The sequence below is a fragment of the Petrotoga sp. SL27 genome (assembly GCF_002924605.1).
GTDB classification, from domain to species: Bacteria; Thermotogota; Thermotogae; order Petrotogales; family Petrotogaceae; genus Petrotoga; species Petrotoga sibirica.
The window spans coordinates 1-57,671 of sequence record NZ_JAIP01000023.1 but is presented as its reverse complement, the minus strand read 5'-3'; the positions used below and the strand labels follow the sequence as shown (position 1 = coordinate 57,671).

At 32.8% G+C, this 57,671-nt stretch carries 53 protein-coding genes and 3 tRNA genes (1 of these 56 running past the window's edge); 41 read left to right on the top strand and 15 right to left on the bottom strand.

All coding sequences use genetic code 11. From position 1 onward, the window contains the following. The 5 genes from AD60_RS08240 to AD60_RS08220 form a co-directional block, all read right to left on the bottom strand. Positions 1-26 carry the 5' end (the start) of a hypothetical protein gene (locus AD60_RS08240; RefSeq protein ID WP_103877281.1) on the bottom strand. 1,279 nt of this gene lie to the left of the window's left edge, so only the first 26 of its 1,305 coding nucleotides appear in the window; the start codon lies at positions 24-26; the stop codon falls past the left edge of the window. 85 nt (positions 27-111) lie between these two features. Next, a complete protein-coding gene (locus AD60_RS08235; RefSeq protein ID WP_103877280.1) occupies positions 112-1,029 on the bottom strand; it encodes a glycosyltransferase family 4 protein in 918 nt (305 codons plus the stop codon). A gap of 37 nt (positions 1,030-1,066) precedes the next feature. Beyond that, positions 1,067-2,080, bottom strand: a complete 1,014-nt coding sequence (locus tag AD60_RS08230) for a glycosyltransferase family 2 protein (protein WP_103877279.1) — start codon at positions 2,078-2,080, stop codon at positions 1,067-1,069. A gap of 309 nt (positions 2,081-2,389) precedes the next feature. Further along, positions 2,390-3,859, bottom strand: a complete 1,470-nt coding sequence (locus AD60_RS08225; protein WP_103877278.1) for a hypothetical protein — start codon at positions 3,857-3,859, stop codon at positions 2,390-2,392. 116 nt (positions 3,860-3,975) lie between these two features. Next, positions 3,976-4,935, bottom strand: coding sequence for an asparagine synthetase A (locus tag AD60_RS08220; RefSeq protein WP_103877277.1), 960 nt, complete (start codon positions 4,933-4,935; stop codon positions 3,976-3,978). A 499-nt stretch (positions 4,936-5,434) separates the two neighbouring features. On the opposite strand from AD60_RS08220, the gene AD60_RS08215 reads away from it, so the two are divergent. The 11 genes from AD60_RS08215 to AD60_RS08165 all read left to right on the top strand — a co-directional run bounded on the left by AD60_RS08215 (position 5,435) and on the right by AD60_RS08165 (position 14,274). Further along, positions 5,435-6,166, top strand: coding sequence for a basic amino acid ABC transporter substrate-binding protein (locus AD60_RS08215; RefSeq protein ID WP_103877276.1), 732 nt, complete (start codon positions 5,435-5,437; stop codon positions 6,164-6,166). Positions 6,167-6,237: 71 nt separating this feature from the next. After that, a complete protein-coding gene (locus AD60_RS08210; RefSeq protein ID WP_103877275.1) occupies positions 6,238-6,909 on the top strand; it encodes an amino acid ABC transporter permease in 672 nt (223 codons plus the stop codon). 3 nt (positions 6,910-6,912) lie between these two features. Further along, positions 6,913-7,680, top strand: a complete 768-nt coding sequence (locus AD60_RS08205) for an amino acid ABC transporter ATP-binding protein (RefSeq protein ID WP_103877274.1) — start codon at positions 6,913-6,915, stop codon at positions 7,678-7,680. Beyond that, on the top strand, positions 7,677-8,357 hold the full coding sequence (locus AD60_RS08200; protein WP_233186869.1) for an amino acid ABC transporter permease: 681 nt from the start codon (positions 7,677-7,679) through the stop codon (positions 8,355-8,357). The genes AD60_RS08205 and AD60_RS08200 overlap by 4 nt, the downstream gene beginning before the upstream one ends. Before the next feature lie 251 nt (positions 8,358-8,608). Beyond that, a complete protein-coding gene (gene argS / locus AD60_RS08195) occupies positions 8,609-10,258 on the top strand; it encodes an arginine--tRNA ligase (RefSeq protein ID WP_103877273.1) in 1,650 nt (549 codons plus the stop codon). Between the two features lie 167 nt (positions 10,259-10,425). Beyond that, entirely contained in the window at positions 10,426-11,544 is a 1,119-nt protein-coding gene (locus tag AD60_RS08190; RefSeq protein ID WP_103877272.1) for an FtsW/RodA/SpoVE family cell cycle protein, read from the top strand. Continuing rightward, a complete protein-coding gene (locus tag AD60_RS08185) occupies positions 11,531-12,586 on the top strand; it encodes a glycosyltransferase (protein WP_103877271.1) in 1,056 nt (351 codons plus the stop codon). Before AD60_RS08190 ends, AD60_RS08185 begins: the two co-directional genes overlap by 14 nt. 44 nt (positions 12,587-12,630) lie before the next feature. Further along, positions 12,631-13,989 (top strand): UDP-N-acetylmuramate--L-alanine ligase, encoded by a 1,359-nt coding sequence (murC, locus tag AD60_RS08180; RefSeq protein ID WP_103877270.1) that lies wholly within the window; start codon positions 12,631-12,633, stop codon positions 13,987-13,989. 34 nt (positions 13,990-14,023) lie between these two features. Continuing rightward, positions 14,024-14,099, top strand: a tRNA-Glu gene (locus tag AD60_RS08175). A gap of 13 nt (positions 14,100-14,112) precedes the next feature. Next, positions 14,113-14,187, top strand: a tRNA-Val gene (locus AD60_RS08170). Positions 14,188-14,198: 11 nt separating this feature from the next. After that, a tRNA-Phe gene (locus tag AD60_RS08165) sits at positions 14,199-14,274 on the top strand. A 79-nt stretch (positions 14,275-14,353) separates the two neighbouring features. On the opposite strand, the gene AD60_RS08160 is transcribed toward AD60_RS08165, so the two are convergent. The 4 genes from AD60_RS08160 to AD60_RS08145 form a co-directional block, all read right to left on the bottom strand. Beyond that, positions 14,354-14,836 carry a GNAT family N-acetyltransferase gene (locus AD60_RS08160; RefSeq protein ID WP_199177875.1) on the bottom strand — a complete coding sequence of 161 codons (483 nt, stop codon included), beginning with the start codon at positions 14,834-14,836 and terminating at the stop codon, positions 14,354-14,356. A 182-nt stretch (positions 14,837-15,018) separates the two neighbouring features. After that, entirely contained in the window at positions 15,019-16,821 is a 1,803-nt protein-coding gene (gene dnaK / locus AD60_RS08155; protein WP_103877268.1) for a molecular chaperone DnaK, read from the bottom strand. 193 nt (positions 16,822-17,014) lie between these two features. Beyond that, on the bottom strand, positions 17,015-17,815 hold the full coding sequence (locus tag AD60_RS08150) for a nitrilase-related carbon-nitrogen hydrolase (protein ID WP_103877267.1): 801 nt from the start codon (positions 17,813-17,815) through the stop codon (positions 17,015-17,017). Between the two features lie 78 nt (positions 17,816-17,893). Next, positions 17,894-18,445, bottom strand: a complete 552-nt coding sequence (locus tag AD60_RS08145) for a 5-formyltetrahydrofolate cyclo-ligase (RefSeq protein WP_158248413.1) — start codon at positions 18,443-18,445, stop codon at positions 17,894-17,896. Between the two features lie 326 nt (positions 18,446-18,771). On the opposite strand from AD60_RS08145, the gene AD60_RS08140 reads away from it, so the two are divergent. The 10 genes from AD60_RS08140 (at position 18,772) to AD60_RS08095 (ending at position 27,904) form a co-directional block, all read left to right on the top strand. After that, the gene (locus tag AD60_RS08140) at positions 18,772-18,987 is read left to right on the top strand and encodes a hypothetical protein (protein ID WP_103877265.1); all 216 of its coding nucleotides are present in this window, start codon (positions 18,772-18,774) and stop codon (positions 18,985-18,987) included. Between the two features lies 1 nt (position 18,988). Continuing rightward, positions 18,989-20,113 carry an alanine racemase gene (gene alr, locus AD60_RS08135; protein ID WP_158248412.1) on the top strand — a complete coding sequence of 375 codons (1,125 nt, stop codon included), beginning with the start codon at positions 18,989-18,991 and terminating at the stop codon, positions 20,111-20,113. Further along, positions 20,106-21,164, top strand: a complete 1,059-nt coding sequence (locus AD60_RS08130; protein WP_103877263.1) for a 3'-5' exoribonuclease YhaM family protein — start codon at positions 20,106-20,108, stop codon at positions 21,162-21,164. Before alr ends, AD60_RS08130 begins: the two co-directional genes overlap by 8 nt. Positions 21,165-21,182: 18 nt before the next feature. Then, positions 21,183-23,477 carry a type I DNA topoisomerase gene (gene topA / locus AD60_RS08125; RefSeq protein WP_103877262.1) on the top strand — a complete coding sequence of 765 codons (2,295 nt, stop codon included), beginning with the start codon at positions 21,183-21,185 and terminating at the stop codon, positions 23,475-23,477. Between the two features lie 22 nt (positions 23,478-23,499). Beyond that, entirely contained in the window at positions 23,500-24,396 is an 897-nt protein-coding gene (locus AD60_RS08120; RefSeq protein ID WP_103877261.1) for an ATP-grasp domain-containing protein, read from the top strand. 189 nt (positions 24,397-24,585) lie between these two features. Then, positions 24,586-25,119, top strand: a complete 534-nt coding sequence (gene hslV, locus AD60_RS08115; RefSeq protein ID WP_103877260.1) for an ATP-dependent protease subunit HslV — start codon at positions 24,586-24,588, stop codon at positions 25,117-25,119. After that, the gene (locus AD60_RS08110; protein ID WP_103877259.1) at positions 25,116-25,700 is read left to right on the top strand and encodes an NUDIX hydrolase; all 585 of its coding nucleotides are present in this window, start codon (positions 25,116-25,118) and stop codon (positions 25,698-25,700) included. Before hslV ends, AD60_RS08110 begins: the two co-directional genes overlap by 4 nt. Positions 25,701-25,759: 59 nt before the next feature. Then, positions 25,760-26,029, top strand: coding sequence for a hypothetical protein (locus tag AD60_RS08105; RefSeq protein ID WP_103877258.1), 270 nt, complete (start codon positions 25,760-25,762; stop codon positions 26,027-26,029). Positions 26,030-26,129: 100 nt separating this feature from the next. Further along, a complete protein-coding gene (locus AD60_RS08100; protein ID WP_103877257.1) occupies positions 26,130-26,957 on the top strand; it encodes a PHP domain-containing protein in 828 nt (275 codons plus the stop codon). A gap of 110 nt (positions 26,958-27,067) precedes the next feature. Beyond that, a complete protein-coding gene (locus AD60_RS08095; protein WP_158248411.1) occupies positions 27,068-27,904 on the top strand; it encodes a DUF368 domain-containing protein in 837 nt (278 codons plus the stop codon). Positions 27,905-27,906: 2 nt separating this feature from the next. Here the strand turns inward: AD60_RS08095 and AD60_RS08090 are convergent, their stop codons facing one another. Continuing rightward, on the bottom strand, positions 27,907-28,467 hold the full coding sequence (locus AD60_RS08090; RefSeq protein ID WP_158248410.1) for a 2'-5' RNA ligase family protein: 561 nt from the start codon (positions 28,465-28,467) through the stop codon (positions 27,907-27,909). A 34-nt stretch (positions 28,468-28,501) separates the two neighbouring features. Here AD60_RS08090 and AD60_RS08085 point away from each other — a divergent pair, with 34 nt between their 5' ends. Continuing rightward, positions 28,502-28,741: a hypothetical protein gene (locus AD60_RS08085; RefSeq protein WP_103877254.1), complete on the top strand. Its 240-nt coding sequence runs from the start codon at positions 28,502-28,504 to the stop codon at positions 28,739-28,741. Between the two features lie 8 nt (positions 28,742-28,749). Here the strand turns inward: AD60_RS08085 and AD60_RS08080 are convergent, their stop codons facing one another. Then, a complete protein-coding gene (locus AD60_RS08080; RefSeq protein ID WP_233186868.1) occupies positions 28,750-29,304 on the bottom strand; it encodes an HD domain-containing protein in 555 nt (184 codons plus the stop codon). Between the two features lie 3 nt (positions 29,305-29,307). Continuing rightward, the gene (locus AD60_RS08075; protein WP_103877252.1) at positions 29,308-29,616 is read right to left on the bottom strand and encodes a bZIP transcription factor; all 309 of its coding nucleotides are present in this window, start codon (positions 29,614-29,616) and stop codon (positions 29,308-29,310) included. Between the two features lie 609 nt (positions 29,617-30,225). Here AD60_RS08075 and AD60_RS10520 point away from each other — a divergent pair. From AD60_RS10520 to rd, 3 genes are read left to right on the top strand one after another with little or no spacing between them, the layout of a single operon-like run. Continuing rightward, a complete protein-coding gene (locus AD60_RS10520) occupies positions 30,226-30,720 on the top strand; it encodes a rubrerythrin family protein (RefSeq protein ID WP_103877394.1) in 495 nt (164 codons plus the stop codon). A 30-nt stretch (positions 30,721-30,750) separates the two neighbouring features. Further along, entirely contained in the window at positions 30,751-31,104 is a 354-nt protein-coding gene (locus AD60_RS08065) for a class II SORL domain-containing protein (protein WP_103877251.1), read from the top strand. Between the two features lie 33 nt (positions 31,105-31,137). Next, the gene (rd, locus tag AD60_RS08060) at positions 31,138-31,302 is read left to right on the top strand and encodes a rubredoxin (RefSeq protein ID WP_103877250.1); all 165 of its coding nucleotides are present in this window, start codon (positions 31,138-31,140) and stop codon (positions 31,300-31,302) included. A gap of 12 nt (positions 31,303-31,314) precedes the next feature. Here rd and AD60_RS08055 read toward each other — a convergent pair whose 3' ends face one another. Further along, a complete protein-coding gene (locus tag AD60_RS08055) occupies positions 31,315-33,777 on the bottom strand; it encodes an ATP-dependent Clp protease ATP-binding subunit (protein ID WP_233186867.1) in 2,463 nt (820 codons plus the stop codon). 305 nt (positions 33,778-34,082) lie between these two features. On the opposite strand from AD60_RS08055, the gene AD60_RS08050 reads away from it, so the two are divergent. From AD60_RS08050 to AD60_RS08035, 4 genes are all read left to right on the top strand, one after another. Then, a complete protein-coding gene (locus AD60_RS08050; RefSeq protein WP_103877248.1) occupies positions 34,083-36,839 on the top strand; it encodes a GAF domain-containing sensor histidine kinase in 2,757 nt (918 codons plus the stop codon). A gap of 186 nt (positions 36,840-37,025) precedes the next feature. Beyond that, positions 37,026-37,385: a response regulator gene (locus AD60_RS08045; RefSeq protein ID WP_103877247.1), complete on the top strand. Its 360-nt coding sequence runs from the start codon at positions 37,026-37,028 to the stop codon at positions 37,383-37,385. A 22-nt stretch (positions 37,386-37,407) separates the two neighbouring features. Beyond that, positions 37,408-40,167, top strand: a complete 2,760-nt coding sequence (ileS, locus tag AD60_RS08040) for an isoleucine--tRNA ligase (RefSeq protein WP_103877246.1) — start codon at positions 37,408-37,410, stop codon at positions 40,165-40,167. 94 nt (positions 40,168-40,261) lie between these two features. Further along, positions 40,262-40,915, top strand: a complete 654-nt coding sequence (locus AD60_RS08035) for a TIGR00153 family protein (RefSeq protein WP_103877245.1) — start codon at positions 40,262-40,264, stop codon at positions 40,913-40,915. Positions 40,916-40,949: 34 nt separating this feature from the next. On the opposite strand, the gene AD60_RS08030 is transcribed toward AD60_RS08035, so the two are convergent. Then, on the bottom strand, positions 40,950-41,942 hold the full coding sequence (locus AD60_RS08030) for an S-layer homology domain-containing protein (protein WP_158248409.1): 993 nt from the start codon (positions 41,940-41,942) through the stop codon (positions 40,950-40,952). 108 nt (positions 41,943-42,050) lie between these two features. Between AD60_RS08030 and aspS the strand changes: the two genes are divergently transcribed. The 11 genes from aspS (at position 42,051) to AD60_RS07975 (ending at position 56,475) form a co-directional block, all read left to right on the top strand. Next, the gene (gene aspS, locus AD60_RS08025) at positions 42,051-43,850 is read left to right on the top strand and encodes an aspartate--tRNA ligase (protein WP_103877243.1); all 1,800 of its coding nucleotides are present in this window, start codon (positions 42,051-42,053) and stop codon (positions 43,848-43,850) included. After that, on the top strand, positions 43,834-44,514 hold the full coding sequence (cmk, locus tag AD60_RS08020) for a (d)CMP kinase (RefSeq protein WP_103877242.1): 681 nt from the start codon (positions 43,834-43,836) through the stop codon (positions 44,512-44,514). The genes aspS and cmk overlap by 17 nt, the downstream gene beginning before the upstream one ends. Next, on the top strand, positions 44,504-45,358 hold the full coding sequence (gene ispH, locus AD60_RS08015; RefSeq protein WP_103877241.1) for a 4-hydroxy-3-methylbut-2-enyl diphosphate reductase: 855 nt from the start codon (positions 44,504-44,506) through the stop codon (positions 45,356-45,358). Before cmk ends, ispH begins: the two co-directional genes overlap by 11 nt. Continuing rightward, positions 45,355-46,953: a S1 RNA-binding domain-containing protein gene (locus AD60_RS08010; RefSeq protein ID WP_103877240.1), complete on the top strand. Its 1,599-nt coding sequence runs from the start codon at positions 45,355-45,357 to the stop codon at positions 46,951-46,953. Before ispH ends, AD60_RS08010 begins: the two co-directional genes overlap by 4 nt. 32 nt (positions 46,954-46,985) lie before the next feature. Beyond that, positions 46,986-48,368, top strand: coding sequence for a ribosome biogenesis GTPase Der (gene der / locus AD60_RS08005; RefSeq protein WP_103877239.1), 1,383 nt, complete (start codon positions 46,986-46,988; stop codon positions 48,366-48,368). A gap of 55 nt (positions 48,369-48,423) precedes the next feature. Beyond that, positions 48,424-49,029 carry a glycerol-3-phosphate 1-O-acyltransferase PlsY gene (gene plsY / locus AD60_RS08000; protein WP_103877238.1) on the top strand — a complete coding sequence of 202 codons (606 nt, stop codon included), beginning with the start codon at positions 48,424-48,426 and terminating at the stop codon, positions 49,027-49,029. After that, positions 49,030-50,841: a hypothetical protein gene (locus AD60_RS07995; RefSeq protein WP_103877237.1), complete on the top strand. Its 1,812-nt coding sequence runs from the start codon at positions 49,030-49,032 to the stop codon at positions 50,839-50,841. Further along, positions 50,834-51,283 (top strand): tetratricopeptide repeat protein, encoded by a 450-nt coding sequence (locus AD60_RS07990; protein ID WP_103877236.1) that lies wholly within the window; start codon positions 50,834-50,836, stop codon positions 51,281-51,283. Before AD60_RS07995 ends, AD60_RS07990 begins: the two co-directional genes overlap by 8 nt. A 28-nt stretch (positions 51,284-51,311) precedes the next feature. After that, positions 51,312-53,804, top strand: coding sequence for a polysaccharide biosynthesis/export family protein (locus tag AD60_RS07985; protein ID WP_103877235.1), 2,493 nt, complete (start codon positions 51,312-51,314; stop codon positions 53,802-53,804). Between the two features lie 24 nt (positions 53,805-53,828). Next, positions 53,829-54,644: a 16S rRNA (adenine(1518)-N(6)/adenine(1519)-N(6))-dimethyltransferase RsmA gene (gene rsmA, locus AD60_RS07980; protein WP_103877234.1), complete on the top strand. Its 816-nt coding sequence runs from the start codon at positions 53,829-53,831 to the stop codon at positions 54,642-54,644. A gap of 124 nt (positions 54,645-54,768) precedes the next feature. Next, a complete protein-coding gene (locus AD60_RS07975) occupies positions 54,769-56,475 on the top strand; it encodes a flagellar basal body-associated FliL family protein (RefSeq protein WP_103877233.1) in 1,707 nt (568 codons plus the stop codon). A gap of 117 nt (positions 56,476-56,592) precedes the next feature. Here AD60_RS07975 and AD60_RS07970 read toward each other — a convergent pair whose 3' ends face one another. Beyond that, positions 56,593-57,024 carry a hypothetical protein gene (locus tag AD60_RS07970; protein ID WP_199177874.1) on the bottom strand — a complete coding sequence of 144 codons (432 nt, stop codon included), beginning with the start codon at positions 57,022-57,024 and terminating at the stop codon, positions 56,593-56,595. A 170-nt stretch (positions 57,025-57,194) separates the two neighbouring features. Here AD60_RS07970 and AD60_RS10115 point away from each other — a divergent pair, with 170 nt between their 5' ends. Beyond that, positions 57,195-57,431, top strand: coding sequence for a hypothetical protein (locus tag AD60_RS10115; protein WP_146048838.1), 237 nt, complete (start codon positions 57,195-57,197; stop codon positions 57,429-57,431). Positions 57,432-57,671: the final 240 nt, after the last annotated feature.

Below are 57,671 nucleotides of genomic sequence, written 5' to 3'. Positions count from 1 at the left end.
CCATAATTACCTTTTAAAATTATCATAACAACACCTCTTCTAACAAAAACTTTTAAAAAACTTATTGAAAGATCTCTCCGCCAAATATATTTGATATAATATATCCTTCAATCACTCATATTTGTATAAATTAAAATGATAACCTATAAATATAAATACTACCAATACAATTATAACACCTATTAATTGAAAATCCCAAGTAATTAATCCTATCATACCAAAAACAGCGGAAATAATATATGTAACTAATGCCACAACCAATGGTTTTATTTTATATTTTTTTCGAATTTTATCATAAATATGCTCTTTATCTCCTAAAAAAGGAGATCTTTTGCTAAGTAAACGTCTTATGACAGCGTAAGCCAAATCGGTAAAATAAAATCCAGTGATAATTAGTGAGATAAAATAACCACCTCTACCAGACCTTCCGGATAGAAAGGAAAAGGAATAAAACAAAACAAAGCCCAAAAGATAAGAGCCCGCATCACCAAGAAAGATTTTGGCTGGTGGCAAATTGTATAATAAAAAACCCAAAATAGCCAAAACAAAGATCAACAGTTCGTAATTTTTGGATATCAAAGAAAAGAATAACAAACTCACTATTGCCGTTCCAGCGCAGACTCCGTCCATTCCATCAACCATATTTACTCCGTTGACTAGAGCTATTCCAGTTAATACCAAAATAAAAAATTGAAAAGGTTGAATAATTCCTCCAACGAAATATATTGCCATTGAGACAACAATAAACTCCGCAAATAATCTAACATAAGGGGAAACACTCTTAATATCATCGTACAGCCCTATAAAAGTTAAAATACTGGCAGGAATTATAAAACCTATATCATTGTAAAAAAAGGGTAAGATTGAAAGAAATATTGCTACACCTCCCAAATAAGGAATGGGAACTTTATGAACTTTCAACCTATTATCGGGTCTATCAACGATATTGTATTTTTTTGCAATTTTTATCATAATTGGAACTAAAATAATCGATAAGAGAAAAGAGCTTATATATTTTATAGCTAGCAAATTGCATTCACCTACTACATATTAAATTTATTTAAATTTATGCTGTTTCACTCCTGGTAAAACGGAGTGAATTTATTATACTCCAAAATGTTCCTATACCATATGAAATATGCAAAAGGAAAAAGGTAAAAAAACTACAAAATAACAATAAAATATTTTTCTCTTTTATAGCATACTTCAATGAAAATAATGTGTCTAATAATAAATATAAGAAAAACGGAAACGCTAAAATAATATTAAAAACAAAATATTTTGAGAGAAACAGAACTAAAAATAAGAATAGAAGATACACTACAAAAATAAGAGGGATGAAATGTCTAAGTGAAATCCCATAGGGAGATATTTTAAGAGTTATATAATTCCAAAAACCGTTCGAAAAATTCTTTTTTATAAAATTCTCTAATCCATTCGGAACATAATAATGATTTGTTATTGGCAATAAATAAATTTTTAAACCTTTTTTTCTCATTCTATAATTAAACTCGATATCTTGATTTCTTAAAAGTTTTTCATTAAAATATCCAACCTTATCAAAAACTTCTCTTCTATAACATGCATATGCAACAGTATCAACTTCTTGTGGTTCTTTCACTTGATACCTATGCCGGGATGCTGTGCCAAAGGGGGAAGAATATGATAAAGCCATCGACTTTTGTATAAAACTTTTTTCATTGACAGGCATAGCCAAAGATACTCCTCCAACAGCACTCGCTTCTGGGTGTTCCATCAAAAATTCTACACAATATTCGACATATTTTTTATCAAATTCTGTATGGGATCCTGCTATAAAAACAAAATTCCCCTTACTATTTTTGATCCCTAGATTTAAACCGTAAGGGGTATATTTTTTTTTATTCGTAATGATTTTTATATTATCAACTTTTTCAGCAAGTTTCTCTATTATACTAACAGTATTATCTGTCGACTGACCATCCACAACAATTATTTCATCCGGCTTTCTTGTTTGGTGGATTAAAGAATTTAACACGTTTTCAATAGTTTTTTCTTCATTTCTGCAAACTAATATTACAGAGACTGAGGGTAAATAAATTTGCTATCACTCCTTGTTGTTTGCTGCTTTATGCAAAACGTCTTTTGCTGATCTATGCAAAATGGTCTTGTTTGTAATGTTTTTGAATGACTTTCCTAAACTCATTTGCCTTGCATTTTGAGTCCTTATGCAAAAAGCCTTGTTCATAATGCCTTTGAAATAATTTCAAAATTCTCATTTGCTTTGCAAATGATGTATCGAATTTGGGGTTTTAAGGGGCGAAGCCCTTTTGCTGATTTGTGCAAAATAGTTTTTTTAAAATAAATTTTGATTTTGGGGTTTTTAAGGGGCGAAGCCCCTTAACGAACATTAATATCTATGATACCTTCTCTGTGTTACCAACAACGTTACGCCTTTTTCCTCTAAAATCTTTAAATATTTTTCGTAGCCAGGTAAAGTTGGAGGAACAATTACCTTTTCAATCTTAGAATTTAATATTGCATCAATTATCTTCTCTGAATTTATAGGAGAATCAAAGATTATTGTTCCTTCGTTTAGACAAACTTCAAATTTTTCCAAGGTATTTTCAAGGGCGTTTAATGCAATTTCTCTATTTAAACAAGATTGATTTCCTGAACAAATAAGATTATTTCTTACATACACAGCCGTATCTGATTTATGAATCTTAGCAACTTCGAATCCCAATTCTTCTGAAGGAGACAAATTCAAAACAATCTCTTGAACATTTTGCTTTGCAACCAAATCACCATCCACAATATATTCTTCGTCACGTTTCAAAACCCTTTTATTAACCCTAAAAACCATGGGTTTAAAGGAAATTATCTCTTCTTTTTTTTCAAAGTTATATGAAGTCATTAATCCATCATGTTTTGAATTTTTCAGTTCAGTTATTACATTTAGATCATCACTGTAAACAACTCCTCCTTTTAATTCTCTAATAATTCTAACGAACTGTTCTTTCTCTCCTTCGGTAGGAGAGGAATATCCAAATACGAAAATTCCTTTCTTTGCGAAACCCAAAAATTCATTGTTTGTGAAACTAGCCAAATGAAAAAGTAATTTTATATCTTTTACTATCCTTAATGTAGGCTTTTTATGAAAAGTTAAATTTTCTAAATAATCAAGAAAACTCTCTTTTCCTAAAAATTTCATCAAAATCGCTTCTTGCATTGGATTAGAACCATACCTTAAGTTTCCTAAAATTTCAAAAAATTCATGGTCAAACTTCTCAGCTGCGAATAGTTCGGAAAAAGTTTTATGAATACTGGCATCATACTTAGAAGTTGAAAAGAAAACTTTCAATGCTAACTTTCTTCTTAATTGCAAAGGAACATCTCCACAATCCTCTAAGTTGTCAATAACTATCTGATAATCTTTGGGATCTACTAAAGCTACAACATCTTTATAATTTTTTGCAGCGCTTCTAAGAAGGGAATACCCTCCAATATCAATATATTCCAAAAGTGATTCTTCATTCTTTGTTTTTTTTGCGATTTCTTCAAAAGTTGGAAAATTACCTACAACCATATCAATCCTTTTTATATTGTAATTAATCATATCTTCTTCATGCTTTTTGTCGTTAGACTTGGCTAAAATACCACCAGCTAGTTTTGGATCTATACTTTTAACACGCCCCCCCAAAATTTCAGGAAACCCAATATAATCGGCCATCTTTACGGTGGGAATTCCTTTTTCTTCCAAATATTTATTTGTCCCTTCTGTACATATAATTTCGACACCATTGTGAAATAAAAAACTAGCTAAATCCTCTAAATTTGTCTTGTCGTAAACTGAAATAATAGCCCTTTTTATATTCATAAGTAACCTCCAGCAAAAAATAAGTTAACTTCCATGAAAGGCAATGAAGAGAAGCTCCCCAATTAACGTCCCTTCTCCGTAATAATATACATTTTGGAACCTTTTTATTGATATAACTAAATTGTATACTTTCCGGGAGCTTTGGCGAACAACCTAGTTTTTTCAACATGATCCAAATCTAATATATATTTAGTGAACCTTTCTATGCCCATACCACAACCTGCAGAGTGTTGTAATAACCCTTCTTTTGCTAATTTTAAATAATCTTCATAGCTTTCGAGCCCGTTACCTTTCAGTTTGATTCTTTTAACTATTTGCTCATACTCATGCTCTCTTTCACCGCCAGATATGCCTTCACCATGACCCTCGGGATATATTAGATCAAAATCCAATAATACTTCTGGATTATTAACATCTTGTTTATCATAAAATTCTCTCTCTAAAAGTGGAATATCTATCAACCATACAGGCCCTTCAGAACGTTCAGATAACATTTTTTCATAATCATCGCCATAAAGTTGCTTTGCCGTTTTTACGCTGATTTTTTGAAAAGGTTTTTTAGGAACTACCAAATTTGGGTGATACTTTTTTATTATACCAGAATATTTTGTCATTATACCTTTTAATACATGAATTATTAAATCTTCCATCAAATCCATAATCTGTTCTCTTTTCATTGCTTTAGCCTCTATATCTAACTGAACAAAATCAATCAAGTGCCTACCAGAAGAATATTTTTCTGCTACTTCCAACCTTAAATTTGGCGAAAACGAAAATATTTTATCATGAACCAAAACGCTAACTTGCTTTTGCAGTATCATGGATTTAGTAACGTAATATTTGTTACCATAATAATCTATCTGTGCGTCAAAAACGTCATGGTTTAATGGATCGGTGATTGTAGAAACGATCACCGGAAGAAGCTCAACAAAACCTCTTTCTCCAAGAAATTCTCTTGATAATCTCAGTATCTCGGACTGAACTAAAAGTGCGTCACTATAAGTCTCGTCCTCCAAATAACTTTTCACTAACTCCACAGAATCCACTTTTCTATTTTTCTTCTCTACTTCTGCCATAATTTTCCCTCCTGTAGTGTTTTTTTAAAAAAGCTATATCGCTTTCTTAATATAAAAAAACCGACGCTTTATTTTTAAGCGTCGGTAATTTACAAAATAACAATATCCAGCGTAATCACCGACGCTGTCCATTGTTATTATTATTAATTACCATTTTTGAAGCTGACAATACTTTTAATGTTTTCATAACCATATTCTCCTAAAACAATTTTAAAAATTATACCATAAAAAAAAATGACTTGTCAATAGACCGCATTATATCATAATTAATTTGTTCGAAACTGAATATTCAACCTAGATAGTTTTGTTGTTGATGATATCTCATATTAAATATTGATATACTATCTCAATTGTAGTATAATATGTTTATGCCGAATGAACTTTACAGTTGTTGCATTTTACTCATATTGTATTTGTTCTAAATGCCGTAACAAACAGAATCATCTCTTTATATCTAGTATCTATTAAAAGCTATTAAGACTATAGGAGGTGTAATAGAATGGTAAAAAAGACCGTTTTGGTTTGTATAATTTTATTCTCTTTTGTGTTTTCAGCTTTTTCAGTTACTTATGTTGTCGGTACAGAAGCATCTTTCCCACCTTTTGAATACGTAGAAGGCGAAGAATTCGTCGGCTTTGATATGGATTTAATAAGGGAAATTGGAAAAATGTATGGATTCGATGTTGAAATAAGAGATATTAGCTTTGACTCTCTCATACCTTCTTTAATCACCGGAAATATAAACATTATTGTTGCGGGAATGACGATAACTGAAGAAAGAGAGAGAGTAGTGGATTTTACAATCCCATATTTTAGTGCCGATCAGAGTATTATGGTAAGAAGTGGAGAAAGTACCAATCTAACCGTTCTTTTTATGAAGCCAAAAATCGGAGTTCAGACAGGTACAACGGGTGATCTGTGGGTAACAGAAAATCTCGTCGAAGCAGGCTTTTTACCAAAAGCTAACCTTATAAGATACGATACATTTAACTTTGCTGTTCGTGACTTAATTAACAAAAATCTCGATGCTATAGTGCTGGATAATCCAGTGGCTGAAAGATTCACCAAGACAGATCCAGTGGAAATTGTAGGAATCATTAAAACTAACGAAAATTATGGTATGGCGGTTGCACCAGGTAATGAAGATTTATTGAATATGTTGAACGAAGGTATAACAAAGTTACAAGAAACTGGAAAGATGGATGAACTCATCGGAAAATATTTTAAGTGATGCCTGTGATTTTTTAGAGTAAAAAATATAAGGGGGGTAAACCCCCTTATATTAAGAAAGAAGGATTATATTTGCAAGATATTCAAGTTATTATCAATTCTTTTCCCTATTTACTAAAAGGAACACTTGTAACGTTGGAATTAACCCTTTTTAGTTTGATAATAGGATTTGTTGTGGGGGTTGTAATTTCTTTTGGTCAATTGTACGGTAATAAATTCGTACAATTTATTTTTCTGATATACGAACGAGTATTTAGAAGTATTCCTTTGTTGGTTATTCTTTTTTTAATTTTTTACGGTTTACCTGCTATAGGAATAAGATTAGATCCTTTAATCGCCTCAATACTTGGTTTAGGTCTGAGAAGTTCGGCATATCAATCGCAAATTTTAAGGGGCGCAATTTCATCCATACCAAAAGGACAGCTCGATGCTGCTTATTCCATAGGGATGAACAAAATTCAAACTTTTTTCTATATTATCTTCCCTCAGGCAACAAGAATCGCTTTATCAGGATGGACCAACGAAGCAGCGGTGGTTTTAAAAGATACATCTTTAGCTTATGCCTTAGGTGTGGTGGAACTACTCAGGCAAGGTACTTATATTATCTCTGTAACCAACAGACCTTTGATCGTTTATCTAATTTGTGGGGTTATATATTTTATCCTAACTTTTAGTATAAGTAGAGGACTGGGTAGGATTGAAAAAAAGCTTGCAATACCAGGATATGAAACAAGGAGCGTTTGATTAATGAAAGAAGAGAAAGATACAATATTAAAAGTGGAAGATCTTCATAAAAGTTATAATAGCACAGAAATCCTGAAAGGAATAACGTTGGAAGTAAAAAAAGCTGAAACGAAGGTAATAATTGGTCCAAGCGGAACAGGGAAGAGTACGCTTTTAATGTGTATAAATAGGCTTGTCGAACCTGATTCTGGAAGAATATATCTGGACGGAGAAGAAATATTATCTTCAAAGAATATTCACAAAATTAGGCAAGAAATAGGTTTTGTATTTCAACATTTCAACTTATTCGATCACTTAACTGTGCTTGAAAACGTTAGAATTGGGTTGACCAAAGTAAAAAAAATTGAAAAAACACAAGCCACCGAAACTGCATTAAAAGAATTAGAACGGGTTGGATTGAAGGATAAATCAGAATTTTATCCTGGCCAACTTTCTGGCGGACAAAAACAAAGGGTTGCGATCGCGAGATGTTTGGCTATGAATCCAAAATTGATCCTATTTGATGAACCTACTTCGGCTTTGGATCCAGAGCTGATAGGAGAGGTTCTGAACGTCATGATTGATCTTGCAAAAAGTGGTATGACTATGGTGTGTGTTACGCACGAAATGGGATTTGCAAGGGCTGTTGCTGATGAGATTATATTTATGGAAAAAGGAGTGATCGTTGAAAAAGGTCCTCCAGAATCGATGTTCAAAAATCCTCAAAAAGATAGAACTAAGGAGTTTTTGAACAAATTATCGCAGTTGTACGGGAAGGAAGAAAATACATGAGCTTTGTTGAAATTGTCGAAAGTTCCTGGGTTTATATGGTGGAAGGTATATGGGTTACACTTTTTTTAACCTTAATTTCAGTAGTTATAGGATTCTTTTTGGGCGTTTTACTGGCAGTTGCTAAAACGTATGGTAATAAGTTGTTCTATTACATAAGCTACGTTTTTATCGAAATCATAAGAGGTACGCCATTACTTGTTCAACTTTTCATTCTTTATTATAGTTTACCTGTTATTGGGATTAGGCTTTCCCCATTATTAGCTTCAATAATAGCCTTTTTTTTAAATTCCGCCGCTTATCAGGCAGAATATCTAAGAGGGGCTATTCAGTCGATAAATTCGGGGCAAATGCAAGCATCTTTATCAATAGGAATGAAAAAATGGCAAGCCATTAGATTGATCATATTGCCCCAAGCGTTAAGAAGGTTTATCCCTTCTTGGACAAATGAATTTATCTACCTATTAAAATATTCTTCTCTTTCTTATATTGTTGGAGTACCAGAAATAATGGCTCAAGCTAAGTTTGTAGCAAGTCGTAATTTTGAATTTTTTCAAGTTTACCTTTTTGCTGCCCTCATATATTTAGTATTGGTCACATTTTTTGGAGAAATATTCAGATATGTTGAAAAGAAAATGAAGATACCAGGTACACTCACATATGCCAGAAATCGCACTTAAAAAATAAGATAAAATGACTCTACTGTCATTTTGCCGTTTCTAAAACTAGTTATTAAACAACATAGACACTTTATAAATACAGTAATTTTCAAAAATTAGTTTTAGATTCTTAAAGGGTTACGGGCGGAGCCGTCCCCCTCCAATTGTGCTCGGACTGCATAAAAAATTTTGAATTATAGAAATTCTGTTTAAAGCGTGCTTTAGAGTTTCCAAAGGCAGTAATAAACGAAAAAACAGGAGGAAATAAATAAATGGAAATAATAGATCTCATAAAAAACCAGATCAATACAACTTTGTCTGATATAGGTGTTACTGACATTGAATACAATTTTACCATTGAAACTCCTCCAAAAGACGATTTAGGAGATTTTTCATCCAACATTGCATTCCTATTAACTAAACGCTTGAGAAAATCACCACAAGAAATTGCCCAAATTTTAAAGGAAGAATTAGATAAATCTCCTTTTTTTGAAAAAGTTGATAATGTAAAAGGTTTCTTAAATTTTTTTATTTCTCCCCAAATTTATCAAAGGATATGTTCTAAAATTTTAAGCAACCCAAAAACTTACGGAAAATTTGATATAGGTAAGGGTCAAAATATACAGTTCGAATTTGCAAGCATTAATCCCACCGGCCCCATTACAGTTGCTCATGGAAGACAAGCTGTTATGGGAGACGTTTTGGCAAATATCTATGAACAAGCTGGATATGTTGTTCAAAGAGAAATGTATTTAAACGATGCGGGAAGACAAATAAAACTTCTCTCCTACTCCCTATGGGTAAGATATAACGAAATTCTAGGTTCAAATTATGAAATACCTGAAGATGGTTACAAAGGAGAATATCTTATAGATACCGCAAAAAAAGTATTAAATAAGTATGGAGAGAAATTCAAAGACAAATGGGATGAAGAAACCGAGGTTATATTCAGAAAAGAAGTCCTCGAAGATATGCTAAAAACTATGTTGAGTACACTGGAAAAGATCAACGTGAACTTTGATGTGGTCTTTAGTGAACAATTATTATTTAAAAATAAAATGGTTGAAAAAACCTTGAACGATTTAAAGTCTAAAGGCTACGTATACGAAAAAGATGATGCGGTATGGTTTAAAGTATCAGATTTGATAAATGAAAACGACAAGGTATTGATAAGGTCTAAAGATTCAATGCCCACATACTTTTGTGATGACATTGCTTACCATTACTACAAGTACCAACGAGGTTTCGATACCGTGATTGATATAATGGGTTCTGACCACCATGGCCACATACCAAGAATGATGGCTTCAATAAAAGCACTAGGATTACCAGAAGACTTTTTAAAAATAATCTTACATCAATTTGTAAATATAAAAAAAGGTAATGAAATTATAAAAATGTCAACGAGAAGTGGTGAATTTTTCACTCTTGATGACCTTATAAAAAATGTTGGGAAAGATGCAGTTAGATACTTCTTTGCGATGGTTGATCCTGATACCACATTAAATTTCGATATTGATCTGGCTATAAAAAAATCCAATGAAAATCCAGTTTATTACGTTCAATATGCTCATGCAAGGATATCCAGCATATTTAAAGAAGCACAAAAGAGAGGAATAGAATATGAATTATTTTTAGGCTTAGAAAATCTAAAAGAAAACGAAGAAAAATTACTAATGAGGGAGTTAGCCTTATTTACCGACGTGTTAACCAAAGCTGTAATTCAAAACAAGCCTAACTTGCTTACCCAATATTTAGAAAGAGTAGCCTCAAGATTCCATCATTTTTACAACAAACTCTCTGTTCTCAACGCAGAGAATTATGAACTTATTCAAGGCAGGTTGAATCTCTGCCAGGCAACAAAGATTGTTATAGCAAGAGGTTTGTCTATTTTGGGAGTAAATGCACCCCAAAGTATGTGAAAGGGTTTGGTGATTCTTCCAAACTCAGATTTTAATTCTTAATAATTTTTGTTTTTTGGGGTTTTGGGGGTTTACCCTCAACGTTTGGGCTTGGGGGTGAACCCGTTCGGCGATCCTTCCAAACAAAATTTTGAAATCAGAAACAGAATTTGAAAGGGGGCTTGAGGGTGAACCCCCAACGCATGGTGATAAAACGAAATTTAATCTTTTACTTAATAATATTGGGTATCACTCTATTTGTAGGTGTATTATTCATCTACAGTTCTCTTTTTGCAATTAGTGACATTAAAGAGATAAACCCAGAACAAAAGTTTCAAACTTATATAATCGCTTTAATTCTTGGCTTTTTAGGTGCGATAACAGCTTTTATGCTCAGCGATACTTTTACAAAAAGCAAGCACATTATGATTGCTCTTTTTACATTTTTAAATCTTATTTTAGTTATCGTTTTATTCACGCAACCTATCGCCGACGTAAAAAGATGGATTAACATTGGACCTTTCCAATTTCAACCATCAGAACTTGCAAAACTTATTATTCCTGCTTTCTTGGCTTTTTATTACACTCAAATACAAAATAAAAAGAATCTATTAATTAATGTAATTTTCCCTATTTTAGTTTGTGGAATCAGCATATTCTTGGTGTTTTTGGAACCAGACCTCAGTTCTGCCATTATAATAACAATGGTAACATTAATAACGATGTTTTTGGGAATAAGAGATAAAAAAGTTATGTTATTTTTCGTTGTTTTTACATTGGTTATCGTCTCAGCTCTTTTTACCTTCCAGGATAACTTGCTTCAAACCTACCAAATTTCAAGATTTACAAATTCTGACGACTTTCAAAGTCAACGTTCAAGAGATGCCATTGCAAATGGTGGGCTGATTGGTACAGGACCGTTTGCAGGAGAATTTAAATACTATGTACCAGAATCTTACAGTGATTTTATTATATCCGTTATAGGAGAAGAATGGGGAAAATTTGGGATAGTGATGGTAGTAACTCTTTTCTTTTTTCTATCTCATGAACTGGTGTACTTAGCCTATCTTACGAGAGATCACGCTACTTTTATATTCTGTGGAGCTACAGCCTCATGGATCTTCATACAAGTTGTCATAAACACATTGGTAGGATTGGGAGTGCCATGGATGCCGGTTACAGGAGTGACTCTTCCCTTGGTAAGCTATGGAAATTCTTCTATGATAGTTACCCTAATATCTATAGGGTGGGGTTTGGGATTAATATATCATAATTCGGAGTTGACAAGATCAGATGAGGAAGAATGAAGAGTTAAAAGTTGTTTTTTCAGGAGGCGGTACAGGAGGCCATTACTACCCTGCCCTATCTGTAATAAAATATCTAGATAGATGTTATAATAAGTTAGATGTGATATATTTTACAACAAAAGGAAGAATCGAAGAAAAAAAGTTACCTACAGATTTTCCAAAAGCTAAGTTAATTCCTTTAAATACCAAAGGTCTAGAAAGGCCATTATACAACGTTAAGAATATAAACAGAGCCTTTGAAGTTTTAAGGAATAAACGTAAAGTTGAAAAAATAATAAAAGAATTCAAACCTGTTTTTGGATTTCTTACTGGTGGGTACGTAACCGTTCCCGTGGGGTTAGCTTTAAAAAAACAAAATATTCCTTTTTACTTGCATGAGCAAAATTCAATACTTGGAATATCCAATAAAGTACTATCTAGATGGGCAAAAAAGGTTTTTGTAAGTTACGAAGAAACCAAGTTGAATGATAAGTTTATTCTTACGGGTAACCCTGTAAGAACGCCTGAAAATGAAATACCACGAACTTACTTGCGTAGTTTCGGAATAAAGGATTTAAACAAAAGATGTATTCTAGTCTTTGGAGGAAGCCTTGGTTCTAACGAAATAGATGAATTAATGTACAGAGTATACAAAAAAGAAAAAATTAACAATTACATACATATAACAAAAAATCAAGAAAAGTTCAAACAATTTCCCAATGTTTTTACTTTTGAATATATAGAAAATTTATATGAATTAATGGCTGTATCCGATGAAGTAATATCAAGGGCAGGAGCAACAACTCTCGCGGAAATTCAGTTTTATGATCTTTCTGCTATTTTGATCCCATGGAAAGGTGCTGCCGAAAATCACCAATTAAAAAACGCTCTTTCCCTTCAAAAGAAAGGGAAGGTTGTTGTTTTCGATGAAGAAAATGTGGAAATTGATGAGTTGATCAACTTTTTAAATCAAATTCAACCAAAAAATGAAAAATTTATATACACTCCTAAGATAAATAAAGCAACAGAAAGCATAGTTAATAATATTGATGAAATTCTATAAAGCTCAGAAACCAGAAGTTTTTGCATTTTTAAAAGGAGGTATTTATGAAGTATTACTTTTCCGGGATAGGTGGTATCGGTATGAGTTCCTTAGCCTTATACACAGCTTATAAGTATGGAATAAAAAACGTGCTTGGATCGAACAATGAAATGAACGAAAGAGTAGAATACTTAATTAAAAAAGGAATAAAAGTCAAATTAAAACAGGACTCTGATCTTCCTGATATAGATTTTTTAATTAAAACAACAGCAATAAAAGATACCAATCCAGAACTTATAGAGGCAAAAAAAAGAAAGATAACTGTTCTTAATAGAATGCAACTACTCAACTCGATATTACAAGAACATACCTCAATAGGCATCACTGGAACAGATGGAAAAACCACCACAACCGCTATGGTTTCTCAAATATTCAAAAATGTTGGTAAAGATCCTACTGTTTTTTTAGGTGGAATACATAATTCACTAGAAGATGGCAACTTTAGATATGGAAATGGAATAATAATAGCGGAAGTCGATGAAAGTGATGGCTTTATAGAAGAAACAAAAACAAACTTTTCCATCGTAAACAATTTAAGACCTGATCACTTAGAACACTACGATAATAAATTTGAAAAGTTGGAAAATTCTCTGTATAAATTTGCTAGAAACACTAAAGACCTTGTTATATTAAATGGCGACGATGTTCATCTATCCAAATGGCATTTGAACGAAAATAAAGTTTTATACTTTGGACAAGGTGAAAAAGCTGATTATACTATAAAAAACAGAAGGCAATATAATGGATATCAAGTGTTTGAACTTCACCATAAAAATACACATATTGGAGATATAATTTTAAATCTTCCCGGGTTACATTACGCTTATGACGCACTAGCTTCAGCGGTACTTTCTTTAGAATTTGGAATCGACTTTAAAACAATAAAAGAAACTTTTCAGAGTTATAATTCAGTTGGAAGAAGATTTAACGTACTTTACGATAAGGATAATCTATCAATAATAGACGATTATGCCCACACACCTGACGAAATTTTAGCAACTATAAAGGCAACAAAAGAAAATTTTCCAAAAAGAAAATTAATAACGATATTTCAACCACACAGATACACTCGTCTCTATTTTCACATAAACGACTTTATTGACGTTCTAAAATATTCCGACGAAGTATTAGTCTACCGGATATACTCAGCTTTTGAAGAACCTATTAACGGTGTTGATGAAAGAAAAGTTGTTGAAGCGCTTAATTCACAATCTACATTCTCCAAATTTTATAATTCTGAAGAAGAAATTATATCAGATCTTTTACTAGAAAGAAATGCTGTTTTACTCTTTGTTGGTGCGGGTGACATAACCGACATAGCAAAAAAACTATCAAAATACAAAAAAAATCTTGACATCTCTTAATTTTTATGATAATATATTTCAGGTTTGAAATATTGCCCCCATCGTCTAGCGGCCTAGGACATTGGCCTTTCACGCCAAAGGCACCAGTTCGAATCTGGTTGGGGGCGCCATAAAATCAAGTAGGGGTGTTTAGCTCAGTGGGAGAGCGTCTGCCTTACAAGCAGAAGGTCGCAGGTTCAAATCCTGCAGCGCCCACCAACTTTAAGGATGGGCAGGTAGCTCAGTCGGTAGAGCAACGGACTGAAAATCCGTGTGTCGGCAGTTCGATTCTGCCCCTGCCCACCATAATAGTTGTTTTAGTAATTTGCTAAGTGTATCAACAAAGGCAACCATCTTGGTTGCCTTTGTTAATTGGTATCAAATATTATGATTTATATCTCATCTCAGCATATTTGGATTCAAAGCCAACTTTTTCGTACAATTTTCTAGCCGGGTTGTCGTATTCCACATGCAAGGATATATCCCCGTCACATCGGGTGATTGTTTCTTTCAAAAGGTTATTACCTATTCCCTTCCCTCTACAATCTTTATCAACAGCTATGTATACCAGCACATGCTCAGGGATATATCCTTCCATACCCGTATCGTTAATAACAACAGCACCTACGATGCTATCGTCATTATGAAGTACCAGAACAAATCCTCCTTTTCCTTTCTCGTTGGAAAAGGCGTAATCAATAGAACTAATAATTTCTTCTAATGGATCTCCATACTTTCCCAAATTCTTTTCTAAGAACTCTGCAATTTCTAACTTGGTGAACTCAAAATCGTCGTCTAATAGATCTTCCTTTGACTTTAGTTCCTTCAACGTTAAGTTGAATGAATCGAAATTGAATGTCTTCTGCACTTTGAAACCACCTCCAATATTCATTATATCACATTTACGCTCATATACAAAATATTGAGAATATGATGTTATTTTATACCACAAATAGATATGAACTTATTCGTTTTTTTGAAAAGATTTATAATCCATAATTCTATAATTGGCTGCAAAAAAATTCAGGAGGCTATAAGCCTCCTGAAGTCTTAATTTTCTGGATCATTTCCTGGATTTGTTGTTCCTGCAGTTGCTCCTGGGTTTTGGTTTTGATAAATATATTGTCCAACTTTCATAATCTCTTGTTGTAACTCATCTTTGACTATCTTAATTTTACCGATGTTATCTTCTTCTAAAGCTTGCTTTAATTCTTTTGTTTTTTCTTCTATGTTGGCTTTTAAGTCATCAGGGATTTTATCTCCGTTTTCACGCAACATTTTTTCTGTTTGATAGATTAAATCGTCCGCTTGGTTTCTCATCTCAATTTTTTCTCTAATCTTTTTATCTTGTTCTTCGTACTCTCTAGCTTCTTTCATCATCCTATCAATTTGCTCTTTATCCAATTTATGTCTTCCAGTTACAACCATAGATTGCTGCTTACCGGTTCCTAAATCCTTAGCTGATACACTTACTATCCCATTAGAATCAATATCGAAAGCAACTTCTATTTGAGGAACCCCTCTTGGTGCTGGAGCAATACCTGTCAACGTAAAACTTCCTAAGAAAAAATTGTCTCTTGCTAAAGGCCTTTCACCTTGATAAACTCTTACTTCAACTTCTGTCTGTCCATCAACAGATGTTGTAAAAACCTTAGATTTTTTCACAGGAATTTTGTTATTTCTTGGTATAATAACTTCCATTAATCCTCCTTTAACTTCAACGCCTAAAGATAAAGGAGTAACATCCACTAAAACTAGATCTCTTTCAGTTTCTCCAACCATTATAGAGGCTTGAACACCCGCTCCAATTGCGACTGCTTCGTCTGGATTGACATTTTTTGAAGGATCTTTCCCAAAATAATTTTTTACCAATTTTTGAACAGCTGGTATCCTTGTTGAACCACCAACGAGTAAAACGTCACTTATATGTTCTGGTGAAAGTTTAGCATCTCTCATTGCGTTCTCAATAGGTCCTCTTGTTGATTCTATTAAGTCTCCAATGAGTTCTTCTAATTTAGCTCTTGTTAGTTTCTTTTCTAAATGAACAGGTTGACCATCCACAACCGTAATGAAAGGTAAATTTATATCCGTTTCTAGTTTACTTGATAGCTCTATCTTCGCAGATTCAGCAGCTTCTTTCAACCTTTGTAATGCTTGCTTATCTTTTCTTAAATCAACCTTATACTCTTTCATAAATTCATCAGCTAACCAGTCAACTATTCTTTGGTCAAAATCGTCCCCTCCTAGATGGTTGTTCCCAGAAGTGGCAATAACTTCTATAATATCTTCTCCTATGTCCAAAATAGAAACATCGAAGGTCCCACCACCTAAATCATACACAACTATTTTTCTTTCTTCATCGGATCGATCCAAACCAAAAGCTATGGAAGCTGCGGTAGGTTCGTTTATTATCCTTAGGACCTCTAATCCAGCGATTTCTCCTGCTTCTTTTGTAGCTTGCCTTTGAGCATCATTAAAATAGGCAGGAACAGTTATAACAGCCTTTTTGATCTTTCCACCTAAATATTCTTCTGCATCTTTAACCAGCTTTTTAAGTATATATGCACTTATCTGCTGAGGTGTATATACCTTGTCTTCGATTTTTACGGTGTAGTCACTTCCCATATATCTTTTAATAGAACGCACAGTTCTATCTGAATTCAAAATAGCTTGTCTTTTAGCTGGCTCACCTACTAATATCTGACCGTCTTTAGTAAAAGAAACAATAGAAGGCGTTGTCCTTTTTCCTTCCGAATTAGGTATTACTTCAGGGTTACCATCTGGTTTTACCCAAGCAATAGCTGAATTAGTAGTACCTAAGTCTATACCTACAACATATTCTTTTGCACTCATGAAAATACCCCCTTACTAAAACTTTTTATCATTCTATACATATATTTCTCGTTCAACGTCAATAATATTATAATTCAAATATTCTTTTTTTTCAAGCCTTTAATTAGGATTTGAAAACATTTATAATACGTATATAAAAATATTTATAAATAACCTAAATTTAAAAGTAATCTAATCTTATATCACTCTTAATTTAAGAGTGAAAATAATATTTTGAGTTTCGATCCTTGAAGAGATCATTGTATTCATTTATACTTTTATCTCTAGATTTTCTTTCATCTATTTCAACTGTTTCAACAAAGTCCCCTTGCTCTGATAATCTAAAAAGCACCTCGCCATCAGGTGAAGTTACTTGACTTTTTCCCGTGAAAGAATACTCTATTTTACCATTACGCTGCGTTCCCCAAATATTAGACGTAGCAATATAAATCTTGTTTTCCAAAGATCTAATTTTATTAGCTTCTTGACAATATGGCAAAACCAAATTTGCTGGATGCAAAATTAAATCTGCTCCTAATAAACTCAATGTTCTAAAAGACTCTGGAAAGTACCAATCAAAACAGATCGCAAGTCCTACATTGATACCGTTAACATTTTGCACCCAAAAGCCTGTGTCCCCAGGGGTGAAAAACAATTTCTCCCTGAAAAACAAGTGAGTCTTTCTGTATATTTTAAATGTCCCATCACTATTGATCAATATTGATGAATTATAATACTTATCTTCATGTTTCTCGTTAAAACCATATACTACACTTATACCCGTATCTTTTGAAAATTCCTTGAAGGTTTTAAATGCATATCCAATTTCCTCTAAAGGCGATTCATAAGTCTCTTCTATTTCTTTTTTGGAGGAAAATGCATAACCGGAAAAAGCCAATTCTGGAAGTACTATAAAATTACTTTCAACCCCTCCGATGATATTCATGACCTTGTCTACATTTTTCTTGATCTCAAATAGTTCCGGCTTGTATTGAACTACACTAACTTTAAACATTTTTCAACCTCCTATAAAATATTTAATGCTGCCAGTAGAAACTTTGAAACTTACTTTAGCGCCCCGTCGTCTGGACGCTCACTTTATTTCTATTTCATTTTTTTCAGTGATAATAAAATCAACTTTTAAATCATTACTGTGAGTAGGAAAAGAACTAATTAATTGAAAGTTGAATACCACCCCTATCAAATAAGACTTTGGACTTTGAATGAAGTATCTATCGTAATATCCTCCACCGTATCCAATTCTATATCCATTAAAATCATAGGCAATTGCAGGAATTATGTAAAGATCAATTTTTGAGGAAAATTCATCATCGATGGGCTCTGGAATATTAAATTTACTTTTAATCAAGCGATCGAATCTTTTTACTCTTCCCATCTTCATTTGTTTACCTAAGACCTTGGGTAAATATACCTTTTTTTGAGTTTTTAACAATTCCTCTATCAAAGGTAAAACGTCTACTTCTTTACTAATGGGATAATAGAGAGCAATAGAATCAAATTCCATTTTTTTGATTTGATTTCTCAATTTTTCTACTATTCTTTGAGAATATTTTTCGTATTTTTCCTGTTCTAGATCCAACCTTTTTTTTAAAATAATATCTCTAATTTCTTTTTTCGTCATCATATATAACCCCTCTATAATATTAATATCATAATTAAACATCCTCTTCGTTGCACATTATATAACAAAAAAGAAAATTTTTGCCAATCACTCAAAATTATTGTATAATGTTAATTGTCCTTTATAAAAAACAATTACAATAAAAGAGGGATTGAAAAATTCTTTATAAGTTTAGATATTCCAAAATTCTTTACCTGCTACCTCTAGTCTTTGTTTTATTTTTGTATATATTAGGCAACTTTCTATACAGCCTTTATCCAAAAGGTATTATAGCTTTTATATTTTTTGGGATAATAGTTACACTTTTATTTTATTCTATAAGAAAATTTATGCGATATCCTATTATTTATGATGAAAAAAACAAAACTTTTTTCGTTTTTACCTCTGTATTTTCAGAAAGATACGAGCATTTCAGTAAATCCTCCATTAAAGAAACGGTTATAACTTCCAGAAAAATAATAATAATTTTAATGGATAAAACAATTATTTTACCCAAGTATATAGAAGGCAAAGACAAACTTATTTCTTTCTTAAAAGGAGATTAAATTGAAGGGTAGAGAAACGGTCGCATATATAAATATTGATAAATACTTCGAAAATTTAAATTATATACAAAACCAAACAAAAACAAATATTATACCGGTTTTAAAAGCAAACGCTTATGGACATGGTATGCTTCCTTTAGCAAAGCAATTATTTAATGAAGGTTACAGTATGTTGGCTGTTGCTTATTTGGAAGAAGCTTTACAAATCTTAAAGGAGGGGATAACTCTCCCAATTTTAATCTTTAATTACTTTTCGCCAACAGATTTTAAAGAGTTATTAGAATTTGCTCATTTTTTAAGGCCAACAATTACTTCGTATACATTTTTAGAAAAAGTATGTGATATACTAGGGAAAGATATTGATAAATTTAAGTTTCATATCAACGTGGATACTGGAATCAACAGAATTGGTACAAAAGAAGAAAGATTACCCCAATTAATAAAATTGATAAAAGATAAAAACGTTCAAATAGAAGGTGTTTATTCCCATTTTGCCAATGCAGATGAAAAAGACGATTTTACCAGAGTTCAATTTGAAAAATATAAGAGTTTATTGGATTATATAATTAGTTCAGGCATAGATGTTGAAAAAAAACATATATCTAATAGTGCGGCTGCTCTTTTTTTCCCCGAATACTCCTTAGATTATGTGAGACCAGGAATCGCCACTTATGGTTTACAACCATCCACAACTCATAAAATTGATCAATTAAAGCCTATTTTAGAACTAAAAAGCATTGTCGCGAGCATTCATACCCTCCAACCCCACGATACTATTGGTTATGGGCGAACTTACGAAGTACAAAAAAAGATGAAAACAGCCGTTGTTCCTATAGGGTATGCGGACGGTTATTTCAGGGTTCTATCCAACAAAGGGGAAGTTTTAATTAACGGGAAGAGATGTAAAATATTAGGTAGAGTATCTATGGATCAAATAGTAGTGGACGTTACTGATAATAACGTATCAATCGGTGATGAAGTTGTAATCATTGGGAAGCAAAAGTACGATGAAATAAGCGCAGAAGAAGTAGCTGAAAGTGCTTTTACTATAAATTATGAAGTAACCTCAAGAATATCTCAAAGAGTTCGACGTATTTACATCAGGGGAGGAAAATATTTTGAATGAAGAATATTCTTTAAGAGATATAATAAAAGATAATCTTTTTCAATCAAAGACAAATGAGGAAAGTATTACGTTAATATCTGATTTAAAACCAACTGAAGAAGCACAAGTAGAAGGTAAAGTCGTAAGCAAAAAGCTACAAAAAACAAAAAATGACAAAACGTTTTTATTGTTCACAATAGCCGATAAAAGTCAATCCATTAGAGCTATTGATTGGTATAACGCAGAAACCAACAATAACAAGATTCAAATTGGAGACGTTATAAAAGTAAAAGGCAAAATAGTTTATTTTGAAAATAGGCTTCAAATTAATATTAGTAACGAAACCAACTCGGTGCAAAAGATTAACATAATGAATATCAATCCTGAAAAGTACCTCCAATTTTCCAATAATGATCTATCAAAGTTAAAAGCAAAACTCGAACATTACATAGAAACCGTTAAAGATGAAGGTATCAAGTCTTTGCTAAAACAGATCTTTTTGGTTAATTCAAAATTAACAGAATCCTTTCTTTTTTCACCTGCAGCAATAGAAGTACATCATGCCTATCCCGGTGGCTTATTGGAGCATACCGTAATGGTTACTGAACTATCTTTAAGATTATACGATCTTTACAATGAAGATAGTGAAATATGCATCAATAAAGATATTATAATCGCCGGATCACTTTTACACGATATAGGAAAAATAGAAGAATACGTTATAACACCCAGTGGAATAGAAAAAACGGAACAGGGAGAATTAATTGGACACATACATCTGGGAACAAAAATAGTGTACGAGGAGTCAAAAAAAATAACTCCAAAAATAAAAGAAACGGATCTTAACCATTTAATACACATCATACTCTCCCATCACGGAGAAATAGAATATGGAAGTCCGGTCGTTCCAAAAACTATCGAATCATTTATTATTGGGTTAAGTGATAACATGGATTCAAAAATCGCTCAAGTTAAAGACAATATTAGAAACACTTTACAAATAAACAAAAATCAAAGTTGGAGTGAATACGATAAGAGACTGGCCCGCAAGATAAAAATAGAACAATACTAGCAGGAGGTAATTTAATTAATGCCCAAAAAAAACACTAAATCCAACAACAATAACAAGGAAAATAAATACGTAGTGATCGTCGAATCCCCATCAAAGGCGAAAACAATAGAAAGATATTTAGGAAAGGAATATAAAGTAATAGCTTCAAAAGGTCACGTTCGTGATTTACCTAAAAAAGAGTTTGGAGTAGACATTGAACACGACTTTGAGCCAATCTTTCAGGTAATTCCTGGTAAAGAAAAGGTTATAAAAGAAATTAAGAAAGAAACAAAAGGTAAAAGAGTATTACTAGCGTCGGATATGGACAGAGAGGGAGAAGCTATAGCATGGCATCTTTCCCAGCTTTTAGATCTTGATCCAAAAGAGAAAAATCGAATCATATTCTCAGAAATAACAAAAAATGCAATAAAAAATTCAATAAGTAACCCCCAAAGTTTAGACTTAAAAAAAGTGGATGCCCAAATAGCCAGAAGAATCTTGGACCGATTGGTAGGATATAAAATTTCACCTTTGGTTTGGAAAGTATTAAAGGATTACAAAACAAGTGCGGGAAGGGTTCAATCTGCAGCATTGAAATTGATAGTAGATAAAGAAAGAAAAATTTTTACCTTCAAACCAAAAAAATACTACAATATCTATCTCGAGTACAAAGGTCAAAATATACCTTTAACAAAAGAAGACGGTAAACAAATAAAACCCGAAAGAATAACAAAAACAAAAAAAGATCAAATCTTTGAATATTTGAAAGACAAGGATTTTAAACTGGTGAATGTAGAAGAAAAGGAAACAACAAGAAAACCTCCACTACCATTTATTACTAGTACTTTACAACAAACAGCGGTTTCAACCTTTAACTGGAGTTCATCTAAAGTAATGAAAATTGCGCAAGATTTATACGAAGGTATGGAAACCCGTGAGGGAAGTATTGCGTTTATTACTTACATGAGGACTGACTCTACAAGAGTTTCAAACGAGGCCCAACAAGCAGCTATTAGCTATTTGGAAAAAAATTACGGTAAAGATTATGTAGGACATTATCTGTCTAAAAACAAAAAAACGAACGTTCAAGATGCCCATGAAGCAATAAGGCCTACTGATATCTACATGGATGTTAACAATGCAAAAAGGTTAATTTCCTCAGACCATTTAAAATTGTATGCGCTTATTTGGAATAGATTCATGGCGTCTCAGTCATCTCCGTCAAGATACTTAGAAAAAACATATACCATTGAAGACAACACCAACAAATACGCATTTGAAATAACGTCCAAAAAATGCATCTTTGATGGATTTGAAAAATTCTGGAATTCTAACAATAAAGAAGTGGATTTTGAAATAGGCAAAAATGATAAGATCACATACGACCAATTAAAATTTGAAGAGAAAGAAACCAATCCTCCAAATAGGTATACAGAGGCAACGTTGATAAAAGAATTAGAATCCAAAGGAATTGGAAGGCCATCGACATACGCAACAATAATCTCTACACTTTTGCAACGGAAATACGTTTCTAAAATAGCGAAAAGTACGCTGAGACCAACTACTACTGGATTTGTAGTAACCGACTTTTTGGAAGCATATTTTCCAGAAATAGTTGATGTAAAATTCACTGCGAACATGGAAGAAGACCTTGATAAGATAGAAGACGGAAAAAACAAAAGTAAAGTGGTTCTAGAGCAGTTTTACAAAGAGTTTGAAAAGTTCCTTACCACAGCATCTAACAACATCAAAAATAAACAAGAAATTTTACATTACGAAAGCGATGTACCTTGTGAAAAATGTGAAAAAAACATGAAATTAAATTTTGGGCGATACGGTCTATATTTATCCTGTGAAAAATGCAAGGAAACTCAGAAAATCCCAGCTGAATCATTTGGAGTAACAATTAAGGACAAATTATTCATAAAAGAATACCTACAAGAAACTTTAAAAATAGACAAAGAAGAGAATAAAATAGATGAAAAGTGCCCCGTCTGTGGTGGAGACCTCATATTGAAACACGGGAAATTCGGAGAATTTATAGCATGTAGTAACTACCCTGATTGTAAATACACTCGCAATGTAAAAGCACGAGGAAAGTGCCTCAACTGTGGAGGTGACATCGTAAAATTAAAAAGCAAAAAAGGAAAAACTTATTTCAAATGTGATTCTTGCGGAACCATGTATTGGAACGAACCTTCAGAGTACAGTTGCCCAAACTGTAGTGAAACATTATTCTACAAAACCTCAAAAGGAAAGGAAAAGTTATACTGTGAAAAAGACAAAACATACTTTGAAATTGAAGAAATCAAACAATTAACAAAGTCAACGTAAAAAGTAAAAAAAGGAGAAAGAAATGGACATCCCAATCATTACAGGCGGGAAATCTATAGAGAGAGAAATTGCCTTAAGAAGTGCAAAAAATGTTTTTAATTCTATAAACAATTTAGGCCATAAACCACTAATAATAGATTTAATAGATGATGAATTTATAAATAAAATTCAAAATTATAAATTTGCTTTCAACGTGGTGCATGGAGATTACGGAGAAGATGGAAGGCTATCTTCCTTACTAGACATCTTAGGAATAGACTATACATGCTCAAGCCCTGAAACATGTGTAGCCACATACGATAAATTTATATTCTATAACCTATTTAAAAATTATGTACAAATGCCTCAGACAATTCTAACCAATAAATTGATATCACCGCCTTTTCAGTTCCCCTTTATCATCAAACCTAGAAAAAGCGGATCAAGTAAAGGTGTATACATCATCCACAACAAAAATGAATTCAAATTCTATTTAGAGAAAGATTTGAAAGAATTTCAAGAAGTTCTGGTTCAAGAATATATAAAAGGCCAGGAAATAACGATATCTTATATTCAAAAAAATGATGAGTTCATCTTACTACCAATCCTTGAAATTATTCCAAAAAAAGAATTCTATGATTATGAAGCAAAATATACAAACGGGTTAACTGAACTCAGGCCACAGCTTAATTCATCTGAAAAAATCATACAAAAAATAAATGAAATAGGGAATCAGTTTATGAAAATACTCTCTTTTAAAGACATGTTTAGAATCGATGCCATCTTAAAAGGCGATGAAATTTACGTTTTGGAAATAAATACTGTACCTGGTTTAACAGAATTAAGTGATCTTCCAACATCTGCAATAGCTGCAGGAATTAGCTTTGATGATTTAATAAATATAATAATCAAAAATCATGTTGCGCGGGTTGCAGGGTGAAAGAGTAAAAAGCTTCTTTCCTTATGGCTCGTTGTATTATGCAAAGTAGGTCTTTAAATGATTTTGACCTCGAATTTGGGGATCTTAAAGGGCTTTCCCCTTAACGCTTTGGTGAAGGGACGTTGTCTATAAAGTTTTAAAGTTTCTTAAGATACAAAAAAATGTGACTGCAAGGAGGAAAAATAATTCATGGATTTTCACGGGACAACAATATTAGGAGTAAAAAGAAATGGAAAAACTGTGATATGTGGAGATGGACAAGTAACAATGGGAGAAACAGTTTTTAAAGGCAACGCCAAAAAAGTGAGAAGATTGGGTGAAGGAAAAGTAATATCAGGTTTTGCTGGATCCGTAGCCGATGCCCTTGCCTTGTATGAACGATTTGAAGGAAAGTATAAGTCTGCACATGGTAATCTTATGAAAGCAGCTGTGGAACTGACTAAAGAATGGCGTATGGACAAAGCACTTAGAAGACTTGAGGCATTATTACTGGTCGCCGACAAAGAAAATATATTTTTAATTTCAGGTAATGGCGAAGTTATGGAACCACAAGAAGATGCAATTGCAATTGGGTCGGGTGGACCTTATGCCTACGCTGCAGCAATGGCCTTGCTAAGAAACACGGACTTAGATGCTGAAGAAATTGCTAAAAAAGCCATAGAAATTGCCGGTGAAATATGTATTTATACGAATGACAACATCACCATGGAGATCATAGAATGAGTGAGCAGATTTTAGCTATTCCCACAAAAAAAATTTTAGAAAAAATATCTTCGAACAATGAGAATTTTTTTAATATAAAATTCTGCGATTTTGTGGAAATATTGGAAAGTGGTAATTTCTACGAAAGAGATGCAATCGAAAACGATTATAATTACAAACAAATCATACCTTATGTAGTGTTCAAAAACTACGAAGACAAAATTTTAGTTTTGAAAAGAACACAAAATCAAGGTGAAAAAAGACTTCATAACAAGTTATCAATAGGGATAGGGGGCCACATAAACAAGGGGGATAAGGGTATTACTATGGAACAAACCTTTTTCAACGGAATGGATCGTGAAATAAACGAAGAATTATGGATTAATAATTCATACAAATATATTTATAAGGGAATAATCAACGATAACCATGAAGATGTATCCAAAGTTCATATAGGTGTCCTTTTTATCGGATTCATCGACTCTGCTAAGATAAAAGAAGAAAATAACTTTGAAAGCACATGGATGAAAAAAGAAGAAATCGTAAATTTAAAGGATGTGAATTTCGAAGGTTGGACAAAAATTGCTTTAACTAACTTGTAAAAATTCTCATTAGACCAATTGTATTGAAAGTGTAAATAAAGGAGGCATAAATTTATTTTATGAACAATATTTACGGAGAAGATTCGGGTAAAGGTTTTATCAAAGAAGTACCTTTATCCACATTTGCAAAAGCAGTAGAAAGTGGTATTTATAAAGCACCATTAAGAGAAAATAACAGAGTTTGGTTAAGCGACTTATGGCTCATCACCTCTTTACCCGAAGATTTGATTAAAGAAGCTATTTCCAAATATATCGAAGAAATTGACCTACCCGACGATGTTGAAGAGATATACGACGATGAAAAAAACAAAGTTCTTTGGAAAAAATAAATTAGTACCAACTGTGGGGTGAGCTGCGAGGCAAAGGGGCGCTAAAACAAGTTTTAGAGTTTTTAAAGACAGTAACTCTAATTAAAATTGGAGGAAAAAAGTGAAAGTTGATTTTCATACTCATTCTACAGGATCCGACGGGACTGATACTCCTTATGAATTATTGAATCTAGCCTTAGAAAATGATATAGAATATCTATCTATCTGCGATCATGATACCCTTGATGGAATCAAAGCCCTTGAAAATTTTACAAATTTAAAAAAATTAAAGTTTGTTCCTGGAATAGAGATAAGCGCAGAATTCCCAACCACTCTTCACCTTTTAGGATATGGCTTTGATATCAAAAACGAGAGGCTAAATAAGGTTTTAGAAGATCTTCAAGAGTACAGAAAAAAAAGAAACGTTTTAATGATCGAAAACATGCAAAAATTTGGGTTTCAAATTACCCTTGAAGAATTAAAACAAGAAGCAGGTGGAGAATTGATTGGTAGGCCTCATTTTGCTTCTTTAATGGTGAAGAAAAATTATGTAATTAACAAACAAGAGGCTTTCGATAAGTATTTAAATAAAGGTGCACCTCTTTACTTAGATAAAAAAAGGTTGGAGCCAAAAGATGCAATATTGTTAATTAAGGAAGCTGGAGGTGTAGTTGTTTTAGCGCATCCTTATCAAACAAAAGTTGATGAACAAAATCTAGACAATCTGATCAGAGAGTTAGTAGATTATGGGTTAGATGGCATAGAAGCTTACTACTCATTGCACACCAAAGAAATGATCAAAAGGTATAAAGCACTTGCCAAAAAGTATGATTTGTTTATAACCGCGGGTTCGGATTATCATGGAACAAACAAAACAGGGATAGAAATGGGGATTAACATCAACAAAGAAGGATTAGAACCATTTTTAAATATTTTAAGGATGCTTTAAGATTCTTTGCATATAATAGTTTTAGAAGACAATAACCCCCAATAAAATCCCCAACTTATCCCGCTTTATGCGGGTTTTTTTATAATGAAATTTATTGAATGGAGGTATTTATGAAGAAAAAAAATCTTTTAATTCCGTTGTATGGTGTTTTCATGGGTATTTCTGATTCTATCCCCGGGGTTTCAGGGGCTACAATAGCTTTGATACTCGGCATTTATCAGAATTTCATATCCGCTTGGTCTTTTGTTTTTTCCAATCTATTCAAATTCGAAACTTTATCAAAAAGTCGGGAACTTAGATTTCTAATCATGTTGTACATAGGCGTTTTTCTTGGAATATTCACAACCTTAGGATTTATAAACTTTTTAATAAACAACTATCAAACAAGTGTCTTTTCTTTCTTTTCAGGTTTAATTATCGGTAGTATCTTTTTTTTAGGTTCGGATCTTTTTAAAAATGTTGATTTCAAAAATACGCAAAAATCTAAATACGTTTCCTTTTTCATTTCAGCCGCTATTGGTTTTTTAGTTGCCTTCTATATTTCAGGGGCAAAGTTTTTATTAGAGCAACACGGTTTTTTAATAATTTTTTCTTCAGGATTTTTGGCTATTTCTGCCATGATCCTTCCGGGAATTTCCGGTGCCTACGTTCTATTACTTTTGAATCAGTATTCATACATAGTAAAAGCAGTTAATGATTTTGATTTCTCTGTGCTGATAATCTTTGTTTTAGGTATTGTGCTGGGATTGGGTTCTATGAGCAAACTACTGAAATGGGTATTAGATAAGTTCTACCTCGCTACAATGTTTTTTTTGATAGGACTGATGGTTGGAGGATTGAGGGCTCCCATTTCAAAAATAGATAACTTTGTTAGCTTTTTAATATTTGGTTTAATTGGAGCTTTTGTAATTGTAATTATCGAGAAGTCTGGCAGAATTAATAAATAATTTTACTTTTTCCTTTTGCGCCTTTTCGGGATTCCAAAAGTTTCGTCAATTTCTACCTTTTTCCCTAATTCTCTGTGAACAAGGGAAAGAGATTCCAACTTTATTTGAAACTTTAACTTTTTATCAGACAAATAGCTTGTAACTTGTCCAACGTTTTCCTTATTAATATCTTCTACAGCTAAAGTTATATGTGGAAACCAATTATCTGGGGAATAATATTCGTTTAACTTTGACTCATTTACGTTGACCAAATTCCAAAGGTATTCGTGAAAGTTTAAGATTTCCTTTGTCGGTTTTACAGGGATGTACAAGGTTAATTTTTTGCCGGTAAATAAGGCTACACCTTCCGTTTTTATGGTTAAGGAATCCAATTCTTTGGTTGCCTTTTTGAGTAACTTGTTTAAATCGTTAACTTTATACTCTTCAGCAACACTCCAAGTTATATGGGGAAAGGGAACATTATTTTTTACCCAATTAACATTAAAATTCTTTTCCAATTCATTCCAAAGTTTTGTTATTTTATTGTAAAAAGGCTGAGGTAGAATGCTTAAAAGAGACTCCACTTTTTCATCACCCTTTTTATTAGGAGGTTTAAACATGAATGATAATAAAAAACGAATCGTTAGGTTTCTTATTTATTATTTTTTCATTTCTGTTGGAGTACTTTTATTTTTCTTTTTTTGGTTTACAAAACTCTTTTGGTTTTCTCTAGTTACCTGGCTTTTTGCCACTTTTGGTGTTATTTCAATTTCATTCTTCACATTTATGAACCTACGAATCACCGAACTTGAAAATGAATCGAAAGATGTAAATAATAAAAATAATGAAAACGATTAATGTGTTTATCAAACTAAGTTCAATTCATCTTTTATTCGAGCCATACCATCAATGGCTATTTTGAAGAAATCGTCTAATTCGATATTCAGTCTAGTTATTTCTTTTATTTTTTCTCTATCAGCTCCTCTTGCAAAAGCATTATCTTTGAACTTCTTTTTCAACGATTTAACTGATAATTCAGTTATATCTTTATTTGGCCTTACTAAGACAGCGGCAAAGATAAGCCCGGAAAGTTGATCTGCAGCATATAGAGCAACCTCAATATCTTGTCCCAACTCTTTTTTTTCATTATGTGCCAATATAGCGTCTTTTACATCTTGATCAACTTTGTCTCCAAGCATTTCAACAGTTTTTAACGCATGTTTATCTGGATCATCTTTCGTTTCTTCGTAATCCAAATCGTGTAGTAAACCGGTGATTTCCCATTTTTGTTCATCTTTGTTTAGATGTTTTGCTAACTCCTTCATAATGGCTCCCACGGCAAGGGAATGAGTGTACAAATTATCCGTTTTTAAGTTTTGTTTTAGTAACTCAAGAGCTTCTTCTCTAGTCAAAAAAATCACTCCTTATTCAAATTTATTGAAAGCAAATTTAAAGTAAAAATAAAAGACTAATACAGTAAACAAAATAACTCCAAAGATGATCCATAAACCGATTACCACGGGTGGTGTTGTGGTAAAAATTAATATCAAACAAGAAACTAAACCAAAAGATAACCAAAACATGATCTTCAAATTATGCCATATTTTATTTAATTTTTCTTTCATTTTGGAATTTTGAAAAAGTAGATCATCCAAAGTTTCTCTGTTTTCTTTATTTTGTTCTTCTAATAGTTTTATTCTCTGCTCTAAGTCTTCAACATTATTCGTAGCCATTATTCTTAATTACCTCCTTTGGAAAAAAAAGGTGTTTTTTAAATCTTTTTAAGTATTATAACACAATCTTATTGAGTTCAAAGGTGTTTCGTACAATAAATAAGCTTTGCTCAAACTTATTAACCGATCAATTAGTTGATTGGTGCATTTCTCAAATATACAAATTACTTGTCCCGTATTTTTAATAATTAAATAACTAGAAAAAATATGGCATAATTTAACTACAAAAAGATAAAGAACTTTTATAGTTCTAGTTTGCTGTATTATGCAAAGTAGGTCTTTAAATGATTTTGACTTTGAAATTGATTATAGGGTTCTTAAGGGGTTTACCCCTTAACGTCCGGGCGAAGGGGCGATAAATCTAGTTTTAGAGTTTCTAAAGTCATTATAAATACTACATTTAAGAGGTAGAAAGATTTATCTCTTCACTTAAAGAAAGCCTATCTAATAAGAATTGATCTTTTATTTCAAAATTATGTAATTTTTTCATCTTATTTTAAAACTTTCATGTTATAATTTACTTTAGATCGTGCATTTAAAACATTTGAGAATTTCGAAAGATAGCAATAATTTTAATTAAGGGGGTAGATAACGTTGGTAGAAAGACAAATGACCAGGCAGTTTTTGGAGGATGCATTTTGTGGTGAATCCAAAGCTCATATGAAGTATTTGATTTTTTCTGTTGAGGCGGAAGAAAAAGGGTTTAAAAACCTTGCAAGAATGTGGAAAGCTATTGCTCACGCAGAGTTTGTTCATGCGAGAAACCACTACAGAGCCTTGGGTTATCTTGGATCAACAGAAGATAACCTTCAACAATGTATAGATGGTGAAACATTTGAAGTTGAAGAAATGTATCCTGTATACAACAACGCAGCTAACTTTCAAGAAGAAAACGAGGCAATAAGGACAACTCATTTTGCCTTGGAAGCGGAAAAAATACACGCTGAGTGGTATAAAAACGCAAAGAAGGTTGCAGATCAGGGTAAAGATGTTGAAGTCGATAAAATCTTCATATGTGATGTCTGTGGATATACTGTAGAAGGAGAAGCACCAGAAAAATGTCCTGTTTGCAGAGCCCCGAGAAGCAAATTTGTAGAATTCTAAATTGATTTTTTAGAAAGGAGATGATTCTTTGTGTTAGGTGATGTTATTAAGATTAATGATTTCAAAAATGAAAAACATGTCCCTACAATCGATTGTCCAGACAAAGTCCAACCTAACGAAGAGTTTGAAGTAGATGTACAAATTGGCAAAGAGATTAAACATCCAAACACTGTAGAGCACCATATTGAATGGATAGATCTCTTTTTACAACACAATGATGATCCAAATACTGTACATGTAGGCAGATATATCTTCGGTCCTGTAGTGGGGGAACCTCACGTAAAAGCAAAAATTAAGTTAACTAAATCAGGAACATTGATTGCCCTCTCTCATTGCAATATTCATGGCCTTTGGGAAAACACTAAAAAGGTTTCTGTAGGTTGATTTTTGAAAATACTAAATAGGAGCTGATAAAAAATGAAAAAATACAGGTGTATGATTTGCGGATATATATACGATCCAGAAGCAGGTGATCCTGATAACGACATAAAATCAGGAACCTCATTCGAAGATTTGCCCAATGATTGGACTTGCCCAGTTTGTGGCGCTGCTAAAGAGGATTTTGAACTACTCGAAGAATAAAAATGCGGGATGTTAATCCCGCTTTTTTAATAATTCTCCTCCAGCTTTTCTTATTTCTAAATTTTCACCATCTTTTGAGTCAACTATAACCGTATCTCCTTCTTTAATAGTATCTTCAATGATCATAGTTGCCAAAGGAGACTCTATTTTTCTTTCTATAACTCTTCTCAAAGGTCTAGCTCCATAAACTGGATCGAATCCTTCTTTGGCTATAACGTCCTTCGCTGCTTCCGTTATTTGAATACTTATATGCTTTTCTTTCAACCTTTCTTCTAATCTTGAAATCATTATATCGACTATTCTCTTTATTTGAGAAATACTCAAAGGTTTGAATACTATGATATCGTCCAACCTGTTAATAAACTCGGGTTTAAATACCATTTTTACCTGGCCCATTATATCATTCTTCATATTTTTATAAGATTCTTCTTCTGTATCTCCTACAAAACCAACATTTTTCTTGGTTTTATTTAAGAACTCTGAACCTAAGTTAGAGGTTAGTATTATGATGGTATTACTGAAATTGACGGTTCTACCTTGAGAATCGGTTAACCTACCATCGTCTAAGATCTGTAACAATATGTTGAATACATCGGGATGAGCTTTTTCAACTTCATCGAATAATACAACAGAATAGGGTCGTCTTCTGATCATCTCTGTTAGTTGTCCACCTTGTTCGTAACCAACATAACCTGGTGCTGCACCTACTAACCTAGAAACATTGAATTTTTCCATATATTCGCTCATGTCTATTCTCACGAGTGCGTCTTCTGTTCCAAAGAGTATTTCAGCTAATGTTCGGGCTAATTCGGTTTTTCCAACACCGGTTGGGCCAAGAAACAAGAAAGAACCAACTGGCTTCTTAGGATCTTTCAAACCTGCTCTAGCCTTTTTAATATGATCTGCAACAGTTTTAACCGCTTCATCTTGGTCAACGAGTCTTTTGTGTATTTCGTTTTCAAGGTTGGCAAGTCTTTTCTTTTCATCTTCAACCATTCGTGTAACAGGGATTCCAGTCCATTCTTGTACCAAAGAGGCTATTATATCTTCATCTACTACATCGCTTATTTCACTTTGTACGTGCTTTGCAGCTTTTTGTGCTTTTTCTAATTCCTTTTGAAGGTCAAAATACTCCGCCTTTTTTTGGGAGGCCTCTTCATATTTTTCCTCTAAAGTTAGCTTATTGATCTCTTCCTCTAGTTTTGACATTTTCTTTTCCAGTTCTCTAACTTTTTCAGGTTTTGCCGAGTTTCTCAACTTTACTCTTGCGCAAGCTTCATCTATTAGATCGATAGCTTTATCTGGCAAGAATCTGTCGTTAATATATCTATGGGAAAGTTTTACTGCTGCAATTAAAGCTTCATCCAAAATTTCAACCTTATGATGTTTTTCATAAGTTTCTTTTATGCCTCTAAGTATTTCAATAGCCTGCTCAGGGGTAGGTTCTTGCACATACACTGGTTGAAACCTTCTCGCCAAGGCTTTGTCTTTTTCAATGTACTTTTTATATTCTTCATAAGTTGTTGCTCCAATAACCTTTATTTCTCCTCTAGCTAAAGCAGGTTTTAAAATATTTGCGGCGTCCATCGCATTTCCTTCAGCCACTCCAGCACCTATTATATTGTGCAGTTCATCGATAAATAAAATAATTTCATCGCTTTTTTCCTTTACTGTATCGATGACTGATTTAAGTCTCTCTTCAAACTCACCTCTAAATTTTGAACCTGCCAGCAAAGCAGCCATGTCTAATTGTAAAATTTTCTTATTTTTTAGATAGGAAGAAGGATTTTCTTCCACTATCAACTGCGCCAAACCTTCTACTACAGCGGTTTTCCCAACTCCAGCGTCTCCTACTAAAACTGGATTATTCTTGGACTTTCGAGATAATATTTCAATCATTCTGTTTATCTCTTTTTCCCTTCCTATGACGGGTGTAAGCTTTCCTTTTTTAGCCTCTTTAGTTAAATCAACAGTAAACTTTTTCAAAGGATCTCCCACACCTGATTCTATTTCTTCGTCTCCGTTTTCTAACATTTCTTGTAGACGTTTTCTAATTAAAGCCTCTGAAGTATAAGCGGACAATAATTTTGATGCGTAAGATGTACCCTCCATCAAAACTCCTAATAATAGAGCTAATAAAGGAATTTTTTTAAATCCCATACTAACGGCTTCGGATTTAGCTATTTGTAAAGCGTTTGCCAAACTAGTTGATAAATATATGCCTTGTTGTCCACCATAAGACATGGAGTAATAGACTCCCATTTCTTCAGATAAAGCTTCTTCGAGTTTTATTTTTACTGAATTAATATTTGCACCTTCAAAAATTTTTTTCACATTTTCATCGTCAACATTTAAAATTGCCAATAGTAAATGCTCGGGTTTAAGAATATTCCCACCTGAATAAGCTAGAACATTCTGGGCTTCTTGAAATGCTTTCAAAGATTTTTCGGTGAAATCATTAGGATTGAATCTCATAATGCCACCTCCATCCATAGATCCCTTCTAGGGAATTTGTTCTTTACGTAATAAAGTATTTTATCACTCGTTACTTTTATTTGCTAATTCTATTTTCATTATATCCTTTTCAATGTAAAATGTCAAGAAAAAATTTTAAATTTATGTTTTAATTCAATTTCTTTTATAAAATTGCCTAATACATAGATCACTTATCATTAGGCAATTATTCCATTATTGAATTCACAATATATTTTTATCCCATTTTTTAGCATTTTAGTGTTATAATTAAATTGAAAAAGATAAAACATCGGAGCGTGGACGGAATGATGAACAATATTTTAAATATTATATATAACGATGACCCTCAAAATATTTTAAAATCAACTTTTAAAGAAGTCTCTTCCCAATTAAAAGAAACAACTGGGAAAGACAACATTATGTTTATCTATCAATCAAGCAGAGAGGTTTTTAAAGCTTTAGCTTCAACAATTGATAAGTTAGAGAAGGTAAAAATATATATACGCGGAAACGAAGAGTTGAAAAGTAAGATTTTTTCAAATGAAGTCGTACCTGTAAATCTGAAAGACGATACTTTACCCGGAAGTTCAAATGGAAACGAAAAAAAAATATTATTTTTGTATCCAATATTTTCCGAAGAATCCCTAATTGGAGCAGTTGGATTATTTGATAATAAAATCGATAAAGATACTTTCGACCAACAATTTTATTATTACGTGGCATTGATTAACTTGATTATAGAAAAACTAAGAATTAAGGATTTGGAAGACAAAGTAATTTTGATGGAAGAACTCACCGACGTTATAGAAGAAGTTACACAAAAAGAGGTAATAATAGAAAATGTTTTAAACCTTTTAAAAGATTCACTTCATGCAGAAAGTATAGTTTTCTGGGAACTTCAAGGGGATAATCTTGAAATCAAATACATGCTGGGAATAGACGAGAAATTAATCATAAATCAAAAGATTTCTTTAGAAAATACTCTTGAAGGTAAAACTATAAAAGAGAGAAGAAGTTTTATGGTTATTGGACGAGAAAATTTTCAAAATTATTTTATCCCTTTTAATTTAGATCTCAAATCTTCTATTTATGCTGTTATAGAACAAAATAATGAAGTTTATGGTGTTTTAAGTGTTTATAACAGAGAAGAAAAAGACTCATTTAGAACTTACAAAAACTTTGACGAAGCAGACTTCCACGTTTTCTCAGATGCCGCCAAAAGATTAGCTTTTTCTATTCACAGAATAAACCTATACAATAAGCTTCAAAATGAAGTCAGTAAGTTGACTGAATTGAAAGAGAATTATGAGCAACTTATTGAAAAACAAAAAGAACACTTAGATATGCTGAATGCATTGGATAAGATATCTCAAGCCGTTAGGTCCGTTTACGATAAAAATTCAGCAATAAAAATAATGCTCTTAGGATTAACTTCTGGAAGAGGTCTTAAATTTAACAGAGCTCTTTATTTAGAAAAAGACAAGGTTAGGGGTTTTCTTGTTCCGAAAATATGGGTTGGTCCCGATACAGAAGAAGATGCTAACGAAATCTGGAAAGAAGCTAACATTAGGGCTTTAAAATATGGAAATGTTGTTCAATACCTGAAAGAGGAAGCCATAAAAATACCCACTAATAATAAACTAATTCTTAGTTTACAAAACAAAGTTTTAGCCTATAAAGGGCACCCTATATTAGAAAGAGTTGTTGAAAAAAAACAGGTGTTACATATCGTTCCTCAAATGTTGGAAATTAAATGGGAAGATTTGGAGGATATTTATGATATAGTAAAAATAAATGAGTTTCTCATTTTTCCAGTTGCTGGAATGGTTGAAACTAAGGGTGTAGTAATAGTTGATAACAAAATAAACAAAAAGCCTATCACCAATATAGAAACTGAAATTGTAAAACTATTTAAAGATAATATGGGATTAGCTTTAGAAATGATAGAAAATTATCAAGAATTAAAAGAAAAAACTCTGCGGTTAGAAGAACAGAAAGATTTGATGGATTACTATAGGAGATTTAAAAACAATATATTACAAAATTTAGCTGTTGCGATTGTTGTGGTTGATAGAAGTGGAAAAATAAACGAATGGAACAGACAAGCAGAAAATTTTTTCTCCCGGCCAAGAGAAACCATGATAGGGTCACCTATTCAAGATATAAAAGATATTATTGGGGAAGAAATAATCGAAAAAATTAAAGTCATATATGAAACCAGAAATAATATAAAATTAAAAAATTATGAAGTAAAACTTTCCAATACGAAGAAAATTTTTGATATTCAGTTATCCCCTTTGAGAAATGAAGATTTAGGTGTGATCGAAGGTGTTATAATTGTTTTTGATGATGTGACTGAACTTTACAACCTTCAAAAAGAAATGGAAAAGCGAGAAAGACTTGCTGCAATGGGAGAAGTGACTGCCAGAATAGCTCATGAAGTGAGAAATCCTATTACGGTTATCGGTGGATTTTTAAACAGAATAGCCAAAATGAACAAAATGGATGATATTCAAAAGTACACTCAAATTATTAAAGAAGAACTTTCCAGGCTCGAACATATAGTAAATGAAATCTTAGAATACTCTAGGGGAGGTAAAATTAATCAGATTGAAGAAGTCAATTTCATCGAAATTCTACGTGGAATAATGTTGATGTATGAAGATTTCATTCAACAAAAACGCGTTATGGTGAACACAGATTGGTTAAAAAAAGAGGTTTTAATAAAAGTCGATAAAGATAAAATAAAACAAGTATTAATGAATTTAATAAAAAACGCTTTAGAAAATGTTAATAACAATGGAAAAATTGATATAAAAGTAGGGTATACTGATGAAAATAAAGTTTTTTTTGAAATAACCAATGATGGGCCACCCATCCCTCTCGAGATTAAGGAAAAATTATTCACTCCTTTCCTTACAACAAAAAGTAACGGTACAGGATTAGGTTTAGCTATTTGTAAAAAAATAATAGAAGAAGAACACAAAGGTAAAATTTATTTGGTAAAATCTGACAACACTGGCACTTCTTTCAAATTTGAAATTCCAACAAGTAACGACTAAATATTATATAATTTAGTCTTTATGGTTTGCTGGATTATGCAAAGTAGGTCTTTAAATGATTCTGACGTTGAACTTGGGGATCTTAAGGATTTACCCCTTAACGTTTGGGCGAAGGGACGCTAAAACAGATTTTAGAGTTTCTTGAGATAGAGATAGCATAGATAAAACTTTTTAGGAGGGGTTAATTTGTCTAAAGTACTAATAGTAGATGATGAAGAGAACATAAGAACTTTAACAAAAGAAGAATTGGAAGAAGCTGGTTATGAAGTTACTGCAGTAAGCAATGCAAAAGATGCACTAGAAACTTTGGAAAGCGATAAAGATATAGATATCATATGTACCGATATTGAAATGCCAGATGTAAATGGTTTAGAACTTGCAAGTGAAATCAGAAAAAGGTACCCAAACAAAAAAATAATATTTCTCACAGCTTATTCACATTATAAAAGTGAGATGGCATCTTGGGCAGCAGATGCTTACGTAGTAAAATCAATGGATTTAACAGAAATAAAAGATACTATCGAAAATCTTCTAAAAATTCAATAATATTTTATCGGAGGTGCACATTTTGGATTACAAAGATACAATCAATCTACCCAAAACATCATTCAAGATGAAAGCAAATCTGAAAGAAAAAGAGCCTCAGATTCTTCAAAAATGGGATAATTTAAATATTGCTTACTATCTCAGGAACAAAAGAATGGGGGGAAAAAAGTTCGTTTTACATGATGGTCCCCCGTATGCCAATGGAGACATTCATATGGGAACCGCTCTTAATAAGGTTTTAAAAGATATAGTCTTAAAATACAAAACATTGAGAGGTTTTGATGCACCCTATATTCCTGGATGGGATACACATGGTCTTCCAATAGAACATAATGTAGCTACTAAACTTGGAGACAAGGCAAGTAAGTTGAGTAAGTTAGAAATAAGAAAATTATGCGAAGATTATGCCATGAAGTTCGTAGATATTCAACGGGAAAGCTTTAAACGGTTAGGAATAATAGGTTTTTGGGAAAAACCCTATTTAACTCTGAATCCCGAATATGAAGCCAAGGTCTTAGAAATCCTTCGTTCTATAGTCGATGCAGGTAACATCTATAAAGGCACAAAACCTATATATTGGTGTACAGAATGTCAAACAGCTCTAGCAGAAGCGGAAGTTGAATACCACGATCATACCTCGGATTCAATTTATGTAAAGTTTCCTCTTGTTGGTAAAGATAATACATACATGATCATATGGACAACAACACCATGGACTTTACCCGCAAACGTAGCAATTGCTGTTCACCCTAATTTTGATTACGCAAAAGTTGAAGTTGGTAACGAATATTGGATAATGGCTAAAGAATTGGTTGATAAAACCATGGAAGAAGCCAGAATAGATGATTATAAAATAATCGATACATTTAAAGGATCCACGTTAGATGGGAAAAAAGCTAGACATCCTTTTATAGAGAGAGACAGCCTTCTAGTACTTGCAGTTTACGTTACTTTGGAAGAAGGAACTGGATGTGTTCACACTGCACCAGGACACGGTATGGAGGATTATATGACGGGTACAAAGTACAATCTTCAGGTAATCTCTCCAGTAGATAGTCAGGGATATTTTACCGAAGAAGCTGGAAAATATAAAGGATTGAAAATTTGGGAAGCAAACAAAGAAATTATAAAAGATCTAAAAGATAACGGATTTCTTGTTCATTCAGCAAAGATAACTCACTCCTATCCACATTGTTGGCGTTGTAAAAATCCGGTTATCTTTAGAGCCACTCCTCAATGGTTTATAGACCTTGAAAAGAACAACTACCGCGAAAAGGTATTGGAAGAGATAAAAAAAGTAAATTGGATACCAAAGTGGGGAGAAAACAGAATATCCTCAATGGTGAGAGAGAGACCTGACTGGGTAATTTCGAGACAGCGTGCATGGGGGATCCCCATACCAGCTATTAAATGTGAGGATTGTGGAGATTCAATTTTAGACACTCAAATTTTAGACCATGTTATAGAAATTATAAAAAAAGAAGGGAGTAATGCGTGGTTCGAGAAAGAAACCAAAGAACTTTTACCGAATGATTATAAATGCCCTAAATGTGGTGGTTCCACCTTCAAAAAGGAAGAGGATATTTTAGACGTTTGGATCGATTCCGGATCCTCATTTGAAGCGGTTGCAAATTCACGTGAAGAATTAAAAAAATTCCCTGTAGACTTGTATCTCGAAGGAAGTGATCAACATCGAGGGTGGTTTCAAAGTTCTATATTCTTATCTGTTGCAAAATATGGGATAGCACCTTATGAATCCGTTTTGACTCATGGTTTTATAAAAGACGAAGAAGGAAAGAAAATGTCTAAATCCTTGGGAAATGTAGTCAACCCAAAAGACATTATAAACAAATATGGAGCGGACATTTTAAGATTATGGGTTGCATCGGCCGATTACAGAATGGATATAAAAATATCTTACAATATTTTGGAACAACAGGTTGAAACTTACCGTAAACTTAGAAATACTATAAGATTTTTGCTAGGCAATATAAACGATTTTAACCCAGACGAAGATTATGTGGATTATGAAGAGATGCTAGAAATAGACCAATGGGCGATGATGAAGTTACATAGTTTGATAAAAAATGTCACCAAAGCCTATGATAACTATGAATTTTACAAGGTACATTATCTTATAAACAACTTTTGCACTATAGAAATGAGTTCTACTTACTTGGATATAATAAAAGATAGAATATACGTTGAAGGGAAAAAATCTAAACTCAGAAGATCGGCTCAAACTGTATTGTATGAAACCGTGATAGCTTTAAATAAGATGATCTCACCTATATTACCTTTCACAGCGGAAGAAGTTTACGATCATCTCAATTATACAAATAAACATGAAACCATTTTCGCTGAACTATGGCCCAAATACAAAGAAGATTTTCTCAATGAAGAATTAGAAGAAAAGTGGGATAAAATTTTTGGTTTGAGAGAAGATGTTTTAAAAGCTCTTGAAGAGAAAAGAAAAGAAAAATTGTTGGGGAATTCTCTGGATGCTAAGATTATTGTTCAGCCAACCAATGAAAACTTAAAGCAAATCCTATGTCAATACGATAATAACGCGATAGCTGATCTATTTATTGTGTCTCAATTTGAATTTGGTAATGTCAATAATGGATTTGAAGGAAGATATGCAAAAATTAAAGTCACCAAAGCAGAAGGGATGAAATGTGAAAGATGTTGGAAAGTAGATCCTAATACAGACAAAGACCCTGATTTTCCTGGTGTTTGTCCAAGATGCGCAAAAGTACTAAAAGAAGAAAACAACCATTAAATTCTCGTATGGGTAGTAGGGAGAAGGTTTATTAAAGTAGGTTTTGAGAGTTTCTTAAAACTGTAAATTGTGAAGCTATACGAGGAGGTACGCCATGAAACTTTTTTTTGGAAAAAAGGAAGAAAAAGTTATAAAACTTTTTTCTAAACATCTTGAAAAGGTTGAAGAAGGAGTAAACTCACTTACAGAATTAATAGAATTATATGTAACGAACGATATGGAAAAATCTGTAGAATTATCAAAACAAATATCAAATATAGAAAGCGAAGCTGACACATTAAGAAGAAAAACCGAAAGTGAAATGTACCAAGGAGCTTTTTTGCCTAATTTTAGGGGAGAGCTTTTAGAATTAATAGAAGCCGTTGATAAGGTCATGAATAAAACACAAACTGTTTCAGAAATCTTAGTTTTTCAAAAACCAAAAATACCCGAGGATTTTAGAGAAGATTTTTTAAAACAAAGTGGATTGGTAAAAAAAACTTATAAGTCTTTGAAAAAGTCTATAGAAAACGTATTCGAGAATATAGAAAAAAGTAGTGAATATATTCAAAAAGTTGAATTACACGAACATGAAGAAGATGTCTTAGAGAAAGATTTAATAAGAAGATTGTTTGAAATAGATAATCTTGAATTATCCGAAAAATTGCAGTTAAAAGATCTTTTTTTACAAATTGGAGATATTGCTGATAGAGCTGAAGATGCTTCGGATAAATTAGAAATTATAGTCTTAAAAAGAAATATTAAATAAAAATATCGCTGGTCGAAAAAACCAGCGATATTTTTTATAAAAAGTTCATCATAGCAAAAGTTATTCCCGTAGAAATTACTATCGAGATAATAATATCTAAGAAGTTCAATCCTCCTCCAGCACCTTCAGCTACTTGTCTTACATCACTGACCTCTTGAGATAATTGGTCGACATTAGTTTGAACACTTTGCAAATTTTGTGTTAATTCAGTAATAGACTGAGTATTACTATTTAATCGAACACTTAATTCGTCGGTAGTGTTCTTTAACGAAGTAAACTCAGTTTTATCAACTTTAGAATCTATCTTCGAATTCAAGTTAGCCGTTAAAGCGTTCAATTTCTCCATATCTTGGTTGACTTTAGAAATAGCATTTTGTAAACTAGCATCTGAGTTTTTTAAGGACATTATTTCTTGATTGAAATTAGAAAACGTTTGTGAGAGATTTTGATAATTACTATCCAGACTTTTAACGGTGTTTTCCAAACTGGTAACTCTGTTATTTAAGTTTGTAATATCTGTTTTGCTTACCGCAGACACTGATATAGCGCTGACCTTTTTTTCTAATTCATCTATCTTTGTGGTGGCATAACCAAGTAACTCGTAAGAATTCTGGAGTTCTTTCACAGAATTATCTAGCCTCGAAACGGTACCCTTGAGATTAGAAAGATCACTTGTAGCAGCATCTAATCTTGTTTGAAGTTGTTGTAATTCTGATGATGAAACACCTTGTGGTACAGATAAACTCCTTACGGTTCTTTCCAGATTTGCTAAACTTTGAGCCAAAGGAGCGACCATGCTTTTTTCCATGTAGTCAATCGTTCTGGACAAGGCGACCGTCAATTGATATCTGTTCATGTTTTCTAATCCTTTGAAAGTACCATCCGGGTATCCTTCAATTATGCCAATACGAGAAAGCCTCTCAACTGCGTCATATGCCCAGTGATTAATAGGAACATCTTTAAAGGACTGCGAAAATACTCCCAAAGCCAAAACTAAAAATAGAAACAAAATACCTATCTTTTTCACTACACACACCTCCTGAATTTTAGTAATTTAAATTTTTTTGCTTTTATCGATTTTATTTTACCACAAAAAGTGGTAAAATAATATGAAAAAATATTGGAGGTGTTATTTTTGTTCCAAAAAAGAACTCACACTTGTGGAGAATTAAACGAAATCGATATAGATAAGATCGTTATTTTAAACGGCTGGATAGATAGAATTCGTGATTTAGGAGGAATTATTTTTGTTTTAATAAGAGATAGATACGGTAAAACTCAAGCGGTTTTTGATTCAAGTTATAACAATGCTCTTTATCAAAAAGCTTTGAAATTAAAAAATGAATACGTTGTTTCTATCCAAGGGAAAGTTAGGGCACGTCCTGAAAAAGACAGAAACCCAAATATGTTTACTGGGAATATTGAAATACTTGCAACAAATTTAGAAATCCTTTCTGAATCAGAAACTCCACCCATATACGTCAACATAGAAGAAGATATTTCAGAAAATTTGAGGTTAAAATATAGATATTTGGACTTGAGAAAAGAACGAATGCAAAAGAACATAATAGTTAGGCACAAGGTTATGAAAAGCACAAGAGATATGCTAAGCGCTGAAGGGTTCTTAGAAATTGATACCCCTTACTTAACGAAATCTACACCAGAAGGTGCAAGAGATTTTTTGGTTCCTTCTAGATTAAGACCAGGCAATTTTTACGCCTTGCCTCAATCTCCACAACTTTTCAAACAACTACTGATGGTATCAGGTTTTGATAAATATTTTCAAATAGCTCGCTGTTTTAGAGATGAAGATTTTAGAGCTGATAGACAACCCGAATTCACACAGATTGATATAGAGCAATCTTTTGTTGAAAAAGAGGATATATTTGCATTAACTGAAAAATTAATTAAAGAAATATTCGAAAAGTCTATAAATTACAAAGGATTAGAGATCCCCTTTCCAAAATACACTTATGATGAAGTGATACAAAAATATGGTTCAGATAAACCTGATATACGGTATGGTATGGAATTTATCGACCTAACAGCATATTTTCAAAATACAGAGACTAATTTTATAAAAAATGGGATAGATAAAGGTCTTATATTAAAAGGTTTTGTTGTCCCTGAAAAGGTTGACAATTTTTCCAGAAAAAAATTTGATAACCTCACAGAGTTCGCAAAAGAACAAGGAAGCTCTGGTTTGATTTGGATCGCTTTTGACAAGGAAATAAGATCAAATATAAAAAAAGCTGCAGCTAAAGAGATTAATATCTTAGTAGAACATGGTATAATGAGAGAAGGCGACATTTTATTTGCTATTCTCGAAGAAAAAAACAAAATAGACCAGATTTTAGGACAATTGAGGATAAAAATGATCAAAGAAGAGTTCGAAAAAAAATCTGGGTTCAGTATAATTTGGGTTACTGATTTTCCAATGTTTTCTTGGAATGAGGAAGAGCAAAGAATCGTAGCAGAGCATCACCCCTTTACTATGCCCAATTTAGATGATTTAGCTAAATACAAGAATAAAGACCCTTTAAAAATCAAATCTCAATCTTATGATCTTGTTATAAATGGTTATGAGATCGCAAGTGGCAGCATAAGAATACACAAAAAAGATGTACAAGAAAAGGTTTTTGATATTTTAGGCTTGAGCAAGGAAGAGGCACAAGAGAAATTTGGTTTCTTGTTAGAGGCTTTTAAGTATGGTGCTCCTCCTCACGGTGGTATAGCGATTGGAATGGATAGATTGGTGAGCATACTTGTAGGAGAAGAATCGATAAAAGAGGTAATTGCATTCCCAAAAACAGCTTCTGGAACTGATCCTATGACCGGTGCCCCGTCAGAAGTCAGCGAAAAACAACTGGAAGAATTACAACTCGCTTTGAAAAAAACAAACAAGAGTGAGATGCAAAATGACTCAAGAAGCTAAAAAAATAAAAATTGCTATAGATGGCCCGGCAGGATCAGGAAAATCTACGATCGCAGAAAAATTAGCTAATATACTAAAGATAAATTATCTAAATAGTGGAGCTTTGTATAGAATCATTGGTTATTACCTAAATGAACAAAAGGTGGACCCACAAGATTCAAAAAATATAGAAAATATTTTAGAAAAACTTAACATTGAAATAAAAAACAACCATTATTTTTTAGGAGAAAAAGATGTTACTACCATCATTAAAGACTCAAAAATCGGCGATTTAGCTTCTCTCTATTCTCGTAATAATATTATTAGAGAAAAAGTTAATGAAATAATAAAAAAGATTGCCGAAAAGGGCAGTATAGTGGTTGATGGAAGAGATATAGGAACCGTAGTTCTGCCAGAAAGTGATTTAAAAATATACCTAACAGCATCTATAGAAGAAAGAGCTAAAAGAAGATGGGGTGAAGAAAAGGGGAAAAAACCAAATATTTCTTTTACTGAAATATTGGAAGAAATAAAAAATAGGGATTACAATGATTCAAACCGTTCTATAGCTCCATTAAAGCCAGCACGAGATGCAATAATTATAGATACTACTAATCTATCCATAGAGGAAGTCCTGCAAAAAGTACTAAAAATTGTCGAAGAGAGTGGGATTTATGGAGATTAATGTAGCGAAAAGAACCGGTTTTTGCTCAGGTGTTCAACAAGCGTACAATGAAGTTAAAAACTCCATTGATGACAAAAATAAAATTTATATTTACGGTGAGTTGGTACACAATAAAAAGGTAATAGAAGAGTTAAACAGAGCAGGGGCAATAACTATAAAAGGATTAGATGATATACCCGAAGATTCCATAAACGAAACGGTAATCATTAGAGCCCATGGTATTTCAAAGGCTGAGAAAGAACTTTTAGTAGAAAGATTCTCTAAAGTTATTGACATGACTTGCCCAATAGTTACAAATTTAGTAAAATACGTTTGGAACAAACAAAAAGAAGGATTCTTTGTTGTCGTGTATGGAAAACCTGATCATCCAGAGATACTAGGGCTAAAAGGAAACGTAGATGAGGGTAAATTATTAATAACACTCTCTCCAGTGAAAATACCTCAAAGAAAGATATTGATCGTATCACAAACAACCATGAGCAATGAAGAATACAAAAATTTTATAGTCAGTATACTTACTATTAATTCTTTTACGGAGGTGTTGATAAGAGATACTATTTGTTCTGAAACTGTCTTAAGGGAAAAGGAAACACTCGAACTTTCTAAAAAAAGCACTTTGATGTTAGTTATAGGCGGAAAAAACAGTTCCAATACTCAAAAATTATACCGTATTTCAAAAAAATATTGCGAAAGGACATACCATATCGAATCTCTTGAAGAACTGAAAGAAATAGTTATCTCTCCACAAGACAAAATAGGAATAGTTACTGGTTCATCCACACCAACATCAGAATTAAACAAAGTGTTGGAGTATCTAAGCCAAAAGAAGGAGGATCTCTCATGATGGAGGAAAAAACTTTTGAAAAACTTTTGAACGAACAAGAGATAAACGAAGTAAAAAAAGGAAAAATAATAGAAGGAAAGGTGTTTGAAATAAATAGTGATGGTATATGGGTTGCTTTAGAAGGTGCAACAGGCGACGTATTTGTAAGTCAAGAAGAACTCATAAAACCATTACAAGAATATCAAGTAGGTCAAAAGATAGTGGTAGAAATAACTAAAACAAATGATGCTGAAGGTTTAAACTTTGCTTCTGAAAGAAGGGCTGTTTGGAATGAAACCATGAATAAAATAAAAGAAGGAGAAAATTATCCAATTATCTTTAAAAACAGGCTAAGGAAAGGCTACAGTGTATTGATTGAAGGACTTATCGGTGCATTTCTTCCTGGTTCATTATCTTTATTAAGCCCTAAAGACGATTTACCTGAAGGAGAAAAAATGGCTAAAGTTATTTCTAAAAATGGAAGAAACATAGTCGTATCGATAAAAGATTACGCAGAAGAAAAAATTAATCAAATTTTCAATGAATACGAAGAGGGAATGGTAATTGACGGCGTGGTAGAGGATATAAAAAATTTTGGTGCCTTTGTAAGATTGGCCGATCATTTGAATGGTCTCATACCGGCAAGAGAGGTTAGCTGGGACGAGAAGATTTCTATAAAAGATCATCTAAAAGTGGGTCAAAAAGTTAAAGCGCTGATAATAAGATTGGACAGGGAGAAGAAGAGAATTTCACTATCCCTTAAACGTTTGAAAGAAGATCCTTGGAAGTCAGTGGATGAAAAGTATCCTATAGGAAGTATTGCTCAAGGTACTGTGACCAACATATTACCTTTTGGTTTTACTGTCAAGATAGACGAAGGTTTAGAAGGTTTGGTTCATGAAACTGAAGTATTTTGGGGCAGGAAAGGTAGGATAAGCGACGTAGTAAATGTTGGAGACAATGTTCAAGTTAAAATATTGAATATAGACAAAGAAAATAAAAAGATTAATCTAAGTTATAAGCAAGTTATAGGAAATCCATGGGAAACCATAGAAGAAAAATACAACGAAGGGAACATTGTTACAGGAACCGTAGAAAAGGTTCTAAATAACGGAGCGATCATAAAAATAGATGAGGGGGTCTCTGGCTTTTTGCACGTCTCAGAAATTTCATGGGACTTTGTGGATGATATTTCTACAGTTCTTCAAGAAAAACAAAAGATTAAAGTGAAAATAATAAAAATAGACAAGGATAACAAAAGGATGAGACTATCAGTTAGAGAAACGAAAGAAAACCCTTGGAAAAAGGCTTCACAGGAGATAAAACCAGGTGATACTGTTAAAGGAAAAATAATTCGTTTTTTAGATAAAGGAGCAATAGTTCTCATCGATGATTACGAAGTAGAGGCTTATCTACCTGCAAGCAAGGCTTCCACAAATTCAAAAAGTCTTGAGGAATCATATAGTATCGGTGATCAAATAGAAGCAAAAGTTTTAGAGATTGGTCTTGAAAATGAATTTAAAAGGGGAAACATGATTATAAGTGTATCACATTTACAAGAGGAAAGAGAAAAAGAAGAAGCTATAAAAATAATTAATGAAATGAATGAAGATTAAATGATTCAACGAAAAACAAGAGGTGGAATAGCTTGGAAAAACCGACGGTTCTCATAATTGGAAAACCCAATGTGGGAAAATCAACATTATTCAACAGAATGATAGGTGAAAGAAAATCAATAGTTCATGATATGCCCGGTGTAACGAGGGATAATATATTCTCCACAATCCAATGGGATGACATATCTTTTACCTTAGTCGATACGTGTGGTATATTCGAACAACCAGAAGACAATATAGAAGAAAGACAGAAAAAAATAATTTTTGATAGTTTAAAAGACGTATCTTTGGTGATATTTGTAATCGATGGAAAGAATGGACTTACATCAGAAGACTATCACATAGCTGACTACTTAAGAAAATCCAATTCAAAGGTTATCTTAGTTGTTAACAAAGCAGAGAATTTTGAAAAATACGAGTGGGAGACAAAACCGGAGATTTACTCTCTGGGCTTTGGAGAAGGGATCCCTGTTTCCGCCGAACATAATAGAAACATCCCTTCTTTAATGGATGCTATCGTAAACTCATTAAAAACTTCTGGTTTTGATTCGGAAGAATCTGTTGATAACGAAAGTGAAAACAAAGAAATAAAAGTATCCATTATCGGGCGACCTAATGTTGGAAAATCTTCTCTTTTTAACAGCATAGTTGGTTCAGAAAGAGCCATTGTTTCTGAAATACCTGGAACCACCCGAGACGCCATTGATCATTTAGTTAAGATAGGTGATAAGTCCTTTAGATTCATAGATACCGCTGGAATGAGAAAAAAAAGTACCATTCATTATGGAAGTATCGAAATGTTTTCTATATCTAGGACGATCAAAGCCGTTGAAAAATCAGATGTAGTTATATTAGTAGTTGATTCCACAGAGGGCATAACCCATCAAGACAAAAGCATCATAGGTGTCGCAGAAAAAAGGGGAAAGGGAACCATTATTGCCTTTAACAAGTGGGATCTAGTTAAGAATAACCAAAAAAGAAAAGAAGAATTTTTTAAATATTTTGAAAAAGAACTCTATTTTGTAAATTATAGCCCATTAGTATTCACATCCGTACCACGAAGATGGGGAATACAGGAGTTGATAACAGCTATAGAAGAAGTAGAAAAATCTAGAAACAAAAAAATCCCCACAAGTGCGTTGAATGCAGCCTTAGAAAAATACACATTGGTTACTCCACCACCAGTTAAAAAAGGAAAAAGAATCAAATTTTACTATGCTACACAGGTAGGCAACAAACCTCCTGTTTTCGTATTCTATTCGAATTTACCATACGATATACCAAAATATTATCAACAAGGTTTGAGAAACATGATAAGACATTACATTGATCCTTTCATTGGTTCACCTATCTTTTTAAAATTTGAAGCAAGAAAAAGTCAAGAAAAGACTAAGGTCAAACATAAAATACTTTAAAATTCGTTTTTAAAATTTTAAAACATTACCAATCCTATTTCAGGGAGGAAATTATATGTCCATTGTTGCTTTGATCATCAGTTATCTATGTGGAGCTATTCCTTTCAGCTTCTTGATTCCATGGAGCAAAGGAATAGACATAAGAAAAACTGGAAGCGGAAATGTTGGAGGAACCAATGTTTTAAGGACTTTGGGGCCGAAATGGGGTTCCCTTTCAATACTTCTTGACATTTTGAAAGCATTCATTCCAATTTTAATAATAAGACTTATTTTTGGCGTTGATTCCTGGATTACTTATTTATCTTTGATTACCCTTGTTTTAGGTCACGACTATCCAATATTTTTAAAATTTAAGGGTGGAAAAGGAGTCGCATCTACATTAGGTGGTTACTTTGCTTTGAGTCCAATGTTAGGTGTAATATTTCTGTTAGTTTGGTTACCCGTGGAATTAACCACAAAATATGTTTCTTTATCATCCCTTTTAGGTTTACTTATAACCGCAATCTTAGGTTATTTTTGGGATTTAAAAATGGGCGTTACCTACACAATTTTGTTTTTACTAAGTTTGTTTAAACACAGATCGAATATCAAAAGGTTACTATCAAATTCTGAAAATAAAACAGACATTATAAAAATCTTAGCAAAGGAACGTAAAGGTTAAATGAAAAAAGCACTTATCTTCCTTTTTATTTATCTTTTACTAATGAACTTTTGGGTATTTTCTCAGGAGCTGTCAGAAAGTGAATTAAAATCTAGAGAACTTTTTTCAGAAAGTCTTCAGTTGTTATTTAAAGGGGAAAAATACGAGGCACGTGTTAAGTTGAATCAGGCAATGAGCGGAGAAATATACATAACAGATATACCCAAACTCTGGTACTATGCAGCAAAATTGGATTTACAATTAGGAATGATAGACAAAGCTATTCAGGACTTGGAAAATTCTTTATTATTCTCTACCGTGAATGAAGAGACTAATACATTGTTGAACTTTATAAACAGCATCAAAAATTTTTCACTTTCCAACTATGCTACACCTGTATTTCTCGAAATCAGCCAAACAGCAGGAGTAAAGGATTCTTTTGAAAGATTTTATAATCCAGTAGACTGTGAGATCATCAATTCTAATTTGTACGTCTTAGACTCTCAAAACCACTTAATATTTAAAACAAGCAACTACGAAGAAGCATGGATAAGATTGGACGAAGACAAAAATTATTATTCTATCAATGCTGACGAAAACCTAAACAGAGTTTACCTAGGCACAGATCAAGGGATCTACTACTTTGAAAGTTATTCCCCAATCGTTAGAAAAGAAATTAAAACCGAATCAACGATTGAAAGTACGGTATTAACAAGCGAAATAGAAAACCAAATGGAAGTTTTGACAGAAGGTTTTCCATTTGTTATTTACGATATCGATAACGCTGGAAGGTTAGTCGGATACGATCCATACAACAATGAAATAAAAATCATAGGTTACAACGGTGAAATACTTCAACGAAAAAAATTTGATCATTCAATATTATTTCTCGACGGAGCCTTATGGCACAATAATTTATACCTTATTGATTACGCAAGTTCATCAGTTTTTAATTTCAATATATTAAAAAATGAAGTGGTGAACACCATGCAATTACCGTTTAAAACTTATATTTCTCTTGAAGTTCTTCCGTGGAATAAAATCTTAGTTTCTTCTGTTGAAGATGGTATAGAAATTTTAGAAGATGGAGAACTCAAACCAATCGATGATGATTTAACCAATGAAATTATTAGTCAATTCAGGGGAAAAATAAAAATTGAAAATGGTGTGCTTATCCTTTCGGATTTAGAAAGTAACAAGGTTTACTTGGAAAGAATAGATTCACATACTGAAAGTAACCTGTATATTTTAAATTTATACGGTTTGAAGTATAGCAAAAACGATAGAACGGTGACCCTAAAAATTAATATCAACGATATCTCAGGAGAAAAAATGGATTTTTTAACCAAAAATATATATGTCATGGATTCAGGAGGAAGAGTGCCCTTTGATCATCACCGTACTTATTCGATATCAGATACTTATGAATATGAAATTAATGATCTCTTCCAAGTTCATGTGCCACAAATTAACACCGATTCGAAGATATTAACCCATGGCGAAATCAACATAGAACTAACGCCTGAAAAGACCATACCTTTTATCCTTTCAAGTAGTTCATTGTTTCATCTGACTAATACTAATGGAGAAGAAGTGAACACAAACTTAGAAAACCTCGCCTTCATGAGCAGAGGGGGTATTATAGATCAAAACCAAGAAGAATACCTGAAAGGTTATTTGAAAGTTTCATATAAACCTATTGATTATTTAGAATACAACTTATTTCCTCCAATAATCAGTGGGATAAATCCAGCTGGTGTCTCTCTGTTATTAGAAGATAAAACTTTAGTCGATACTCTTTTTTACTATACTGAAGGGGATATAAATGAATAAAGAACTGGCATATTATTACAACCAAAAGGCAAACACTATGTTAGAAAAAGGAAATTATCTAAATGCGGCTTCCTATTACAAAAAAGCGATATCTCTACTTCCTGACGATCCTATGTTCTATCATAACATTGGTGTTTGTTATATGCTAAGTGAGGATTACGAAAAAGCTAGTACATTTTTAGAAATTGCTTTAGAAAAAGGCATAGACTTAGATGAAACAAAACTTTATCTTGCACATTCATTATACGAAATAGAAAAGTATGAAGATATATTATCTTTAAAAGAACCTCAAGATGGACAAAACAAAATAAACTTTTTGATCATAAAATCAAAAGCTGCGTTGAAAAGCGGAAACAACGAAGTTGCAAAAAAGATAGTAAGCCATTTAAAAATGTCAGGTTACAATTCTCAAGAATTAGAACTAATAGAAAAAATGATATAACAAAAAATTTTAGTGGGGAGGATAAAAAATGAAAAAAGGTCATTTTATTGCCGTTCTTTTATTTCTTTTGGTTTTACCAATTATAACTTTCTCATATAACGTAAGGACAGGTGACACCTTAGGAATTTGGGTCCTGGGATATCCAGAATATTCCATAACCAATGCAATAGTTGGACCAGAAGGAGAGATCACAGTACCTCCTATTGGCAGAATAAAAGCAGAAGGTAGAACTTTAGGAGAAATTGAAAATGAAATATCGACTAAAATGGAAAGTTATATAAAAACTAATAAAGTTACGGTTGGGATCACCCAGTACGCCCCATTTTCGGTAACCGTTTTAGGAAACACCAACATAAACGGCGTTATTGACATAAGAAACGAAAAGATTAAACTTTCTGATCTAATTGGCTTAGCTGGTGGTATAAAAGATATTACTAAATCCTCGTACGCGTTGATCAAATCTCCCGATGGAAAGGAACAAAAAGTTAATATTGAATGGATCAAAAGTGGAGAAGCTGGTGAAGATCCTTACATATATGAAAATTACTTTGTCCTCTTCCCATACGATTATACAAACAAAGTCACTGTTTTTTCGGATTTCGGTACCTCATCGTTAGATTACTATGAAGGTTTGACGTTGAAAACAGTCATCTCTTCCATGAATATTCCTACTAATAAGATGCCTACTAAAATAATGATTGTTCGAGAAGCAGAAATTCAAGAAGTCCCATTTGATGAAATAGTAAAAAAAGAAGATTATTCCTTACAACCAGGTGACACAGTCATAATTCCTTACAACTATACGAATAATGTTCTTGTATTTTCTGATTTTGGATCAGCTTCTTTAGAATACTTTGAAGGTATGGGAATAAAATCTGTAATAACATTACTTAACGTTAGTCTAAACAAAGTGGAAGACTCTGTAGCGGTTGTTAGAGAAGGAAACACAACAACTTTATCTTTACAGAAAATAACCAACGATGAAGATTTTTCACTTCAACCTGGCGATACGGTAATAATAAATAAATTTGAAAATTATGTCTACGTAAGTTCACAAGAAATTTCAAGAAGAGTCGATTTTGAAAAACAAGAAAGAATGAACATCAGAACACTCTTAACTAAAGTTAGTATAAGTGAAGAAAATGTGGAAGAAGTTCAAGTAAACAACCAATCCGTCGATACAAGTTTTGATCTAAAAAAAGGTGATTTTGTTCAAATTACACTTAAAAGAAACTATGTTTATCTAAGTGGGGCATTCAACAGAACGGGAAAGGTTGAATTTTTACCCGATGAAAAAATAAGCATGGATAAGGTAGTTGGATTAGCAGGTGGTTTCAGTAACAATTTTTCGGGTAACTTGGTTATCGTGGAAAATTCTGGAAGTACAAAAAGTTTAACCGTTGATCCGAATAACTTAACGGCGTTGAAAGATGTTTTATTAAGCTCTGGCTCAACGATAATAGCTGACACAGAATTAAGAATAGCGTATATATTCGGAGAATTCTCGAATGTTAGAGCCTACAATCAAGGAGAAAGTTTGTACGAGTTACTACTACCGTTTAATTTGAATGAATCCTACCAAGTTAGATATCAAATCGATGAAAAAACGGGAACTTTAACAGCGAATGAATTTGACAGTTTAAAAAATATTCCACTCGAAGGCAAGGTCTTTGTAGAGATTTCAAAAATTGCTCCAGACCAAGTTATCGTCTACAAGGCAGGAGAAACACAAGTTATTCAACAAAAAAATGTAAGGTTAATTGATGTCTTCGCGTCGGTAAAGGGATTCTCTCCCGTAGATACTGGTACAATCACAATCTACCAAAACAATGAAAAGATAAAAACGATAAATTCTGAAGAATTGTTAAATAATTTAATGATGGAGGTCCCTAAAGGTTCCTACGTCGTTGTTCAACCGGAAGTGAGTGGATCATACATAGCTGTTTTGGGAAATATCTCTCCAAAAAGTCTAAGAACGGATGTCCCTATGAGCTTGGTTGAGATCCTTTCTAGCTCCGCTATCGATTGGAAAAATCAAGAGAGCATCTTCATCTACACAAAAAACAATGAAGAAATAAAAGTCGATATAAAAGACGTTGATTCCTTAAGAAATGTACTCGTTAACCCTGGATCTATAGTCTACGTACCACCGATAGAAGAGCAAGTTGTTTACGTCTTTGGAGAAGTATCAAAACCCGGTATTATTCCATACAATTCAGGCATGACAGTGCTAGACGCTATACTCAAAGCCGGGAACGCCTCTCAATCTGCTCAATTAACAACTGTATACTTATTCAAAGATGGCCCAGAAAATCCACCTGTTACTTTAGATTTATCCGGTATAATAAATGCAGCCCCTGTAAAAACTGGAATGAACCCAGAAGTAAAACCAAAAGATATTATCTACATTCCAAAAAACACACTCACCAACATCGTCGAAGTTATGAGTGTAGTACAAACATTCATGAGTTTTATTAACACTGGTTTCGATACATACACAAAGGTATCTGGATTATTTTAATGAAATAAGAAAGGTGAAATTTCTTTGAAAACCTCTGAATGGCTTAAGAAGTACGATATCAGATTAAAAAAAGGGTTGGGGCAAAATTTCTTATCTAACTCAAACGTATCTCATGAAATAGTTCAAAAAAGTGAAATCGATGAAAATGACGTAATAATAGAAATTGGAACCGGCAATGGAATCCTCACAGAAGAGATAGCTAAGAATGCCAAAAAAGTAATAACTTTCGAAATTGATGAAAGGCTCAAACCGTTATTAGAAGAAAGATTTGAAGATTCACAAAATGTAGAAATACATTTTGAGGATTTCTTAAACGCAGACCTTTCTAAATTCAAAGATATTTCAAAATTAAAATATATCGCAAACATCCCATATTATATCTCTTCAAGAATATTAGAAAAGATATTTGAAGAGTCTCCAAAATTTGAATACGCAATTTTTATGTTTCAAAAAGAGTTTGGACACCGTTTGATGGCAAAATCAAAAAAAAGTTACAGCCCTTTAAGTATATTCGTTCAGACTTACTGTACCGTCGAAAAAATCATGGATGTATCTAGGAATAATTTCATACCAATTCCAAAAGTAGATTCAGTAATATTAAAGTTCAACCCTTTATATAAGTATGTAGAAGAAATAGATCCAAAAGATTTCATGAAATTTGTTCACATGTGTTTTTCTAAAAGAAGGAAAACCATAAAAAACAATCTAAAGGGGATAATACCTGATGCTGAAAAATATCTAACTGAGGTACAAATTGACCCGTCATCTCGACCAGAAGATATTCCCTTAGAAACATACATACAGCTATATAAAATGATTTCGAGTAAACATCTTATGTAATTACAGAGTTTTAGAGGGGCTGGGGAACCGCAGGTCCCTTCCTTCAAAAGGGCGGGCAGCGGGGCGAAGGGACGCTAAATAAGTTTTCTAAAGGAACAACATAATTATCTTTGGAGGGATAGAAATGGCTGATCAGAACAATTCAGAAAATAAGAATGAAAATAAATTAGAGTACGAAAGTTTAATTAACCAAGAAGAAAAGAAACCACCACAAAACAGGGAGAGATTAATTATAATTACAACTATTATTGCAATAATTGTATTAGGTATTGTGATCATATTTTCTCTGTTGTTTTTTGGTGGAAAGTATAATGTAACGATCAACTACGAAATAGTTGCGTCAGGAGGTCTGCAAGAACCTTACAAAGAAATAAAAGTTCAATTGATTGGAGCCAATACTTACGAAGCATCTTTTCCCGTTGGAGAAAGTATAGAATTAACGTCCATAGAAGAAGGAACTTATCAACTAAATATCATGGCAGTTGATGATACGGGGCTCGCCTACTACTACTATAACAACCCAGAATTCTTTGTGAACGAAAATAAAACACTAAACGACATAAAACTAAAAAAATCATCTTTGAAATATCAGGTAGATTATAGGTGGGTTAATAACGATTTGTACATAACCCTTCCACAAGACTATGAACAATATTTAATTTATAGAAGAAATAGTTCTGGAATTTATGAACCTTTTAGGACATCCAACCAAAATACTATTATTTTAAGTTCTGTACCTTCTGAAGGAGTGGATCTAAAATTTGCTGTTGTTAAAAATAACATGGTTTATGATTTCTCTGAAAACTATTCTTTTCAAAAAAACAGTTCTCCAAATAGCCCTATAATCTTATCTCCATCTGCAAATCAACTATTAACCGAACCAAATGTATACTTCGTATGGCAAGCGGAAGACCCTGAAGGAGATTCTTTGGTCTTTGACTTATATTTAACCCCCGACTCAGAACAAGAACAACTCATAGCTGAAAATATCAATACCTATTTTTATCAATTTAATTCCTTGGAAATGGGAAAAAATTACACCTTAAGAATTGTTGCAAAGGATAAAAAAGGTGGAGAATCTACTTCTCAAATAAGATTTTCTACTGGAGTCGTACCTCAAGAAAAAGTCTACCTTTACTCTCCAAGTGGTGAAATGGGAGTAACGATATATGAAGTTACAAATCCAAGTAATCCTCAAGAAATCGCTACAATAGACGCGCCAGGAAACGTCACAGATGTAATTAATCACGATAATTATCTTTATATATTGAGAAATATTGAAGGATTAAGCATCGCAGAAATAAGCGATCCTAATTCTCCAACACTGTTAGAAAACTTGAATTTAGAAGGTATTAACGGTATTAAAATCGCCAATGGCTATTTATATGCTAGATTTGAAAACGGACAAGTTAGTGTCTACTCTATTAAAGATAATCCACGTAATCCTGAATTTCTCGGATACACTGACATTAAGTTCTATGGAGCGTTAGAACCTGAAATCAGGTACATTCAAACCCAGCAAGACTTAAAAGTCGAAATTATAAAAGGCGAGTACCCGGTTAGAATTAACCTCAACAACCGTGTTTTTGTTACGGAATATTCCTTATTAGTAGCCAACACAGAAATAAAAAAAACTGTGGAAAATTCCTTTTCGCAAGTGTTTGATACTCTTAGACTCATATTCTCAACTTATAAGCCTGAAGATTTTAGAAGTAATGAAAAAATCTCCGAAATTGAGAACAAATTGCTTTCAGCCTTAAATGAATTGTTTAATACAAACACCACTAACGGTATAAAAGAAGTAAATTTAGATGTTTCTAGAGTGGAATGATTTTCACTTCACACTTTTTTGCTAAGTTAATGTAAGCTCTTAACTGTTAATTTGTGTTTGAGATAGCATTGTTCTCTGAAGGCTGCACTTTCAACTTCGAGATTCGTATTCGCAGAATCAGCGAAAAGTGCATGAATCATTGGGACAACTAACGAAGAATCTTTTTTTGATGCTTCTTTGGCGATGGCATCCATTTTTGCCATCGCCACTTCTTCTTGCATATAAGTAAAAGGGCCTAACAGGTAAAAGAGCAAAGCCCATAGAATGCATCCCAAAAATTTTTTTAAAACGCCAATCGGTGAAACCCATATAATTATCCACAAATCGGAAAAGCAAGTTGGAATTTCTTCTTTCATTAATGTAAATTACATATTCTAACCATTCAGCTAATGTCCCTCTGATTATTTCTAACCTTTCCTCTTCTAACCTTTCCCTTACATAATCTGTGTAAGGATCATGTTGTCTTGAATATATTTCTCCTATGTATAATACTATACTGTCTTCAGAAATTCTAAAACATGCATTGTAACTAACTTTTAATACCTTCAATGTTATACTTTTACCTCCTCACTGTATAATGTATTTGATACTACATTTTTATTATCTCGTAAGGAGGTCATTCAATTGTCATTATACGGTAACTCTTCTCAACTGTACTTCGATTTTGTCTACTCTGGCTAAAAGAAACGCCCCGAACGGGGTCATGGAGAAAAAACATTATGAATTTAAGTATCGCCTTTAAGAAGGAGTTTGACCCTTCTTATTTGGATAAGGTTATCGTTTTTACCGTCTTTAAAGGCATCAAAGAGGGAATCTTTGATACCAGTTATCTTGTTGTTGATTCTTACCCCATTATCTTTAATTCTTTCTTCAACAACAAGAAGAGTCACGGTAAATTTGAGGAAACGGGCTTTCGCCTCTTAAGGATTATAAAGAGTGCTATCGTTCTCCTTTAGAAGCAAATTTCGGCGTTAAACCTGTTTCTAATTCTAAACCTATCTACGATAAGTACGGTAACCCAAAGAATTCTATCTCCTATCCTGCGCTATGCGCTGTCTCCTTTTTTGGTTACAAGGCTCATACTATTACTTTCCTCAACGTCCCTATCTTCACCGTGGTTTCCCCTGCTTCTGCCTATGACAAGAATTATGCTTTAACCCTTTTGGAAAAGGTTGTTAAGTACTTGGATCTTAGTG

Coding starts and splice junctions, on each gene's coding strand:
- AD60_RS08225 (WP_103877278.1), bottom strand. CDS start 3,859: ATGAATATAAAAAGGGCTATTATTTCAGTTTACGACAAGACAAATTTA.
- AD60_RS08220 (WP_103877277.1), bottom strand. CDS start 4,935: ATGGCAGAAGTAGAGAAGAAAAATAGAAAAGTGGATTCTGTGGAGTTA.
- AD60_RS08215 (WP_103877276.1), top strand. CDS start 5,435: ATGGTAAAAAAGACCGTTTTGGTTTGTATAATTTTATTCTCTTTTGTG.
- AD60_RS08205 (WP_103877274.1), top strand. CDS start 6,913: ATGAAAGAAGAGAAAGATACAATATTAAAAGTGGAAGATCTTCATAAA.
- AD60_RS08200 (WP_233186869.1), top strand. CDS start 7,677: ATGAGCTTTGTTGAAATTGTCGAAAGTTCCTGGGTTTATATGGTGGAA.
- argS (WP_103877273.1), top strand. CDS start 8,609: ATGGAAATAATAGATCTCATAAAAAACCAGATCAATACAACTTTGTCT.
- AD60_RS08185 (WP_103877271.1), top strand. CDS start 11,531: ATGAGGAAGAATGAAGAGTTAAAAGTTGTTTTTTCAGGAGGCGGTACA.
- murC (WP_103877270.1), top strand. CDS start 12,631: ATGAAGTATTACTTTTCCGGGATAGGTGGTATCGGTATGAGTTCCTTA.
- dnaK (WP_103877268.1), bottom strand. CDS start 16,821: ATGAGTGCAAAAGAATATGTTGTAGGTATAGACTTAGGTACTACTAAT.
- AD60_RS08150 (WP_103877267.1), bottom strand. CDS start 17,815: ATGTTTAAAGTTAGTGTAGTTCAATACAAGCCGGAACTATTTGAGATC.
- AD60_RS08145 (WP_158248413.1), bottom strand. CDS start 18,445: ATGATGACGAAAAAAGAAATTAGAGATATTATTTTAAAAAAAAGGTTG.
- AD60_RS08140 (WP_103877265.1), top strand. CDS start 18,772: ATGCGATATCCTATTATTTATGATGAAAAAAACAAAACTTTTTTCGTT.
- topA (WP_103877262.1), top strand. CDS start 21,183: ATGCCCAAAAAAAACACTAAATCCAACAACAATAACAAGGAAAATAAA.
- AD60_RS08120 (WP_103877261.1), top strand. CDS start 23,500: ATGGACATCCCAATCATTACAGGCGGGAAATCTATAGAGAGAGAAATT.
- hslV (WP_103877260.1), top strand. CDS start 24,586: ATGGATTTTCACGGGACAACAATATTAGGAGTAAAAAGAAATGGAAAA.
- AD60_RS08110 (WP_103877259.1), top strand. CDS start 25,116: ATGAGTGAGCAGATTTTAGCTATTCCCACAAAAAAAATTTTAGAAAAA.
- AD60_RS08105 (WP_103877258.1), top strand. CDS start 25,760: ATGAACAATATTTACGGAGAAGATTCGGGTAAAGGTTTTATCAAAGAA.
- AD60_RS08095 (WP_158248411.1), top strand. CDS start 27,068: ATGAAGAAAAAAAATCTTTTAATTCCGTTGTATGGTGTTTTCATGGGT.
- AD60_RS08085 (WP_103877254.1), top strand. CDS start 28,502: ATGAATGATAATAAAAAACGAATCGTTAGGTTTCTTATTTATTATTTT.
- AD60_RS08075 (WP_103877252.1), bottom strand. CDS start 29,616: ATGGCTACGAATAATGTTGAAGACTTAGAGCAGAGAATAAAACTATTA.
- AD60_RS10520 (WP_103877394.1), top strand. CDS start 30,226: ATGACCAGGCAGTTTTTGGAGGATGCATTTTGTGGTGAATCCAAAGCT.
- rd (WP_103877250.1), top strand. CDS start 31,138: ATGAAAAAATACAGGTGTATGATTTGCGGATATATATACGATCCAGAA.
- AD60_RS08055 (WP_233186867.1), bottom strand. CDS start 33,777: ATGAGATTCAATCCTAATGATTTCACCGAAAAATCTTTGAAAGCATTT.
- AD60_RS08050 (WP_103877248.1), top strand. CDS start 34,083: ATGATGAACAATATTTTAAATATTATATATAACGATGACCCTCAAAAT.
- AD60_RS08035 (WP_103877245.1), top strand. CDS start 40,262: ATGAAACTTTTTTTTGGAAAAAAGGAAGAAAAAGTTATAAAACTTTTT.
- cmk (WP_103877242.1), top strand. CDS start 43,834: ATGACTCAAGAAGCTAAAAAAATAAAAATTGCTATAGATGGCCCGGCA.
- ispH (WP_103877241.1), top strand. CDS start 44,504: ATGGAGATTAATGTAGCGAAAAGAACCGGTTTTTGCTCAGGTGTTCAA.
- AD60_RS08010 (WP_103877240.1), top strand. CDS start 45,355: ATGATGGAGGAAAAAACTTTTGAAAAACTTTTGAACGAACAAGAGATA.
- plsY (WP_103877238.1), top strand. CDS start 48,424: ATGTCCATTGTTGCTTTGATCATCAGTTATCTATGTGGAGCTATTCCT.
- AD60_RS07995 (WP_103877237.1), top strand. CDS start 49,030: ATGAAAAAAGCACTTATCTTCCTTTTTATTTATCTTTTACTAATGAAC.
- AD60_RS07990 (WP_103877236.1), top strand. CDS start 50,834: ATGAATAAAGAACTGGCATATTATTACAACCAAAAGGCAAACACTATG.
- AD60_RS07985 (WP_103877235.1), top strand. CDS start 51,312: ATGAAAAAAGGTCATTTTATTGCCGTTCTTTTATTTCTTTTGGTTTTA.
- AD60_RS07975 (WP_103877233.1), top strand. CDS start 54,769: ATGGCTGATCAGAACAATTCAGAAAATAAGAATGAAAATAAATTAGAG.
- AD60_RS10115 (WP_146048838.1), top strand. CDS start 57,195: ATGAATTTAAGTATCGCCTTTAAGAAGGAGTTTGACCCTTCTTATTTG.